Here is a 57671-nt window from a genome sequence, read left to right on the forward strand (position 1 = left end):
ATCCCGTTCGCTATCTATCGCTTTATCGTGGCAGCCGCGGTTTACGCGGTATTTGTCCTGTAACGTGCATTGGGTCAGGCTTGCCTGACCCTTACGTTTGGCAATATTAAGCGGTTTTCCAGTTTTCCAGTGCCGCTATCCGGCGGCGCGTCAGTTCTTCCCGCACCTCCGCGCCTTTGAAACCGGCCGCGACAACGTCTTTTGTCGACACGCTCAACGCGACCTTCCACGCCTCACGCAGATAATCTCCCTGCGGGTACGGATTATTTTCGAATCCGGTGCGCCCACGGGCATCGGCTTCGCTGGTCAGTGCGATTTGCTCCACGCGATGGGGTTTGCGCCAGGCATCCAGTCGGTCAAACAACGCCACCAGCGTGGTTGCTGACTGGTTCTGGACGGTATGCACCAGGTCGTGAAATTCGGTCACCAGCAGTGCCAGATCGCGCAGGGCATTCGGAATACGTAAGCGTTCACACAGGGCCGCGACCAGCGGTACGCCTGCCGGACCATGTCCGTGATGGCTTGGCCACTTTTCTGGCGGCGTCAGGGCTTTGCCCACATCGTGGAATAACGTGGCGAAACGGATATCAACCTCCGGGCTGAGCTGGGCTGCCATCGCCAGCGTCATCAGCGTATGCACGCCGGTGTCGATCTCGGGGTGCCATTTTGCCGGGGCGGGAACGCCGTACAGGTTGTCCAGCTCCGGAAACAGCACCGCCAGTGCCCCGCAGTCACGCAGTACCTGGAAAAAGACCTGCGGGTTGCGTGTTTGTAAGGCCGCTTCAGTCTCTTTCCAGACGCGCTCTGGCGTGAGGTGAGAGAGTTCGCCGCTCTCTGCCATCGATTGCATCAGGGCGAGGGTTTCACTGGCAATGTGGAAGTTAAGATGGGCGTAACGGGCGGCAAAACGCGCTACGCGTAGCACACGCAGTGGATCTTCATTGAAGGCTTCAGAGACGTGGCGAAGCAAACGGTTTTCAAGATCGTCACGCCCGCCGTAGGGATCATAGTAGTGGCCGTCGGCGTCCTGCGCGATGGCATTGATGGTCAGATCGCGCCGTGCCAGATCCTGCTCAAGTGTGACATCCGGCGCGGAATAGCAGACAAACCCGGTATAACCGCTGCCGGATTTACGTTCGGTGCGGGCCAGCGCATACTCTTCATGGCTTGAAGGGTGCAAAAACACCGGGAAGTCGCGGCCTACCTGCTCAAAGCCCAGCTCCAGCATCTGCTGAGGAGAGGCACCTACCACCACCCAGTCTTTGTCTTTCACCGGCAAATTCAACAGTCCATCGCGCACGGCGCCGCCGACAAGGTATGTTTTCACTGCGGGTCTCCACAAGGCTGATAATCAGAATTTACTGAGTATTAATCGTCAGACTATAACATCCATGTTGCGTAAATGATAAATCGCAGACATGGCAAAAAGGGCATCCGCAGATACCCTTAACGCAAACAAGTGCAGGATTAGTTCATCCAGCGATCGCTTTTTTTCCGGCGTGGGATCATATGAGGAAGTAGCAGGCCCAGCACCAGGCCAACGCCCGCGACACCGCCACCATACATAAACCACTGCATAATGATGGTGCGCTGCTTGTCATCCAGTTGCACATTGGCCGCATCGACTTTTTTCTTCGCGACCACCAACTGGTTTTTTAACTGCTGATTCTCTTCTTTCAGGCTGTTGATCGCGTCATCGCTGCCAGCGACCTTTTTTTGCATATCGGCGGTGCGGTTATTCCAGCTACTGTCGATGTTCGCCAGTTTAGCGGTGAGCATTTTCACCTGTTCTTCCAACTGCGGGACGCGGGTACGCAGGCTGGGCTGTTGGCTAAGCTGGGCCAGCGGGATCCAGGTGGTACGGCCCTGGCTGTCACGGATTTGGCCATAGTTGCTGCTATCATTCGACTGCAGCAGGGCAACTTCTTCGCCTGCGTTTAACGTGCCGATCAGACGGTAATCATTGCCGGGGCCACTGCGAACCCAGGTGGACAGCTCGTCGGAGATGTAGCGTTTTTCTTCGGCATGAACGGTTGCCGCAGCACTCAACGTGAGCAATGTCAGGCCGATGAGGTGAGTTATTTTCATTCGAACTCTTTCTAAATAAGGGCTGTAAAAAGGTAATCGCACAGTCTGGAGCGGCCTCACAGAAAGCTGAATGAGAACTATCCTGGTCTCAAACAGCCTGAGAGGTTGTGCGCGAAAACGTAATAAACCAGAGACAGTGCTGTCTCTTGTGCATTACTCTTCATAGGCAAAAGGAACGATCGCCCGCCTGGCAATGCGAGCATAATCAGACACCTTAACCGTTTACTCTGCCGTTAACGACGTAAATAAGACATTATGACCATCGAAATCGAATTAAAGTTCATTGCCGCACCAGAAGCGGCTGCAAAAATCGCCAGCAAACTCACCGCCTGGCCTCATCAGTACACTGCCGGTCAGACGTTGACGAATATCTACTTCGAAACCCCTGACAACCAGCTGCGCCGTTGGGATATGGGGCTGCGTATTCGCGGCTTCGGTGACCGCTATGAAATGACGCTGAAAACCGCCGGTCAGACGATTGGTGGGCTGCACCAGCGCCCGGAATATAATGTGGCACTGGCTAAGCCCGAGCTGGATATTCAGCAGCTGCCTGCCGATGTCTGGCCTGCAGGAACCGATATCACAGCCTTACAACCGCAGCTCAAGGCGCTGTTTAGCACGCATTTTGTGCGTGAAAAGTGGGTGGTTACTTACCTACAAAGCGAGATAGAGGTGGCCTATGACTGCGGTGAGATCACGGCAGATGACCGCTGTGAACCCTTGATGGAAGTCGAGCTGGAGCTGAAAAGCGGTCAGCGCGATGACCTGCTGGCCTTTGCCGCTGAACTGGCAACGATTGACGGTCTGCGTCTGGGGAGCCTGAGTAAAGCGGCGCGTGGTTATGCGCTGGCTCAGGGCGACCTGCCGCGTGCGCTGCGTCCGGTTCCCCTGCTAAAAGTGAAGCCAAAAGCGACCGTGGAAGAGGGAATGCGTGCATCATTTCTGTTGGCATTAAGCCAGTGGCAATATCACGAGGAGCTGTGGCTGCGCGGCAGTTCGGGTGCGTTGCATGAAGTGAAAGATGCGCTTGAAGTGCTGCGTCAGACGTTTTCTCTGTACGGTGCGCTGGTGCCACGCAAAGCCAGCAGCGAACTGCGTCAGAAGCTGACGTTGCTGGAAGAGGCGTTGCAGGATGATCAGCCTGACGCGCAAAAATGTTGCTTCAGTCCCCTCTGGCTGGAAACTCAGTTAGCGCTTACTCACTGGATTGCCACTGAGCGCTGGCGCCAGTTCGTCGATCAAAAGTCGGATGCCAAACTACAAGGTTCGTTCAAACGCTTCAGCGACATCATGCTGGGCCGCATTGCAGCCGATCTGAAAGAGACATTCGACCACCTGAATCATTCGGGTGAATATCAGGACAAACTGACGCGTTTGCATCGCCAGATTCTGGCGGTTCATCTGCTGGCGGGCGCCTATGATGCCACCATCGTCAATGCCTGGTTACAAAGCTGGAAGCAGCTGCGTGAAGCGATTGTGGGGCAGCAGGATGTCTGGCTGGATGCCCATCGTCAGCAGGCGCTGAAACAGTCGGCGTTCTGGAAAAACGGCAGTCTGTAACCCGTTTCGGGGTCTTTCAATGCAATCCCCCTCATAATGCGAGCTGCAGCTCGAAGTATGAGGGGGATATAGGGAGTGTTTATTGTATGGTGCCATCACCAGGTCAACCTCTGCCGCTGCTCATGCAGCAACAGTGTGCATGGCTAAGCCCGCTGTTTAGCGAGGCTTCTGCGCAGCAGCAGGCAGTATTGGTATTTAGCGATTTTATCAGCGATAACCTGGCAAAATACCCTGAAGGGTGGCAGCAGCTTCAGCACTCCCCGCCGCACCCGGATGAATGGCATCATTATGCTGACTGGCTGCAAGCAAAGCTGGAGACGGTGCATGATGAGAATGCGCTGATGCGCGAACTCCGCCTGTTCCGTCGTCATATGCTGACGCGCATTGCCTGGATGCAGACGCTGGCCACCAGTGATACACAACAATCTTTACGTCAACTGAGCGAACTGGCGGAAGCCCTGATTGTGGCTGCCCGCGACTGGTTATGGCACGCCTGCTGCCGTGATTTTGGCACCCCAATGAACGCTGCCGGAGAACCCCAGCCGCTGTTGATCCTCGGCATGGGGAAACTGGGCGGCGGTGAACTGAATTTCTCCTCTGATATCGATCTGATTTTCACCTGGCCGGAAAACGGCACCACGCAGGGGGGCCGCCGTGAACTGGACAATGCTCAGTTCTTTACCCGGCTGGGTCAGCGGCTGATCAAGGTGCTGGATCAGCCCACGGCCGATGGTTTTGTTTATCGCGTTGATATGCGTCTGCGCCCGTTTGGCGACAGCGGGCCATTAGTGCTGAGTTTTGCGGCGCTGGAAGATTATTACCAGGAGCAGGGACGCGACTGGGAACGCTATGCAATGGTTAAAGCGCGCCTGATGGGCGGTGGGAATGACCGCTGGAGTGAGGAACTGCGCCAGATGCTGCGGCCGTTTGTGTTTCGCCGCTACATCGACTTCAGTGTGATCCAGTCACTGCGTAATATGAAAAGCATGATCGCCCGCGAAGTCCGGCGACGCGGGCTGACGGATAACATTAAGCTCGGTGCGGGCGGTATTCGCGAAACGGAATTTATCGTACAGGTGTTCCAGCTGATCCGTGGCGGGCGTGAGCGTTCACTTCAGCTACGTTCCCTGTTGCCAACGCTGGACGCGATTGGTCAGTTGAATCTGTTACCGGCAGAGCAGGTGGAGCAGTTACAGGAGGCCTATCTGTTCCTGCGGCGGCTGGAAAACCTGCTGCAAAGTATCAACGATGAACAGACACAGACGCTACCGGGCAGCGAGCTGGATCGCGCGCGTCTCGCCTGGGCGATGGGGTTTGCCGACTGGGCTGCATTACACCTTGAGCTGGATCGCCATATGCTGGCGGTACGGACCATTTTTAACGATCTGATTGGTGACGATGCGCCTGAAAACGGTGAGAACCGTGAAGCGGGTGAATATGGCGTATTGTGGCAGGACCAGCTGGAAGAGGCGGAGCTGGAACCGCTGGTCCCCCATCTCGACAGCGATGCACGCCAGCAATTGCTACGCACGATTACCGATTTCCGCCAGGACGTCGATAAACGGACGATTGGTCCGCGTGGCCGTCAGGCGCTGGATCAGCTGATGCCGCGACTGTTGAGTGAGGTTGTGCCACGTGATGATGCCCCGGTCACGCTGAGCCGCCTTACGCCATTGCTGCTGGGCGTGGTGACGCGTAGCACCTATCTGGAGCTGCTCACTGAATTCCATGGTGCGCTGAAGCACTTAATTCGCTTGTGTGCTGCTTCCCCGATGGTTGCCAGCCAGCTGGCCCGGCATCCGCTATTGCTGGATGAACTGCTCGACCCTGCCACGTTGTATCAGCCCACGGCAACAGATGCCTATCGTGATGAACTGCGACAATATCTGCTGCGTATCCCGGAAGAAGATGAAGAGCAGCAGCTGGAAGCGCTGCGTCAGTTTAAACAAGCACAGCATCTGCGTATTGCTGCCGCGGATATTGCCAAAACCTTGCCGGTGATGAAAGTGAGCGATCATCTGACCTGGCTGGCGGAAGCGATGATTGAGACCGTGGTTCAGCAGGCGTGGAACATGATGGTACAGCGTTACGGCCGGCCTTCCCATCTGACCACCGACAGCGAGCGCGGCTTTGCGGTTGTGGGCTACGGCAAACTGGGGGGCTGGGAGTTGGGTTACAGTTCTGACCTCGATCTGGTGTTCCTGCATGACTGTCCGTCAGAAGCGGTGACACTGGGTGAGCGTAGTATTGACGGAAGGCAGTTTTATCTGCGCCTGGCACAACGTGTGATGCATCTGTTTAGCACCCGTACTTCCTCCGGTATTCTCTACGAAGTGGATGCCCGCCTGCGCCCGTCAGGGGCGGCGGGGATGCTGGTCAGCACCTTCGATGCCTTTGATGACTATCAGCGCAATGAAGCCTGGACCTGGGAGCATCAGGCGTTGGTGCGCGCGCGCATCGTGTTTGGTGACGCCGCCCTGAGCCAGCGTTTCGACCAGATCCGCCGTGGCATTCTCTCGATACCCCGAGAGGCCGACGCGCTGAAAACAGAAGTGCGCGAAATGCGTGAGAAAATGCGCGCCCATCTGGGTCACAAGCACAAAGGGCGTTGGGATATCAAAGCCGATGAAGGCGGGATTACCGATATTGAATTTATTACGCAATACCTGGTGCTGCGTTATGCCGCCCAGGAGCCCATGCTGACCCGCTGGTCCGATAACGTGCGCATTCTGGCGTTGCTGGCGAACAGCGGCAAAATGGAGCAGGAAGAGGCGGAAGCACTGACGCATGCTTATGTCACGCTGCGCGATGCCTTGCACCATCTGGCGTTGCAGGAGCTGCCTGGCCTGGTAGAGGATACGGCCTGGTCAGGTGAAAGATCGGTGGTCAATGCCAGTTGGCAGGCATGGTTGGGCGCCTGATTTCACGTGCAGATGCGATGATTTGCCATTAAGACAATTGTGATATCATCGCGCGCACTCATTTTTACTGCAGTCTGGAGTCTCAGGAATGAAAATTACACTACCCGATTTTACGCGTGCGGGTGTGCTGGTGGTTGGCGATGTGATGCTGGATCGCTACTGGCACGGCCCAACCAGCCGCATTTCACCTGAGGCTCCGGTGCCAGTGGTGAAAGTGGATCATGTGGAGGAGCGCCCTGGTGGTGCGGCCAACGTAGCGATGAATATTGCCGCGCTGGGTGCTGCTTCACGACTGGTTGGGTTGACCGGTGTTGATGATGCCGCGCGTGCACTCAGCGCGTCCCTGGCTGGCGTGAATGTCCAGTGTGATTTTGTCTCTGTGCCTACTCATCCGACTATTACTAAACTGCGCGTGTTGTCTCGCAATCAGCAGCTCATCCGTCTGGATTTCGAAGAGGGATTTGAAGGCATTGATCCTGAGCCGATGCATCAGCGTATTGAGCAGGCGCTGCCAACAATTGGCGCGTTAGTGCTGTCTGATTATGCGAAAGGCGCACTGGCCACCGTGGAAACGATGATTGCCCTGGCGCGTAAAGCGGGGGTTCCGGTATTGGTGGATCCGAAAGGTACCGATTTCGGCCGCTACCACGGTGCAACGCTGCTGACGCCAAACCTCTCCGAATTTGAAGCGGTGGTGGGCAAGTGTAAATCAGAAGAAGAAATTGTGGAACGCGGTACTGCTCTGATGCAGCAGCACGCGCTGTCTGCGTTGCTGGTGACCCGTTCAGAGCACGGTATGACCCTGCTTCAGCCGGGTAAAGCGCCATTCCATATGCCGACCCTGGCGCAGGAAGTGTTCGATGTCACCGGTGCGGGTGATACGGTGATTGGCGTGCTGGCGGCGGCGCTGGCGGCGGGTAACTCGTTGGAAGAGAGCTGCTTCCTGGCCAATGCGGCCGCGGGCGTGGTGGTGGGTAAACTCGGTACCTCAACGGTTTCTCCGGTAGAGCTGGAAAATGCGATTCGCGCGCGCCCGGAATCGGGTTTTGGTGTGATGGATGAAGCTCAGTTGATTGCCGAAGTGACGAAAGCCCGTCAGCGCGGTGAAAAAGTGGTGATGACCAACGGCGTATTCGACATTCTGCACGCCGGGCATGTTTCCTACCTGGCCAATGCCCGTAAGCTGGGTGACCGCCTGATTGTGGCGGTAAACAGCGATGCCTCGACCCGACGTCTGAAAGGGGAAACCCGCCCGGTGAACCCGCTGATTAACCGTATGATCGTGCTGGGTGCGCTGGAAGCCGTGGATTGGGTGATTGGATTTGAAGAAGATACGCCGCAGCGTGTGATCGCTGAGATCCTTCCCGATCTGTTGGTGAAAGGCGGCGACTATAAGCCAGAAGACATTGCTGGCAGTAAAGAGGTATGGGCCAACGGCGGTGACGTGCGAGTGCTCAACTTCGAAGACGGTATTTCCACCAGTAATATCATTAAAACGATTATTTCTGGTACCGGAAGAAGCTAGCCTTCAACGGCTGCCCGGGGAGGGCAGCCGTATCACTAAAGCGTGGCCTATTCTGCCGCTTTTGGCTCGCTAACGACCGGTACGGGGGCAGGGGAAACGCGGCTTTCCAGCTCTGTCAGGCGCTGTTCCAGCGCAGCCAGCTTCTCGCGGGTACGCAGCAGTACCTGAGTCTGTACATCAAACTCTTCGCGGTTAACCACATCCAGACGGGTCAGCTGTGCCTGTAATGTCTGACGGATTTTCTTCTCCACATCATCACCAAACTCACGGATGCCTTTCGGCATAGACTCATGGACCTGACGGGCCAGTTGTTCAATTTTTTTTGGGTCAAGCATAGCGATTTCCTGATAACAGCGAATTTTATCCTAGTGTAATCCCAGATGCGTTCGGTATAAACCTTAAAACACCATAGCGAAAAAATGGATATCAATTTGCCCATTTTGTTCGTTGATCTGTCACTTTTTCAGCGCTATGATGATTTTGCTTATTCTCAGGGCGGGGCGAAATTCCCCACCGGCGGTAAATCAGCTTTTGCTGAAAGCCCGCGAGCGCTTCAGGGTCATTCCTGAAGGACAGCAGATCCGGTGTAATTCCGGGGCCGACGGTTAGAGTCCGGATGGGAGAGAGTAACGATTCTTGACGGGCTTTTGCTCGCCTCGCGTTATTTTTTTGTCACCGCATGACACTCCTAAGCACGCCCTGGTTCTGGTAACCCATACATTTATTTAAGGTTTATTTACCATGAATCAGTCGCTACTTTCTGAATTTGGCACGCCTGAACAGCGTGTAACCCGTGCCATCGAAGCACTGCGCGAAGGCCGCGGTGTGATGGTTTTAGACGATGAAGATCGTGAAAATGAAGGTGATATGATCTTCGCCGCTGAAACCATGACCGTTGAGCAGATGGCACTGACCATTCGCCACGGCAGCGGCATTGTCTGCCTTTGTCTGACGGAAGAACGTCTGGAACAGCTGGACCTGCCAATGATGGTGCAGAACAACACCAGCTCTTACGGCACCGGTTTTACGGTGACGATTGAAGCGGCACAGGGTGTGACCACCGGTGTTTCCGCCTCTGACCGCCTGACCACCATCCGCACCGCCATTGCTGACAATGCAAAGCCAGAAGACCTTAATCGTCCTGGCCACGTGTTCCCGCTGCGTGGACGTTCAGGTGGTGTTCTGACCCGCGGTGGCCATACTGAAGCCACTATCGACCTGGTCACGCTGGCAGGTTTCAAGCCAGCCGGTGTTCTGTGTGAACTGACCAACGATGATGGCTCTATGGCGCACGCGCCGGAAGCGGTGGTGTTTGCTAAACAACACAACATGCCAGTTGTGACGATCGAAGATCTGGTGGCATATCGTCGTAGTCACGAGACGCGTCAGGCCAGCTAAATTCCCCGTCATACTTCAAGCGATGGGTGCGTTGGCTCTCCTCGCGCGCCCCGGTCACATACTCATGTATGCTCCCGGGGACTTGCTGCGTTGCCGCCTGCCCATAGCTTGAATTATTTAGGAGAGTTCCCCGTCATACTTCAAGCGATGGGTGCGTTGGCTCTCCTCGCGCGCCCCGGTCACATACTCATGTATGCTCCCGGGGACTTGCTGCCTTGCCGCCTGCCCATAGCTTGAATTATTTAGGGGAATCCCTCGTCATACTTCAAGTGGTGGGCGCATTGGTTCTCCTGTAGCTTGAATTATGCAAAGGAATTCCCCCCGCCATACTTCCTTCAATCTGCATTCTTTCCTTCCGCTATTTCCCCTTCAAATTTTCTGAATATCTTCGTCAGGGTTATCCAGGTTCATCCGTGGAAAAAAGGGCGTAATGTGACTTCCATTGAATACCACTTTCTGGGAATCACACCATGAGCCACACACGTATGCCTGCACTTTTCCTCGGTCACGGCAGTCCGATGAACGTACTGGAAGAAAATATCTGGACCGAGACCTGGCGTGAGCTGGGGAAAAACCTGCCACGTCCAAAAGCGATCATTGCCGTTTCTGCCCACTGGTACACGCGCGGCACGGCGGTGACGGCGATGGAAAAACCACGCACAATTCATGATTTTGGCGGCTTCCCGCAGGCGTTGTTTGATACACGGTATCCGGCTCCGGGATCGCCGGCACTCGCCCGCCAGATAGCGGAAACACTGGCCCCGGTGGCAGTCGATCTGGATCAGGAGTGGGGATTCGATCACGGTTCCTGGGGCGTATTAATCAAAATGTACCCGGATGCGGACATTCCCGTGGTGCAACTCAGCGTGGATGGGACGAAACCTGCCGCATACCATTTTGAATTAGGCCGTAAACTGGCAGCGCTGCGCGATCAGGGCATCATGATTGTTGCCAGTGGAAACGTGGTACACAACCTGCGTATGGTGCGCTGGCAGGGCGAAGCAGAAGCCTATCCGTGGGCAGAATCTTTTAACCAGTACGTGCGCGATAATCTGAGCTGGGAAGGCGAAGATGAGCAGCATCCACTGGTGAACTTTATGCAGCACGAGGGGGCGGCGCTGTCGAACCCGACACCAGAACATTACCTGCCGTTGTTGTATGTGCTCGGCGCACGTGCTGAGGGCGAAGCGATATCTGTCCCGGTGGATGGGATTGTGATGGGGTCATTAAGCATGCTGTCGGTGCAGGTGGGGTAGCAGAGGCCGGGCATGCCCGGCCACTACGTGACCATTTTGCACAAGCATATGTAGGGGCGAGGCATACCAGACCACGGCGTGCAATTTTGCACAAGCATATGTAGGGGCGGGGCATACCAGACCACGACGTGCAATTTTGCACAATCATGGGTAGGGGCGAGGCATGCCTCGCCCGACGATCACACATTATTCGATAAACGCGTGTGGATAGAAGCGCGAGAGATCCTGAGTGATCAGATCGCGGTCTTCACGCAAACCAATACCCGCTGGCTGATCGTTGATCAGCCAGGATCCGATCAGCGTATAGCTGTCGCCGAACTTTGGCAGCGGATGGAACTGCTGCACGATCATACCTTCCTCACCGTACGGCCCATCAACACGTGCAATCTCTTTACCGTTTTCTACGATGCGGATATTGGCACCCTCGCGGGAAAACAACGGTTTAACCACATATTTATCCATATGCGGTACGTTATCTTCAGCAAAGTAAGCGGGCAGCAAGTTCGGATGGTTCGGGAACATCTTCCACAGCAGCGGCAGCAGCGCTTTATTGGAAATAATGCTTTTCCAACCAGGCTCCAGCCAGCGCACACCGGCGTCAGCCAGTTTGGTGGAGAACATCTCACGCAGCATAAATTCCCATGGATAGAGCTTAAACAGATTGCCGATCACCTGATCGTGAACATCGGTAAACTGCCCTTTCTCACCCAGGCCGATTTCATCCATATACAGGAATTCACTCGGTAGCCCGGCTTCCGTGGCGCAATCCTGCAGATACTGAACGGTGCCACGGTCTTCATCGGTATCACGGCAGCAGGCAAAGTGTAGCCAGCTAAAACCGTGCTGCTGATGCAGTTCGCCAAAGCGCTCGATCAGTTTTTCCTGCAGGCTGTTGAACTGATCGCTACCCGCAGGGAGCACGCCAGCATTCAGCTGGTCTTCCAGCCACAGCCACTGGAAGAAAGCCGCTTCATACAGCGAAGTCGGGGTATCGGCGTTATTTTCCAGCAGCTTGGCCGGCGTTACACCGTCCCAGGCGAGATCCATTCTTGAATAGAGTGACGGCTGGCCGCTTTTCCAGGATTCACGCACAAAATCCCAGGTGTGCTTCGGAATACGGAACTTGGTCAGCAGTTCTTCACTGTTGACCACCAGTTCCACCGCCTGCAAACACATCTGATGAAGTTCGCTGGTCACATCTTCCAGTGACTCAATCTGCTGCAACGTGAACTGGTAATAGGCATCTTCACACCAGTACGGTTCCCCGTGCATGGTGTGAAAACGAAAACCATATTCCGTCGCTTTTTCCCGCCAGTCAGGGCGTTCAGCAATGGCAATACGTTTCATTGGCGATTAGCCCCCCATGCTGCGGTTGGTGCTGGTAGCACTGCTGCGCTGCATGGTGGCTTGCTTGGCAACGGACTCACCGAAGCCACCGCGGGTGACGGTGCTGGTGGTGGCCGGTTTTGGCGCCAGCGCTGTTTTAGGCACTGTCATGGTACGGCCCGAGGTTGCTGCGCCGAAGCTCTTGCCGCTGGCATCAACGAACTTGCCGTTGGCCGGGCTGGCTGGGTTCTTCGAGGAGAACAGCGGCTGCTGCTGCCCCATACCGCCACCCATCATACGGCCCATCATGTAACCGGCCATCAGTGGCATCCAGAAGCTTCCGCTGGACTGAGATTCCGCATTGGTAGTACCTACGCCCGCCTGAGCAGGAGCCTGCTGGCACTGACCTTCACCAAACTCTGCCACGCAGTCTTCACGGGTCGCATATTTCGGTGCGGTTTTGACCGCTTCTTCTTTGGCGCTATTAAACGCCGTAGTGCACTGTGCGCTCTTGCCTGGGTTAGCGGCCGAGCAGTCATCAGCGTTCTGATACATCGATACAGTTTCGTCGGCCTGTTCACATGCGGCCAGCATAAATACTGCACTCACCGCCAGTGCGACCGGCGTTAAATGGCGTGCACTCCAGCTTTTGCGAAAGGAGGCATGATTAATCTGTTTAGTCCGTTTCATCACTTTTCGTCCTGTGCCCAAAGGTAGTGCATAGGATAGGGGAACAGCGGTGAAAAATGAAGCGATCAAGCCTGACCTGGAGGGGATCTTTACGTAGCTATACGTTTGATTGTGAAGGGGCAGCGTTTGCTGCCCCTTGGGGAATTACTGACTGAATGGATTACTGTTGCCACGGGTGGCCGATTTGTTGCTAACTGGCGTCGCTTTGCTGGCTGAACGGGGTTCAGCACTGTCCGCGTTGGCAGCTTGCTGTGCATTTTCCGGGGCGACGATTTCTGGCGAGGTGCCGACATCTTTGCCCAGATGATTGTTCAGCGTTTGCAGATCCTGCTCGTTCAGCGTACCCAGCGCAGATTTAATATTGAGCTGGTTAATCATGTAGCTGTAACGGGCATTCGCCAGCTGCTGCTTAGCGTTATACAGCGTGGTGGTGGCATCCAGCACGTCAACGATAGTACGGGTACCCACGGAGTAACCGGCTTCCATCGCATCCAGCGAGCTCTGTGCAGAGACAACCGCCTGCTTGTAAGCGTTAATGCTGCTGATCGAGGCGTTCACGTTGTTAAACGAGGAACGCACGGTCTGGATGGCGGAACGGTGTGCGCTTTCCAACTGCTCACTGGCGGCAACAAACGCATATTGCGCCTGTTTCACCTGGGAACTAACGGCACCGCCGCTGTACAGTGGCAGGTTGAAGCTCAGACCTACCTGGTTACTGCCTGTGATGTTGTCAGTGTTATTGGGACTGGAACGGTCGCCGCCATAACGGTTGTTGGATAAACCGGTTGAGGCCGTCAGATCCAACGTAGGCATATGGCCGGTTTCTGATGAACGAATCTGCTCACGCGCCAGGTCCTGAGACAGGCGTGCAGAAAGCAGCGACAGGTTGCGGCTTTCCGCTTCCTTCAGCAGGGCATTCACTGGCTGAGGTTTTTCCGTTTTAAACGCATCGACGTTCAGCGATGCCAGGCTTGGATAGTAATTGCCGGTCACCTGACGCAGTGTTTCTACCGCGTTATCGAGGTCGTTACGCGCGGAAACTTCGCTGGCCAGTACGCTGTCGTACTGGGAGCGTGCGTTCTGCACATCAGTGATGGCGACCAGACCCACGTTAAAACGCTGAGTGGTCTGATCCAGTTCACGGTAAATAGATTGCTTCTGGGCTTCGGTATACGACAATGTGTCGATCGCGTTCAGCACATTGAAATAGGCGGTTGCGGTGTTCAGAATCAGGGTCTGTTGTGCCGTCTGATAAGTGACATCCTGGATGCCTGCCGTTTTTTCCTGCAGCGTCAGTGCACGCCATTTTGACATGTCAAAAATGGTCTGAGTCAGCTGTAACGACGCGCTTTTGGTGGTGCTATTGGTATCTCTGGCATCACGGTAGCCGCTGTTATAGGTATAGTCAGCGCCCAGGCCTAACTGTGGTAGCAGTGGGCTGCGGGATTCGTTAATTTTCTCAAAGGCAGCATCACGATCGGCGGCAGAGCTACGAAGGTCAGGATTTGATAAACGTGCCTGCTGATATACCTGCAGCAGGTTTTCAGCCTGGCTGGCAACACTGAAGCCGCCCAGGCTCAGACCGATGAGTAAAGGGAGCAGTTTGTTCATTTGCATTCCTTGTAGTGCAGCAAAATTGCTATGGTAGCGCTGACGTAGGCCAAAAATTATCGCCGATAATAGCAGAGAGTTCCGATAAGGTAAGTTGGCTGAAAGTGCCATCCTGCCTTAATTTACTCAAATAAGTCGTTAAGAACCAGACAACTGTCGGAATACTATTGCACTTTACGTTTTTGCCATCACTTAGCAGGAGACAGAGTTATGGATACTGGTCGTAAATACCCAGTGACTTTCACAAAAAACGATGTAGAAATTATTGCACGAGAGACGCTTTATCGCGGTTTTTTTTCGCTCGAACGCTATCGCTTTCGTCATCGCTTGTTTAATGGCGGTATGAGTGGTGAAGTGACGCGGGAAATTTTTGAGCGCGGTCACGCTGCCGTGCTGCTACCCTATGACCCGAAACGCGATGAAGTGGTGCTGATTGAGCAGATCCGTATTGCCGCTTACGATACCAGCGCGACGCCCTGGGTGCTTGAACTGGTGGCCGGGATGATCGAACCGGGAGAAACCCCGGAGGGTGTGGCGCGCAGAGAAGCTCTGGAAGAAGCCGGGCTAACGCCGGGTCGTATCAAGCCGATTAGCAATTACCTCTCTAGTGCGGGAGGCACCTCCGAGCGTCTGGCGGTGTTTGTCGGTGAAGTGGATGCCAGCGTGGCGCAGGGAAACCACGGCCTGGAGGAAGAGAATGAGGATATTCTTGTGCATGTGGTCAGCCGGAGTCAGGCTTATCAATGGGTGGAACAGGGGAAAATCGATAACGCTGCTGCTGTCATTGCTTTGCAATGGCTGGAGTTGCACCATAAACAGCTACGCCAAGAGTGGAATCCTGAATAATGAAACGTTATGTCCCCGACTTTCCTGAAATGATGCGTGTCTGCGAAACGAACTTTGCGCAGCTGCGGCGTTTATTGCCAAAGGAGGATCGGGTGGGTGAATCGATGGCGTATCAGGTGAACGGTGCCAGCTATCTCATCACCATTCAGGAGTCGACCCGTTACACCACGCTGGTGGAAATCAGGCAAACGGCCCCTGCGGTCAGTTACTGGAGCCTGCCTTCGATGTCCGTGCGGTTGTATCATGACGCGATGGTGGCGGAAGTGTGTTCCACTCAGCAGATCTATCGCTTTAAAGCACGCTATGATTATCCTAATAAAAAGCTGCATCAGCGTGATGAAAAGCACCAAATTAACCAATTTTTAGCGGACTGGTTGCGCTACTGTTTGTCCCACGGTGCGATAGCCGTTCCGGTATGTTGAAAACGCTGCAACAATTTTCAGATGTGTACCCAAATGAATGTATAAAGCAGGAAGCCGATGCGCCTGCGGCCTGAAACAGATGGGTATTACCTTAAGGACTTTGATTGGATAGCCTGTTAAAACTTCCTGTGGCGAGTGGGTCCAAAGTCAGGATTTTACAGATAACGGACACTCACCTTTTTGCAGGTAAACATGAAACGCTGCTAGGGGTAAATACCTGGGCCAGTTTTGATGCCGTGCTGGATGTTATCGCAGCGGATAAGCGTCACTACGATTTGATTGTCGCCACTGGCGATCTGGCACAGGACCACTCCGCTCTTGCCTATCAGCATTTCGCTGAGGGCATTGCTCGCCTGCCTGCCCCCTGCGTCTGGTTGCCTGGCAACCATGACTTCCAGCCAACCATGTTTACCACGCTGGCGGCCTCGACGATTGCCGACCAAAAACAGGTGCTGGTCGGGGATCACTGGCAAATTGTGTTGCTGGACAGTCAGGTCTTCGGTGTCCCGCACGGTGAACTGAGCGAGTACCAGTTGGAATGGCTTGAAAGTGTACTGGCAGCAGAGCCGCAGCGGCACACGTTGGTATTATTGCATCACCATCCGGTACCGTCTGGCTGTTCGTGGCTTGACCAACACAGTCTACGTAATCCGCATATGCTGGATACGGTCCTGCGACGCTATCCGCAGGCGAGAAATTTGTTATGCGGGCATATCCATCAAGAACTCGACCTTGAATGGCAGGGGCGGCGTGTGCTGGCTTCACCTTCCACCTGCGTCCAGTTCAAACCACACTGTACCAACTTCACGATTGACGCTGAGTCTCCAGGCTGGCGCTGGCTGGACCTGTATGACGATGGTCGGCTCGACACTCAGGTGCAACGTCTGACCACGCGCATATTTAACCCGGATCTCGACTCAGAAGGATACTGACCGATGGCCACGCTGCTTTATCTGCATGGTTTTAACAGTTCGCCGCAGTCTGCCAAGGCAACGCAGTTTAAACAGTGGCTGGCAGAGCAACGTCCTGACATCACTCTGCATGTGCCCCAGCTTCCGGCATTCCCCTCCGAAGCTGCCGCGCTGCTGGAGACGTTTGTTATGCAGTCAGCGGGCGAGCCGCTGGGCATTATAGGCTCGTCGTTGGGCGGTTATTATGCCACCTGGCTGTCCCAATGTTTCACGCTGCCCGCCGTGGTGGTCAACCCAGCGGTACGCCCGTTTGAGCTGCTGGCTGATTACCTCGGCCACAACGAGAACCCATACACCGGTCAGCAATATGTGTTAGAGTCTCGCCATATTTACGATCTAAAAGTGATGCAAATTGACCCGTTAGAGTCACCAGACTTGCTCTGGTTACTGCAACAAACGGGTGATGAAGTGCTCGACTACCGCCAGGCCCTGGACTACTACAGCGCCTGCCGCCAAACGGTAGAAGAGGGCGGAAATCATGCTTTTATCGGATTCGAACGCCATTTCTCCGCGATGCTCGACTTCCTGGGTTTCCAGGAATGAGATAGCCGGAGTCTGGTCACTCATTTTTAGCCACCACCAATCAGATTGTTACGATGACTCAATCCAGCTACAACGCTGACTCCATTGAGGTTCTCAGCGGCCTTGAACCCGTGCGTCGCCGCCCGGGCATGTACACCGATACCGTGCGTCCTAACCACTTAGGCCAGGAAGTGATCGATAACAGCGTGGATGAAGCGCTGGCCGGTCACGCTAAACGCGTGGAAGTGATTCTGCACGCTGACCAGTCGTTGGAAGTGATCGACGACGGGCGCGGCATGCCGGTGGATATTCACCCCGAAGAGGGCGTGCCGGCCGTTGAGCTGATTTTCTGCCGCCTGCATGCCGGGGGCAAATTCTCCAATAAAAACTATCAGTTCTCAGGTGGCCTGCATGGCGTCGGGATCTCGGTGGTCAACGCCCTGTCAACACGTGTGGAAGTTACCGTTCGTCGTAACGGTGAAGTGTACGAGATGGCGTTTGAAAACGGCGATAAAGTGCAGGACCTGACGGTCACTGGCACCGTCGGCAAACGTAACACCGGCACCCGCGTACAGTTCTGGCCGGATGTCTCTTTCTTCGACAGTCCGCGTTTCTCGGTCTCACGTTTGAGCCATCTGCTGAAAGCGAAAGCGGTGCTGTGCCCGGGTGTTGAGATTGTCTTTAAAGACAAAGTGAACAACACCGAGCAGACCTGGTGCTACGCCGATGGTCTGACGGACTATTTGATGGAAGCGGTTAACGGCCTGCCAACCCTGCCAGAAAAAGCCTTTGTGGGGGCCTTCTCCGGTGATGTGGAAGCGGTGGACTGGGCGCTGCTGTGGTTGCCAGAAGGCGGCGAGCTGTTGACGGAAAGTTACGTTAACCTGATCCCGACCATGCAGGGCGGTACGCATGTTAACGGCCTGCGTCAGGGTCTGCTCGACGCGATGCGCGAGTTCTGCGAATACCGCAATATTCTGCCGCGCGGCGTGAAGCTGTCGGCGGAAGACATCTGGGATCGCTGCGCCTACGTGCTGTCGGTCAAAATGCAGGACCCGCAGTTTGCCGGGCAGACTAAAGAGCGTTTGTCATCCCGTCAGTGCGCGGCCTTCGTTTCAGGCGTGGTTAAAGATGCCTTCAGCCTGTGGCTGAACCAGAATATCCAGACAGCAGAAATGCTGGCAGAAATGGCGATTTCCAGCGCGCAGCGTCGCCTGCGTGCGGCGAAAAAAGTGGTGCGTAAAAAGCTGACCAGCGGACCGGCGCTGCCGGGTAAACTGGCGGACTGTTCTGCTCAGGATCTTAACCGTACCGAGCTGTTCCTGGTGGAAGGGGATTCGGCGGGCGGTTCTGCCAAGCAGGCTCGCGACCGTGAATATCAGGCGATCATGCCGCTGAAAGGTAAGATCCTCAATACGTGGGAAGTCTCCTCTGATGAGGTTCTGGCATCACAGGAAGTGCATGATATTTCAGTGGCGATCGGTATCGATCCTGACAGTGACGATCTGAGCCAGCTTCGCTACGGCAAGATCTGCATCCTTGCGGATGCGGACTCCGATGGTCTGCACATTGCCACGCTGTTGTGCGCGCTGTTTGTGCGCCACTTCAGCACGCTGGTGAAAAACGGTCACGTCTACGTTGCGATGCCGCCGCTGTACCGTATCGATCTCGGTAAAGAGGTCTATTACGCGCTGGATGAAGACGAGAAGGCCGGTATTCTTGAGCAGTTGAAGCGCAAGAAAGGCAAACCGAATGTGCAGCGATTCAAAGGTCTGGGTGAGATGAACCCGTTACAGCTGCGCGAAACCACGCTGGATCCCAACACGCGTCGTCTGGTGCAGCTCACCATCAGCGATGAGGATATTCAGCACACCATGGCTATCATGGACATGCTGTTGGCGAAGAAACGCTCCGAAGACCGCCGTAACTGGTTGCAGGAAAAAGGCGATATGGCTGAAATCGAAGTCTGATGTCAGTTGACCCTGGAGTTGAAGTTAAGCTGTTGAAAAAGAGAATTAATTTCCCAGTTTATTGAAAGGTGATCGCCGGGGGGCAGTTTTTTTAAACTGCCTTTTAAGCAAGGATGCTTTTGCCTCACGCTGAATGATCTGTCCCCAGGATGAAAGACAATCTGAAGATGTTTACTATTATTTGTAGACGACTGGTCTAATTGCTGTTAGCTTAACGACATGACTTGAGCAGATGAAGCCTTGTTACAACTACCATCTAGACGACTGGTCTAATTCAAGCATTTCAAACTGACAGGCAGGAGATTAAGATGAAGATTCTTATGGTGTTAACCTCACACGACCAGCTGGGCAATACCGGACGTAAAACTGGTTTCTGGCTTGAAGAGCTGGCAGCTCCCTACTACGCATTTAAAGATGCGGGCGCAGAAATTACGCTGGCCTCGCCAAAGGGCGGCAACCCGCCGTTAGATGCAAAAAGTAATGAGCCGGATTTTCAGACTGAACAGACCCACCGCTTTGAGGCCGATGCAGAAGCAACTGCCCAGCTTGCCGCCACGGTGCGTCTGGACAGCATTTCGCAAGACGGGTACGACGCGGTCTTTTATCCGGGCGGCCATGGCCCGCTGTGGGATCTGGCCGAAGATAAAAACTCTATCGCGCTGATTGAAGCCTTCCTCGCGGCAAACAAGCCTGTGGCACTGGTCTGCCATGCACCGGGCGTCCTTCGCCACGTTAAAACACCCGAAGGGCAACCGCTGGTGGCAGGCCGCAAAGTCACCGGCTTTACCAATAGTGAAGAGGACGCAGTGGGCCTGACTGACGTGGTGCCTTTCCTGGTGGAAGATGAATTGATTGCCAAAGGTGGAATTTATTCCAAAGGGGCGGACTGGAGTTCGTATGTCGTCAGCGATGGTCTGCTGATCACCGGACAAAATCCAACTTCATCAGCGGCAACGGCGGAACAACTGATCCGACAGCTGACCGAATAAACGGTGCTTACCTGGGGCAGCGATATTTAGCTGCCCCATATAGACGACTGGTCTAGTTTTTTGGTAACGTTAACCTATGACGACTTCAACTCAACATCATAGCAACGACATCCGCGACCATATCCTCGCCACAGGCCAACGTATCATGGCAGGCAAGGGTTTTTCGGCTGTCGGATTAAACGAAATACTCACTGATGCCGGTGTGCCCAAAGGTTCGTTTTATCACTATTTCAGCTCGAAAGAAGCATTTGGGGTAGCGATGCTGGCCCGTTATTTTGATGATTATCTGGCAGAAATTGATAGCACCCTGAGCCAGCCTGGTCTCAATATGGCGCAGCGGCTGATGAACTACTGGCGGCAATGGCGTGAATCACAATCGTTTTCGCATTGTCAGGGTAAGTGCCTTGCCGTGAAACTCGGGGCTGAAGTGGCCGATCTTTCTGACACTATGCGCGTGACACTTGACTCAGGAACTTCAGGAATCATATCGCGCCTGGCGGAAGCGTTAGAGGCCGGTGTTGCCGAGGGTTCTCTGACTATCGATGATCATCCCACCAACGTGGCGGAAAACCTTTATCAGCTTTGGTTGGGTGCCAGCGTGATGGTCAAAATTGTGCGCAATACAGGCCCGTTTGATTCAGCCATGCGCCTGACGCAGAAAATTATTCGCATCGCTCCTTAACGAGGATTAACGGATGCGGCCTTGTGACAGAGGGTTATGTTGAGCATTCACAGCCTGTTGGCGCACCATTTTGATAGCTAAAACTGCTTTTAAGAAAGAAAGAGTAAGGGGAATGTTGATTGAGGGTGTACTATACGCGTCCAAACAACACAGGAAATATTTATGGCTTATAATCAAAAACAACCTAAATCCAACGGCTTCCTCATCTCCATCGCATGTCCTAAATGCAGTAAAAATTCCGACCACAGTGCTCCAAGAGTTCATAAGAACAAAAATCTTCTTTGCCCATTCTGCAGTGTTCTTTTTACCCCTTCTGAAAGTAAAATCTAATCATCTGCTTTGCTGACGCTTGATCGGATTGTTTCCGTATTCACGCCCGGTAATGCCGTAAACGCATAAAAATGTCAACCTGCGCCAGGACTCGTGATGATTCTGTTAGTATTGTGAGTGTCATCTTTCCAGCAGGTTGAACTATTGAAAATCACCCTTGAAGAGCTTCGTGCGTGGGTTGTTGTGGTCGATACCGGTTCGATCACTGCCGCCGCAGAACAGCTTAACCAGACCACGTCCGGTATCAGCCGCGCCCTCAGTCGGCTGGAAAGCAAGCTGCAAACCACGTTGCTGCACCGCACCACTCGCCGTATCGCACTGACTGAAGAAGGGCAAATCTTTCTTGAGCACGCGCGGCAGATCATTCGTTCAGTCGAAACTGCCGAAGAGCAGATCGCTCAGCGGCGTGAGATCCCGTCTGGCCGGCTGCGCGTCAATGCTGCCACGCCGTTTATGCTGCATGTGATTGTGCCGCTGATGCCGGAGTTTTCACGCCGTTATCCGCTGATCCAGCTGGAGCTGAATACTGATGAAGTGGTGATCGATCTGCTGGAACAGCAGACGGATATCGCGATCCGTATTGGCGAGCTGCGCGATTCCACGATGCATGCTCGCGCGCTGGGGTGCAGCAGGCTGCGGCTGATGGCCAGCCCGGGCTATCTGGAGGAGCATGGTGTACCGCAAAGCGTGGCCGATATGGTCGAGAACCATCGGTTACTGGGCTTCTGCAATCTTGACCAGCACAATATCTGGCCGGTATGGCGGGTGGAGGGGGAGCTTTTACAGATTAAACCAACGGTGATGGCATCAAGTGGGGAAACGCTGCGCCAGCTGGCGGTGAACGGCATGGGTATTACCCGCGTGTCGGATTTTCTCAGCCGTGAGGATCTGGCTTCCGGTCGGCTGGTGCCGGTTCTGGAGGCTGAAACGCGTGAGATGCACCACCCGATTCATGCTGTGTACTACCGTAACAGCACGCTGTCGGCGCGGATCAGCTGTTTCCTGGATTTTCTCAGTGAGCAGTTTGCCAGCAAGACGTTGTTATAAGGCAAAAAGCAGGGGCTGACCTTCTGTTCCGATCAGCCCGCGTGTCTTTACAGTGCCGGTTCCAGCACAAAGATCTTCACATCCACCACATCGTTTTTAATCGCGGTACGGTGTGCTTCCATATGGGCAGCCTGCTGATGCTGCTCAAGATGGCGCAGTGAGTCCCAGTGCTCCACCATAAAGATCGAGTCCGGTGAGTACTGCTTCCACGGTACCTGGGCTTTATGGTCAATCAGCGCCTGATAACTGCCGCAGCCTTCCTCATCCAGAACGACAGGCGTCAGCGTTTCTATCGCTTGTAAAACGGCAGTACGTCGGCCTGGCTTGATACAAATTTCAGCGATCACGGTCAGCATACTGTTTCCTTTTACTCGAGGTGTGTACCTTTAGTTAAGCAAAGATCGCGTTCAGATGAGTCCGATAGCGTGCAATATCGCCGTCAATATCCGGCTGTTTGATCACATCGTTGCAGATAAAGGTCGGTAAACCGTCCATACCCAGGAACTGGTTTGCTTTGTGGAAGTGCAGATACACGCCATCAACGCCCACGCCTTCAAAGAACTGTTCCGGATCGGTGAACGCCTGTAACGGGGCGTTCCAGGTCAGCGACAGCATATAGGTTTTACCCTGTAACAGGCCGCCAGAGCCATATTTTTTGGCTGCATCAGAGCGGGTACGGCCATCGCTGGCGTACAGTTTGCCGTGGCCTTCGGTAAATACTTCATCGATGTATTTTTTTAGCGTCCACGGCTCGCCCATCCACCAGCCTGGCATCTGGTAAATAATGGTATCGGCAGCGAGGTATTTTTCGATTTCTTCAGCGACTACGTAACCGTCGTCGAGTACGGTAACATCGACCTGATGACCCGCGTCACGCAGGAAGCTGGCGGCCACGTTAGTCAGCGTGTGGTTCAGTTCGCCTTTTGAATGAGCGAAGGCTTTCCCGGCATCAATAATCAGAATCTGGCTCATAAATTTTTCTCAGCTGTGTGCAATTTCGGAGAGTGTATCTGACGACAGGGGTGAGAAAAATGGGGTATGGATCACAATACTATTGCGTTTTAAGCAACAATACGCGGCACTGATAATAACAATGAGAGAACTATGATGATGAAAATCGGGGCTGTGGCCCTTCTGTTGGTAGCGGGAAGCGCCAGCGCGCAATCGCATCTTGACCGTGCCATGCAGAGTAAAACGCTGGTGGTGTGTACCACGGGAGACTACAAGCCTTATACCTATCTGCGTGCGGATGGCGGCTATGAAGGCATTGATATTTCGCTGGTGCAGTCGTTGGCAAAAAGCCTGGGCGCCGAGGTGAAGTGGGTCCCCACCACCTGGAAAACCCTGACACCTGACTTTATCGGCAAGCAATGTGACATCGCTCTGGGCGGTGTTTCAGTGACACTGAAGCGTCAGCAGACGGCGTGGTTTGCGGAACCGCTGGATACCGACGGGAAAATCCCGCTGGTGCGCTGCGCGGATAAGAAGAAATACCTCACCGTTGAACAGATGAATAAACCGTCGGTGCGTCTGATTGAACCGGCGGGCGGCACCAATGAAGCCTTTGTGCATGCTTATCTGCCCGAGGCCAACCTGACGTTGTTTCACGATAACGTGACGATTTTCCAGCAGCTGGTGGATAAGAAAGCGGACGTGATGATCACCGATGCGTCGGAAGCCCAGTATCAGCAGAAACGCTATCCGTCGCTGTGTGCGATTAACCCGGACAAGCCGTTACAGTACGGTGAGAAGGCGTGGATGCTGCCACGTGATGATATCAGCTGGAAGATGTACGTTGACCAGTGGCTGCACTTGAGTAAAGCCACTGGGGAATACCAGCAGGTTGTGAAGCAGTGGTTGGCGGGGAAATAACGCATCAGGGGGCGGGCATGCCCGACCCCTACACCGTCCGTAGGGGCCAGGCATGCCTGGCCCTTAAAACAGCGGCCCAGACCAAAGACCCACCCTAACGATATAAATCCGCTTTGCCCGTCGAACCAAACAGCGACATCTTATAAGCAATCACCTCTTTTGCCGCCTTGATCGGCTCAGGGTAAATCACATTCGGATCCCACCAGGTTTCGCGGCTCAGAATCTCACGGGCTTTGGCAAAGTAGGCATACTTCATATCACTGGAGATATTGATCTTACCGACACCCAGTGTCACCGACTCCGCGATCTCCGCATCCGGGTTGGCCGATCCGCCGTGCAGCACCAGTGGAATCGACACGCGCTGTGAGATCTCGCGCAGGATATGCATTTGCAGCTCCGGCTTCATATCTTTTGGATAAATACCGTGCGCGGTGCCGATGGCGACCGCCAGCGTATCCACGCCGGTGCGGGCAACAAAGTCCTCTGCCTGATCAGGATCGGTATAAATCACCTTACTGACCCCGCCCTCCACTGACGTGCCGGTATCCCCAATGGTGCCCAGCTCACCTTCCACAGAGATCCCCACCGCATGGGCCAGCTTCACCACTTCCTGCGTCAGCGCCACGTTCTCTTCATACGGCAGCAGCGATCCATCAATCATCACTGAGGTAAACCCGCACTGAATGGCGCGCTGGACGTGCTCAACCGATGCGCCGTGATCAAGGTGGATAACAAAAGGAATGCGGCTGCGCAGGGTGCGTTCACGCACATAGCCGAAGAACTCATCGGTCACGAACTCCAGTTCGCTGGGGTGGATGGAGATAATCGCCGGGCTGTTGCTGGCCTCTGCCTGCTCGACGACGGCGCGGATAAAGCAGCTGTCGGCAACGTTAAAGGCACCAATGGCGAAGCGATTTTCACGGGTTGGTTTTAACAGTTCGTGCATTGACATCAACATGGTTGTACTCCCTCAGAGTCAGATTTTAGGCAAAACTTTCCTGCATCAGTGACGGGTCACTGACGGAACGCAGGGTGAACGGAATCGGATCGGGCGTTACGCTTTACCCACGGCGCCAGACCAGTTGAGATACTCAGTAACGACTTCGCGACAGGCGGATTCCATCACCGCCATCAGATCGGGCAGCTCCGCCTTAGGGTGCTGTTTTAAGGCTTGTTGCAGTGCGCTTTTTCCGGCTTCAAACACCGCCGCACCAACGTTAATCTTTGCCACACCATGCTGGCTGACGCGGCGAATATCTTCCGCTTTGGTGCCGCTGCCGCCATGCAGGGCCAGCGGTAACGGTGAAGCGCGATGCAGCTCCTCCAGCCGGGTGAAATCAATCGCGGGCGTCACGCCTGGCGGATAGATGCCGTGTGCCGTACCGACGGATACCGCCAGCAGGTCAATATCGGTCTGTGCGATAAACGGCATCACATCGGCCACCTGGGTCATCTTCACGCTGGCATCCTGCAGGTCATAGACCGGCGCATCAGCAATATGGCCCAGCTCGCCCTCCACGCAAACCCCTGCAGTGTGGGCCATCTGTACCACCTGCTGAGTCTGGCGGATGTTCTCCTCCAGCGGAAAAGCGGAGGCGTCAATCATCAGCCCGGTAAACCCGGCGCGGAAGCACTGACCAATCAGCGTAAAGTCACGGCCGTGGTCAAGACTGAGGGCCACCGGCACGCTGGCCTGCTCTGCCAGCGCCCTGACCAGCGGCAGCGCGACTGCTGGTGGGAAGTGTTCGCAGTGCCCCTGATAGATATTCAGGATAATCGGGGCGCGCTGTGCGCTGGCGGCGCTGATGGCCGCACGGGCGCTCTCCAGATTGAAGCAGTTAATGGCTAAGACCGCGTACTGTCGCTGAAAGGCATCGGCAATCACGGCTTTCATTGAGGCGTACATAACAACTCCTTATTCCAGGGTGAATTTAATGTCTTCGTCGCGCATGCTGCCATCGTCGACATCGTTAAACTCTTCATCCGCTTCGGTCACGCGTTTCTTAATGACTGACAGCATCACGCCGCAGATCACCGTGCCGATCCCCAGGGCCAGGCAGAACATCACGGGTTTGGTAAACAGCGGCACCACAAACATCCCGCCGTGCGGCACAGGCGCCTCTACGCCCCAGACCATAATCAGCCCGCCTGCGATGGCGGAGGCCACCACACAGCTGCCAACCACACGGAACAGGTCACGGGCGGCAATGGGGATCACCCCTTCGGTGATCATGCAGATGCCCATCGGGAAGGCGGCTTTCAGGGCCTCTTTTTCTGCGCGGGTGTATTTATTGCGCGTCAGCAGGAAGGAGAGGGTGATACCAAACGGCGGGATCATTGAGCCGACAAACTTCACCGCTTCCGGGCCATAGATGCCATCAACCAGCATGCCGTCAGCAAACAGGGACATGGTTTTATTCACCGGCCCGCCGAAGTCAAAGGTGGCCATGGCACCGAGGATCGCTCCCATCAGGAACTTCGATCCGCCCTGCATCGACTCCAGCAGATGGATCAGCGCTTTCTGCAACCAGATGATCGGCTGGCCGATGAACGTCATCATCAGCAACCCGGCGATCACGGTACTGAGCACCGGCAGGATCATCACCGGCATCAGCCCCTGCATAGACGTGGGCAGCCTGATGCTGCGTTTCAGCAGCAGCACGGTGTAGCCCACCAGGAAGCCGCCGAGAATGCCGCCGATAAACCCGGTGCCGATCTGGCCGCAGATAAAACCCACGATCAGACCGGGTGCAAAGCCGGGGCGATCGGCAATTGACCAGGCGATCGCCGCAGAAATCAGCGGCACGATCAGCCCCATTCCCCAGCCGCCGATCTGATTCAGCATCCAGGCCACGCTGCCGGTCTGTTTACCGACGTCCGGGCCGCCGATCACCTGACCTAGCGCAATGCAGATCCCGGCGGCGACGATCAACGGGATCATCCATGAGATACCGGTCAGCAGATGCCCCTTAATCTCTTGCCCCAGTTTGTTTGATTGAGTGTTCATCGTGATTTCCCCGTGAGAGTGCTCAGGCACGTGCTAACGAATCGGCCACTTTTTCCAGGAACTTCACCGGGGATTTGATCACGACATCGGTTTTCACCCGCACCACCGGTTTACCTTTAAAACGCTCCTCGCCGTTGATTTTGATATCGACGGCCAGGATCACTACGTCAGCCGCGGCAATGTCTGCCGCATTCAGGGCATTCTCGGTGCCGATGGTGCCCTGGGTTTCCACCAGGATGTCGAAGTTGAGCGCTTTCGCGCCCTTAATCAGTTTTTCGCGCGCGATGTAGGTATGCGCGATGCCTGCCGTGCAGGCGGCCACACAAACAATTTTCATGGTAAGCCTCGTCTTCAGTGTTAACAGAGGTCTGTTTCCGCGTACTGGCTGAACAGTTGGATAATGCTGTCTGCATCCTGCTCTTGTAACAGTTGGGCAATCACATCATCATCCGCCAGGGCACAGGCCACCTGAGACAACAGACGAATATGTGTGGTGTTTTGATCTTCCATACGGACCGCAAATAAAATAATGCAGCGCACTTCACTGCCATCGAGCGTTTCCCACGGAATATCGGCGCGGGTCCGGCCAATCGCCAGCGTGGTCTGTTTTACTGCCAGCGACTTGCCGTGTGGAATAGCAATATGATTCTCGAATCCGGTCGAGCCTTCGGCTTCACGTAACCAGACGTCGTGAATAAAGTCCTCTTTCGAGGTCAGGGCACCGTCCTCATACAGCAAATCGGTCAGTTCGCGTATCGCTTCATCTTTCGTGCTGGCGTTCATGTTTAATTTGACGCGCCGGGCGCTGAGAATTTTATTGATATCCATTTGCAGACCTCTTAAGAGCAAGTTGAAAAGGCGTGTTCGGGTGCCTTGATACGATCGGATGCCTGCATCAATTTGCTGGCGATGACCTTCTCGGTGACGCGTTTAATATCGTCGTCGTTAAAAAAGGCCGACACGTAGACCACCGGAAGCGGCTGGTCGGCCAGATGAATCGTGGAGATCACCAGTTCAATATCCTGCTGCTGGCAGCACTGGTTCATGGTGCTGGCCGAGACGACGCCAGCGATGACCCAGTCAGGGAAGGCGCGCAGAATGCGGCTCTTCAGCAGGTGCGACGTGCCCACACCGCTTGAACAGACAATCAGGATGCGTTTGTGAGCAATCTGGCGCTCCAGTGCCGCCTGAAAATGCACGGTCAGATAACCCACTTCATCATCGGCAATCTCCGGTAATTTAAAGCGCTGGCACAGTTGCGACACTGCATGTCCGGTCAACTGATAAATATCGGCCAGCTCTTTTTTTATATCTTCCAGTAACGGATTGCGGATGCGTATTTGATATTTAAGTCGGTTAAGTAACGGCTTAATATGCACCAGCAACCCTTCATGCAGCAGACGGTCGCTGCTCAGGTCAATGTTAATCACGGCAGAAAAGGTGGCGATTAAATCCAGCGTTAAATGGCGCGACTCACTATTGGATAACTGACAATACAACGGAGGGTTATCCTCATTTTCCTCGACCACAATGCCAGAGGAAATGATATATTGATAAACAAACCAAACTTCATCACAAGGTAGTTGATTATTAATTCTTATTTCAACCTGATTAATCATTTCCTGTGCGATAGCGAAAATAATTTCGTCCGGTTTTTGGCTGATGTTTTCTTCGCTCAGAATAAGCGGGTTACCCAGCGCCATGCGGTGCATCATAATTAAAATATGGGTGAAAAGATTAATATAATAAGGTTCACCCAGGGGATAGGTTAACTGGCGTTCCATCTGCTCCAGGATTTGCTGAACAAACAGCACATCCTCTTCACCAAAATAGTGCGTCAGGGCTTTATAACTGCCGGGGTCCAGACGTGAATGATTGACGGTCCCCGGGTCCTGGAAATTCATCACATCATTAATCAGTGAGGCCATCGCCTGGCGAATATGATTTTCGCTGCCTTCAATATGCGTACCGCTCTGACTGCGGACCAGTGCCAGGCCGAGTGGGGCAATCCAGCTTTCAATGATCTTCAGGTCATTGACGATAGAGGCGCTACTGATGAAGTAGCGTTCAGACAGCTTGCTGATGGAGGTTTCCCGCGGGGTATCGCTCAGAAGTTGAGACGCAATTTTTACCCGGCGTGAATTATTGGCCAGCGCCTCAGCGCCGCCTTCTTCTGGTGTTATCAGTTGCTCCAGCAGCATTAAACGCTGGCTGTCATCGGCAATCAGCATAATACCAATGCCAACCTTTTTATCTGTAGTGATATTCCACTCGGTTAACAGTGTTTCGATAAACTGGATATCGCGATGTACCGTTTTTTCTGACACGGCCAGCAGGCTGGCCATATTTTTAACCGGAACATACTCCTGATGTTGCAGAAGATACTTCAGCAATTTGTGTTGTCTAGAGGTTAGTAGTTGCATCAGATCACCCTTGAATACCCTTGATATTTGACATGCCAGCGGTGTTTGCTGTCGTGCTGTTACGTCAATGACTTTGGGTATTATGTTTTAATTATTCACCCTTTCGGGTCGGATTTATCTTGTGCTGACTGAGTGAGATTAAATCTAGTTGCTGTCGGGGATGTGGGCAATACTAAAGCGTGTCCCTGTGCGGGACAAAATTAAAACAGCAGAATGCGGGATTATTATTTGGGAGAGGGATCACATTAATGAATGGGTGAATAATTGTGATCTTGTTCTCATATTATTAGTTTTATTCCTCCGGGCTGGGGAATATTCATTTCTCCCTTAGTGCAGGACAATTTGTTGCTGTCACTCGTGCTGAACCATTGATCCCTGTGACAGACCCTTATCAGATAAGGTACTATCCTCGCCAAACTTACCGCTGTGTGGTGCGGAGTTGGCAGGCCCTTAACGCGCCGCGATGTGAGGAAAAGAGAATAATGACTGATCTGACGCAGGATGGTGCAGAGCGCCTTGCCCTGCATACCTTTACTGAGAATGCGTACCTTAACTACTCCATGTACGTCATCATGGATCGTGCGCTTCCTTATATTGGCGATGGCCTCAAGCCCGTTCAGCGCCGCATTGTGTATGCGATGTCAGAACTGGGATTGAGCAACAACGCTAAGTTCAAAAAATCTGCTCGTACCGTCGGTGATGTGCTTGGTAAATACCATCCGCACGGTGACAGCGCCTGCTATGAAGCGATGGTGTTGATGGCGCAGCCGTTCTCCTACCGTTACCCGCTGGTTGATGGTCAGGGGAATTGGGGGGCACCGGACGATCCCAAATCTTTCGCCGCGATGCGTTACACCGAGTCACGTTTGTCAAAGTATGCCGAAGTGCTGCTGGGCGAGCTCGGGCAGGGCACCGTTGACTACGTACCCAACTTTGACGGCACCATGCAGGAACCGTCGATGCTGCCGGCGCGCCTGCCGAACATTTTGCTCAATGGCACCACCGGGATTGCCGTGGGCATGGCAACCGACATTCCACCGCATAACCTGCGTGAAGTCGCCAAAGCTGCCATTACACTGATCGACAGCCCGAAAACCACGCTGGATGACCTGCTCGATATCGTTCAGGGGCCGGATTATCCGACGGAAGCGGAGATCATTACCCCGCGCAACGAAATACGTAAAATCTACCAGAGCGGTCGTGGCTCGGTGCGTATGCGTGCGGTATGGAAGAAAGAAGACGGTGACGTGGTGATTACGGCGCTGCCGCATCAGGTATCCGGCGCGCGCGTACTGGAGCAGATTGCTGCGCAGATGCGTAACAAAAAGCTGCCGATGGTCGAAGATCTGCGCGATGAATCGAACCACGAAAACCCGACGCGTCTGGTGATTGTGCCGCGTTCCAACCGTGTGGATATGGAACAGGTGATGAACCACCTGTTTGCGACCACCGATCTTGAACGCAGCTACCGCATTAACCTGAACATGATCGGCCTGGATAACCGTCCGGCGGTGAAAAACCTGCTGGAAATTCTCAATGAATGGCTGATGTTCCGTCGTGATACGGTGCGCCGCCGTCTGAACTTCCGTCTGGAAAAAGTGCAGAAACGTCTGCATATCCTTGCTGGTTTGCTGGTGGCGTTCCTCAATATCGACGACGTCATCCATATCATTCGTACGGAAGATGAACCGAAGCCGGTATTAATGTCGCGTTTCGACATCACTGAAATCCAGGCTGAATCCATCCTCGAGCTGAAACTCCGCCATCTCGCCAAACTGGAAGAGATGAAAATTCGCGGGGAGCAGGATGAGCTGGAAAAAGAGCAGGCCTATCTGCAAGGGCTTCTGGCCTCTGAACGCAAAATGAATACCCTGCTGAAGAAAGAGTTGCAGGCAGACAGCGATGCGTATGGCGATGATCGTCGTTCACCGCTGCGTGAGCGCGAAGAAGCAAAAGCCATCAGCGAAAGTGAGCTGGTGCCGTCCGAACCCGTGACGATCGTCCTGTCACAAAGCGGCTGGGTGCGCAGCGCCAAAGGCCATGATATTGACCCAACGGGCCTCAGCTACAAAGCGGGTGACAGCTTCCGTGCTGCCGCTCGTGGCAAGAGTAACCAGCCGGTGGCCTTTATCGACTCCACCGGGCGCAGCTATGCGCTCGATCCGATCACACTGCCATCGGCGCGTGGTCAGGGTGAGCCGCTGACGGGTAAACTGACACCGCCACCGGGCGCCGTTATTGAACAGGTGCTGATGGAGGAGGACGATCAGAAACTGCTGATGGCGTCCGATGCGGGCTATGGTTTCGTCTGTACCTTTAGCGACCTGGTGTCACGTAACCGTGCCGGTAAAGCGCTGCTGACCCTGCCGTCAAATGCCAAAGTGATGACGCCAATGGCGATCCACAGCAATGACGATCTGCTGCTGGCCATTACTGCTGCCGGACGTATGTTGATGTTCCCGGTGGGTGACCTGCCGCAGCTGTCGAAAGGGAAGGGGAATAAAATTGTCTCCATCCCGTCGGCTCAGGCAGCCTCCGGTGAGGATAAACTGGCCTGGTTGCTGTTGCTGACACCACAAAGTGATATTACGCTGCATGTGGGTAAACGTAAGCTGACGCTGAAAGCGGCCGATCTGCAAAAGTTCCGTGCCGAGCGTGGCCGTCGTGGCACGCTGTTGCCGCGTGGCTTGCAGCGCATTGATCGGGTCGACGTTGACGGCCCGGTGCGTGCAGCCCCAACGGATGACAGCGAGGAGTAATTCGCTCGTCTGGCCCGATCGTCATTGACGGGCCAGCTCGGCGATTATTTCCCAAAAAATATAATAAGCATGAGTGCGCATGGACCTGTCCGGTGTGTGACCTGTAAGTAAAAACGAGGTAGTGATGCTTTCTCTTCTACGTATCATCATCGTGGTGATGTATTCGATCCTGTTGTGTGTGTTTGGCTGTATCTACTGTTGTCTGTTCAGGCCGCGCGATCCGCGCCATGTTGCTACCTTTGGTCATCTGTTTGGTCGTCTGGCACCGATATTCGGTCTGAAGGTGGAGCTGCGCAAGCCAGAGGGCGCTGAAAACTACCCGAACGCGATTTATATCTGTAACCATCAGAACAATTACGACATGATCACGGCGGCCAGCATGGTGCAGCCAACAACGGTCACTGTCGGTAAGCGCAGCCTGCTGTGGGTGCCTTTCTTTGGTCTGCTCTACTGGCTGACAGGTAACCTGCTGATTGACCGTGATAACCGCGCCAAAGCACACGGTACTATTGGTGAACTGGTGGATCAGTTTAAACGTAAAAGGATCTCCTTCCTGATGTTCCCGGAAGGGACACGCAGCCGCGGTCGTGGCCTGCTGCCATTCAAGACGGGTGCCTTCCATGCGGCGGTTGCGGCTGGTGTGCCCATTATTCCGATCGTGGTGTCGAATATTCACGGCAAAATCGAACTGAACCGGTTGAAGAACGGGCTGGCGATTGTTGAAATGCTGCCGCCGGTTGATACCCAGGCCTTTGCCGAGCAGTCCGTGCGCAAGCTGGCGACACACTGTCGTGAACTGATGTCGGCGAAGCTGGATGAGTTAAATGCCGAAGTCGCTGCACGCGAAGCGTCAGGTAAGCTATAAATTAACGGAGTGGCCGGTGATCCGGCCACGCTGTCCTCTCTTTACGACAGCACATCACGCGGAAACACAGCCCGCGCATAATGATAAAAAATGGAATAGCGTCGCTGCGGCGGCCGTTTTGACTTACGGAGTGGGTATGTCCTTCAGTCGTCGTCAGTTTATTCAAGCCTCAGGCATTGCCCTCTGTGCTTCTACTCTTCCCTTACGTGCCCGTGCTGCGGGTGCCGGGCAGGGCAATCCGTTACCGGTCCCGCCACTGATCGAGTCACGTCGTGGGCAGCCGCTGTTCCTGACGTTGCAACGCAGCCATTGGGCCTTTAACGGCAGCAATAAAGTGCCGGTATGGGGAATGAATGGTCTCTATCTTGGCCCAACGGTACGCGTCTGGAACGGGGATGACGTCAAGCTGATCTACAGCAACCGTCTGAATGAACCGGTGTCGATGACGGTGAGCGGCCTGCAGGTGCCGGGTGTGCTGATGGGCGGCGCGGCGCGTATGATGTCGCCGGGTGTTGACTGGGCGCCGGTGGTGCCGATCCGCCAGGCGGCCTCCACCTGCTGGTATCATGCCAACACGCCTAATCGCATGGCTCCGCACGTCTACAACGGCCTGGCCGGGATGTGGCTGGTCGAGGATGAAGTGAGTAAGTCCTTACCTATCCCCAATCACTACGGCGTGGACGATTTTCCACTGATTATTCAGGACAAGCGGCTGGATAATTTTGGTGCACCGGAGTATGACCCACCGGGTAATGGCGGGTTTATTGGCGATACGCTGTTGGTGAATGGCGTACAGAATCCGTTTCTCGAAGTCTCCCGAGGCTGGGTGCGTTTGCGTCTGCTGAATGCTTCTAACGCTCGCCGCTATCAGCTGCGCATGAGTGACAGCCGCCCGTTTAATGTGATTGCCAGCGATCAGGGCTTCCTGCCCGCACCCGTAGCGGTTGAACAGCTGTCGCTGGCGCCTGGCGAACGACGTGAAATCCTTGTTGATATGTCCCAGGGCGATGAAGTCTCGATTACCGCCGGGGAAGCCGCCGGGATTGTCGACCGTCTGCGCGGTTTCTTTGAACCCTCTTCGATTCTGACCTCAACGCTGATCCTGACCCTGCGCCCGACCGGGCTGCTGCCGTTAGTGACGGATAACTTACCGATGCGTCTGCTGGCCGATCAGATGATCGAGGGTGCTGTCAGCCGCACGCGCGAGTTCCGTTTGGGGGATTCAATGCCCGGCATTAACGGCGCGCTGTGGGATATGACGCGCATTGACGTGCAGGCACAGCAGGGCAGTTTTGAGCGCTGGGTTATTCATGCTGATATGCCGCAGTCGTTCCATATTCAGGGCGTGATGTTCCTGATCAAGAGCGTGAATGGCGCACAGCCGATGGCAGAAGATCGCGGCTGGAAAGATACACTGTGGGTGGATGGCGACGTCGAGCTGTTTGTCTCCTTTACTCAGGCATCATCAGAGCATTTCCCGTTTACCTATTACAGCCAGACGCTGGAGATGGCGGATCGTGGCACGGCGGGGCAGCTGGCGGTGAATTCCGCCGTTCAGGTCGGGCAAGGTAGTTTTTAACGTTTCGCGCTTTTGTAGGGGCGAGGCATGCCTCGCCCGTGACAGATAATACGAAATGACGGAATACTAATTCAATTCATCCGGGTCCGGCCCCAGTCGATTACCCTGATCCAGCGCGGCAATCTCACTGATCTCCGTTTTTTGCAGGCGGAAATCGAACACCTTGAAATTCTCCTCAATACGCGACGGCGTGACCGATTTCGGGATCACCACCAGCCCACTGTCCAGATGCCAGCGGATGACAATCTGCGCCGGGGTTTTGTCGTACTTTTTCGCCAGCTGTTTAATCACATCCTGATCGAATACGCCTTTACCGCCCTGTGCCAGCGGGCTCCAGGATTCGGTCTGAATCTGATGCAGCGCATTCCACGCATGCAGGGTGCGCTGTTGCAGCATCGGGTGCAGTTCAACCTGGTTAATCACCGGGCTGACCCCTGTCTCATCCAGCAGGCGCTTCAGGTGTGGCTCGTTGAAATTACACACGCCAATACTTTTGGTCAGCCCCTGCTTTTGCAGCTCAATCATCGCCTGCCAGGCCGCAACAAAGTTGTTCTTCCCCGGGCAAGGCCAGTGCATCAGATAGAGATCGACGCTCTCCAGCTGCAATTTTTTCAGGCTGGTTTCCAGCGCCTGTGGGGTGTTGAGCTGATCGTCATTCCACAGTTTGGTGGTCACGAAGATATCATCGCGGGCGACATCGGTTTCCTGCAATGCCTGGCCAATGCCTTCCTCATTTTTATAAATTGCAGCGGTATCAATGGAACGATAACCCACGGATAACGCCTTAACGGCGGCGGCCCGAGCCTCATCAATGCTGGCCTGCCAGACACCCAGTCCGAGCTGCGGCATCATATTGCCATCGTGCAGTTTAATGATTGGTTGATCTGCCATGTTATCTCCTTATCAGCGAGTGAACCGGTGCGCGGGCACCGGTTGATGGCTCTAAGTCTAGTTGATACACAGACAACGGGAGGGGATTAACGGGCATCCAGATAAATCTGACGGCTGACGTCCAGCGTGATGTCCTGGTGTTCACCCAGCGCGGTCAGGCCTTTTTCTTCCAGTTTCTTGAGCAGTTGCGGAATGGAAGAACCGTCGAGCTGGTAGTCGCTAAAGCGCGTCGGTACACCCATCTGCTCGAAGAAGCTGCGGGTGGCGGCAATCGCGCCATCGATACGTTGATCATCACTGCCATCGTGCAGGCCCCAGATGCGGGCGGCGAACTGCAACAGTTTCTCACGCTTGGTATCACGCTTAATGTTCATCAACGAAGGCAGCACAATTGCCAGTGTCTGTGCATGATCCAGTCCGTGCAGCGCGGTCAGTTCGTGGCCGAGCATATGGGTCGCCCAGTCCTGCGGCACCCCGGCACCAATCAGGCCATTCAGGGCCATGGTGGCGCTCCACATCACATTGGCGCGCACCGCGTAATTTTCCGGCTCGGCCAGGGCTTTCGGGCCTTCTTCCACCAGCGTCAGCAGCAGGCCTTCGGCAAAACGATCCTGCACCCGGGCATCGACCGGATAAGTCAGGTACTGCTCGATGGTATGCACAAAGGCATCGACCACGCCGTTGGCAATCTGGCGCGGTGGCAGGCTGTAGGTATACACCGGGTCGAGTACGGCGAAGCGCGGGAACACATGATTATTGCGAAATGCCTGTTTGTCGTGGGTGGAACGGCGGGTGATCACTGCGCTGCGGTTCGATTCCGATCCGGTTGCAGGCAGTGTGAGCACCGAACCAATCGGCAGCGCTTTATGGATCTCCGCGCCGCCGGTTTGCAGGATGTGCCACGGATCTTGCGGGTAGAAAGCAGCAGCGGCGATAAATTTAGTGCCGTCCAGCACCGAACCGCCGCCCACCGCCAGCAGGAAGGTGATGTTTTCACGTTTAACCACGTCAACGGCCTGCATCAGTGTTTCGAAGCTGGGGTTAGGTTCAATACCGCCAAATTCCCGTACGTCAAAGCCTTCAAGCGCACTGTACACCTGATCCATCACGCCATTTTTCTTCACGCTGCCGCCGCCGAAGGTGATCAGCACTTTGCTGTCAGCAGGAATTTCAGCGGCTAAATGGGCGATCTGCCCCTGACCAAACAGAATACGGGTGGGAGTATGCAGTAAAAAATTATTCATCGGTGACAGTCCTGGTGAGTGGGGCATTGTCTGAAGAGTCGCTTCAATTGTCACCACAAGGTGCTGTTGGCTCAATGCACATTCCTGCCTGTTTCTTGCCTGATTCTCCAAAAGGCTGGAGAAATGGCAATGTGCGGGCGATGATAGCGCCGGGTTTCTTTCGGTAAATGGGGAGCAATAATGGATCGACAGGCAATCTGCGCCCGACTGGCGCAACAGGTCATCGGCCTGGTGACGGGCGATAAAGAACGACTGGCTGCGGTGCCGGGCATCACGTTAATCTACGCCGATCGCTACTGGGCACGTCAGCCGGTGATGTACCAGCCCGCCATTGTGATCCTGTTCCAGGGGCAGAAAACGGGCTACCTCGGTAACAGCGAGTTCCAGTATGACGCTACCAAGTATCTGATGCTGACCGTCCCGCTGCCGTTTGAATGCGAAACCTTTGCCACACCGGAACTGCCGCTGGCGGGGTTGTCGCTGCGCGTGGATGCGCTGAAGCTACAGGATCTGCTGATTGATATCGGTGAAGACGATGGCTTCCATCCCGAACCGCAAACGCGCGGCATCCACTCCGCGCTGCTGACGGAAGAGATGCTGTGTGCCACGGAGCGCCTGCTGGATGTGATGAGCCACCCGCGCGATGCACGCGTGCTGGGGCCACAGATTGTGCGTGAAATTCTCTATCACGTCCTGCAAGGGCCGTGCGGCGGCGCGCTGCTGGCGCTGGTCAGTCGGCAGACGCAGTTCAGCCAGATTGCCCGTGCCTTACGGCGTATTGAGCACCATTTTACCGACAGCCTGAGCGTGGACCTGCTGGCCGCCGAAGCCAATATGAGTGTGTCTGCGTTTCATCATAACTTCAAAGCGGTCACCAGCACCTCGCCGTTGCAGTATCTGAAAAGCTATCGCCTGCACCAGGCGCGCATGATGATGTTGCAGGAAGGCATGAAGGCCAGCGTGGCCGCCATTAAGGTGGGGTATGAGAGTCCGTCGCAGTTTTCACGCGAATTTAAGCGCTATTTTGGCGTCACGCCAGGGGAAGAGATGATGCGGATGCGCCAGGCGGGATAGCCGTCAGATCCGGCAGGGGGCATTATATCAAAGGTTTACGGGCCAAAAAACAACAACATATTGATAAATAGTAAGAAAATCTAAATAAAATAAATTATTGAGAAGATGGTTAAAAAGCCATATATTGGCCGCGTTTTATGCAGGGTACCCATTTACTTTAATTCAATTAATTCAACTGCGGTGTAACTGACACCCCGGTTGTAGGAGAGATATGATGACGGATAAAGTCCGTATTGATGCTTTAGATGCCAAATCTTTTGATGGAAACAATGAGACCTATTTGGCCAGACAGGCCGAGTTTGAATCTAATGTAAGGAGCTATCCGCGCAAATTGCCGTTTGCAATTGCGAAAGCTCAGGGTATTTGGATTACAGATGTTGAGAATAATCAATATCTTGACTGCCTTGCCGGCGCGGGAACGCTGGCCCTTGGACACAACCATCCGGACGTTTTACAGAGCATCCAGAATGTCATTACCAGCGGCTTGCCGTTACATACTCTAGACCTGACCACGCCGTTGAAAGATCAGTTCTCAGAATACCTGCTGTCATTACTGCCAGACCAGGGTAAAGAGTACTGCCTGCAGTTCACCGGTCCTTCCGGTGCAGATGCGGTAGAAGCTGCGCTGAAGCTGGCGAAAAAAGTCACCGGTCGTGCCGGGGTGATCAGCTTCTCCGGTGGCTATCACGGTATGACCCACGGCGCACTGTCTGTGACGGGTAACCTGTCACCGAAAGAAGCCGTAGATGGCATGATGCCAGAAGTGCAGTTTATGCCTTACCCACATCTGTACCGCTGCCCGCTGGGCATTGGCGGTGATGCTGGCGTAAAAGCATTAACTTATTACTTCGAAAACCTGATCAACGATGTTGAGAGCGGCGTGCGTAAACCTGCTGCCGTGATCCTGGAAGCGGTGCAGGGCGAAGGCGGGGTGAACCCGGCGCCGGTTGAGTGGCTGCAACGCATCCGTAAAGTGACCGAAGAGCACGGCATTCTGCTGATCATCGATGAAGTTCAGGCGGGCTTTGCCCGTACCGGTAAATTCTTCGCCTTCGAGCACGCGGGCATTCAGCCGGACATCATCGTGATGTCTAAAGCGGTGGGTGGCGGTTTGCCACTGGCAGTGTTGGGCATTAAGAAGAAATTCGATGCCTGGTCTCCTGGCCACCACACCGGCACCTTCCGTGGCAACCAGCTGGCGATGGCAACCGGCCTGACCACGCTGAAGATCCTGAAGAACAACAACGTTGCCGATAAAGTGGCAGAGCAGGGCGAGTGGCTGAAAGGCAAACTGGCCGAGCTGCAAACGCGCTATCCGGCCATCGGCCATATTCGTGGCCTGGGCCTGATGATCGGTATCGAATTCGTGAAGCCGCAGGAAGCGCCAGATCATATGGGTTGCTACCCGGCTGATGGCGATCTGTCTGCGCTGATCCAGAAAAAATGCTTCGAAAACGGTCTGATCCTGGAGCGTGGTGGGCGTAACGGTTGTGTGCTGCGTCTGTTGCCATCTCTGTTGATCACCCAGGAAGAACTGGGTATTTTCCTGGATAAATTTGAACACGCCCTGCTGTCTGCTGGCGTTAAACAGTCTTAACTGGAGTAAGTTGATGTCCCGGTTAAACCCGATTCTGGCCGCCTCGGTGCAAAGCACCGATGCGTACCAGCAAGCGATCAAACAGACCAGTGAAGCCGTCGTGCAGTGGCTGCAACAGCCTGAGATGTATCAGGGCAAAAGTGTTGCTGAACTGCGTGAACGTATCCAGCTGGACTTTACTTCTCAGGGCCTGGGCAACCAGGCCGCCATTGAGCGTGCGGTTGAGTTCTTCTTAAAAGACAGCCTGTCGGTGCATCACCCACAGTGCGTCGCTCACCTTCATTGCCCAAGCCTGGTGGTGAGCCAGGCGGCTGAAGTCCTGATCAACGCCACCAACCAGAGCATGGACTCCTGGGATCAAAGCCCGTCAGCCACCATCATTGAGATGAAGCTGATTGAATGGCTGCGTACTCAGGTAGGCTATCAGGCGGGTGATGCGGGCGTCTTCACCAGTGGCGGCACCCAGAGCAATCTGATGGGCCTGATGCTGGCACGTGATGCTTTCTTTGCCGCCAGGGGCCACTCTGTTCAGCAGGATGGCCTGCCAGGCGACCTGAGCAAGATCAAAGTGCTGTGTTCTGAGAACGCCCACTTCTCCGTGCAGAAAAATATGGCGCTGATGGGGCTGGGTTACCGCTCCGTGACGCTGGTGAAAACCGACCGCTTTGCGCGGATGGACATCAACGACTTAGCTGAGAAAGTCGCGCAGGCGCAGGCTAATGGCGAACAGATTCTGGCGATTGTGGCGACAGCAGGCACCACCGATGCGGGCGCTATCGACCCGCTGCGGGCGATTGCTGAACTGGCGGCACAGCATAAAATCTGGGTGCACGTGGATGCGGCATGGGGCGGCGCGCTGTTGCTGTCTGAGAAATACCGCGACTACCTGGACGGCATTGAGCTGGTGGACTCCATTACCCTGGACTTCCACAAGCAGTTCTTCCAGACCATCAGCTGCGGGGCGTTCCTGTTAAAAGAAGCCCGTCACTATGAGCTGATGCGCTATCAGGCGGCTTACCTGAACTCTGAGTTCGACGAAGCGCAGGGCGTGCCGAATCTGGTGTCCAAATCCTTGCAGACCACGCGTCGTTTTGATGCGTTAAAACTGTGGATGGGGCTGGAAGCATTAGGTCAGCAGCAGTACGCTGAAATCATCGATCACGGTGTGACGCTGGCACAAGACGTGGCGCAGTATGTCACTGAGCAGCCATCACTGGAGCTGGTGATGCAGCCACAGCTGGCGAGCGTATTGTTCCGCTATCGTCCGGCGTCGCTGGCGACTGCCGATGACGCGGCGATTGCACTGATCAACCAGAAAATTGGTGATGCCTTGCTGGATTCGGGCCGTGCCAACGTGGGTGTGACGGAATCGGACGGGGTAACCTGCCTGAAGATGACGTTACTGAACCCAACGGTCACCTTGCAGGATATTAAAACCCTGCTGGCGCTGGTTGAAAAGACGGCAGAACAGCTTTAAAACGCACTATGACGGGGAAGAGCAACCGCTGTTGCCCCGTGGATCAAAAAGCCCGGTCTTACCGGGCTTTTTTGCCTTTCACGACCAGCGCAATACTGCCGACTAAACCAATCGAGAGCATCACCAGCGGCAGAACCATCAGGCAGGCCATCACCTGATCTTCATGGCGTTTAATAAACGGCACCTGACTGATACTGTAGCCAAAGCCCACCAAAATCGTGACCCATAGCAGGCCACTCAGCCAGTTGAATAGCTGAAAACGGCCGTTTTTCAGGCCCGAAATCCCCGCCAGCGTTGGCAGAATTGTGCGCACGAAGGCCAGAAAACGCCCTACCAGTAACGCCATCAGACCGTGACGATTAAACAGATGCCATGCGCGTTGATGATACTGTGCGGGCAGATGCAGTAACCAGCCTTTGACCAGCCGGGTATTCCCCAGCCAGCGTCCCTGAATATAGCCCAGCCAGCAGCCCAGACTGGCGGCCGTGGTCAGAATCAGCAGCGTCGGAATAAATGTCATCACGCCTTTGGCGATCATGGCACCTGCCAGCAGCAGCAGGCTGTCACCCGGCAAAAATGCGGCGGGCAACAGGCCATTTTCTAAGAACAACGTCAGGAACATAATCCCATAAACGATCCAAATTACATCCGGATTGGCCAGCGCGGCAAAATCCTGATGCCAGAGCGCCTGAACAATCTCGTGTAGTACACTCATTCTTTATCCCGTGACCGCTTCGCCTTCATACCTGGCGCCTTGCTGTAGCGCCAGCTCGTTGGCTATAGAAAACACCCATTATTCTGGCTATCGAAACTTCGTTGCTTAGTGTAACTGTAAATGAGTGCCAACACCTTGATCAAAGGCGCGAACCCGAGACGCCATTGATCAATTGTTGAGGTTTCGGGGATTCAGCGGCTCAGGCGGGCAAAACCGGCGGCCAGGTCATCAATCAAATCGTCCACGTTTTCCAGTCCTATATGCAGGCGTACCAGCGTACCGGTGAAATCCACACCGCCCGCCGGACGGATCGCCGCGAGTTCTTCCGGCTGGTTAGCCAGAATCAATGATTCATAGCCGCCCCAGGAGTACGCCATACTGAAGTGAGTGAAGTGGTCGAGGTAATGTGCCAGCTGCGTATGACTCAGTTTTTCCTTCAGCACAAAGGAGAACAGGCCGCTGCTGCCAGTGAAATCTCGCTTCCAGAATGCATGGCCTTTGCACTGCGGCAGTGCCGGATGGTTGACCACCGCCACTTCAGGACGCTCTGCCAGCCAGTGCGCCACGCGCAGGCTGCTCTCTTCATGCTGGCGCAGGCGCACCGCCAGAGTACGCAGGCCACGGCTGGCCATATAAGCCGTATCGGCATCCACCATTTGTCCCATCAGGTAGGAGTTTTCCCGCAGCTGTTCCCAGCAGCGTGCATTCGCGACGGCGGTGCCAATCATCGCATCGGAATGACCAATCAGATATTTGGTGCCCGCCTGAATGGAGATATCCACGCCAAAATCCAGTGCGCGGAACAAAATGCCTGCGCCCCAGGTATTGTCGATCATAATGATTGCGTCGGGGGCTTTGCTGCGGATTGCCGCAACGATCGCCGGAACATCCTGTACTTCCATGGTGATCGACGCCGGAGACTCCAGAAACACCACGCGCGTATTGGGCTGCACCTTTTCGGCGATCTCGCTGCCGATGGTGTGATCAAACCAGGTGGTGCTCACATTCATTTTACTGAGAATTTTAGTGCAGAAATCCTGCGTTGGCTCATAGACGCTGCCGCTCATAAGCACATTATCCCCGGCGGAAACAAAGGCGAGAATGGCATTGGCTACCGCTGCTGCGCCGCAAGGGTAGAGTGCACAACCGGCACCGCCTTCCAGTTCGGTCATCGCTTCCTGCAATGAAAAGTGGGTCAGGGTGCCACGGCGCCCGTAAAAAAGCTCGCCGTCTGCCCGCCCGGCAGTGGCCCGTTTTTTGTCGGCGACCGTATCGAATACCAGCGAAGAAGCCCGCTGAATCACCGTGTTGACGGATCCCTGGGTATAACGTTTGCTACGTCCTGCACGAATCAGTGCCGTTTCAATTTTGTCGCTGCTCATAAAAACCCTGTGTCATTTTTACCCTTTTTTTAACGTTAACACGGTAGCCGTTCAGGGGGTATTCGACAGGCGCATAAGTGATGAAAATTCACTATCAGTGCGAAAGCGGATTCCGGTAATCAACAAAATGAGCATAAAACGTCCAGAAAGTTGTAAATAGTAATGAGAACTACTATCAATTCACTCCTGTTTTGGTATGATCCGCGATAGAATTTTTCGCTATCAGCAATTGACGTTGGAGACACAGCGTGACAAATGATTTGATGCAGATGGACCTGTCCGTCTGGGGCATGTATCAGCATGCAGACATCGTGGTTAAAGCGGTGATGATTGGCCTTCTGTTGGCGTCCGTTGTCACCTGGGCTATTTTCTTCAGCAAAAGCATTGAGCTGAGCGCTGCGCGTAAGCGTCTGAAACGTGAGCAGCAGTTGCTGGCTAGCGTACGTTCGCTGGAAGAAGCCTCTCAGGTGTGTGAGAGCTTTAAAGGCCACAGTCTCAGCACGCTGTTGGTGAAAGAAGCGGAAAACGAGCTGGAACTGTCAGCCGGTTCTGACGACAACACCGGCATCAAAGAGCGTACCGGTTTCCGCCTTGAGCGTCGCGTTGCGGCTTTCAGCCGTCATGCCGGTCGTGGTAACGGCTTCCTCGCAACCATTGGTGCGATTGCACCGTTTGTCGGTCTGTTCGGTACGGTCTGGGGCATTATGAACAGCTTCATCGGCATTGCAAAAACGCAGACCACTAACCTGGCCGTTGTTGCTCCCGGTATTGCTGAAGCACTGCTGGCAACCGCTATCGGTCTGGTTGCGGCGATCCCTGCGGTAGTGATCTATAACGTCTTTGCCCGTACGATCGGCAGCTACAAAGCCTCACTTGGCGATGTGGCGGCACAGGTTCTGCTGTTACAGAGCCGCGACCTTGACCTCGCTGCCAGCGAAGGTGCCCATCGCGTTCAGTCTGCGCAGAAACTGCGGGTAGGTTAAGCATTATGGCAATGCGATTAAACGAAGATCTCGATAGCAACGGTGAAATGCACGAAATTAACGTGACGCCGTTTATCGACGTCATGCTGGTGCTGCTGATTATCTTTATGGTCGCCGCGCCACTGGCTACCGTTGACGTGCGCGTCAATCTGCCTGCGTCCACCAGTTCGCCGCAGCCGCGCCCTGAAAAACCGGTGTATCTGTCGATCAAAGCCGACCGTCAGCTGTTTATCGGTAACGATGCCGTGACGCAGGAAACGCTGGTCGATACGCTGATTAAGCAGACTGAAGGCAAGAAAGACACGACCATTTTCTTCCAGGCGGATAAGTCGGTCGATTATGAAACCCTGATGGGCGTGATGGATAAACTGCGCCAGGCCGGGTATCTGAAGATTGGCCTGATGGGCATGGAAACCGTCAGTAAATAATCTCGCAGGGGCGACCAGAAATGGTCGCCCCTTTCGTTTATACCTGAATCGCCGGCTCTTTCAGACGCCGTACCTGATACTGCTTCACCAACCGCTTAATCATCAACGAGCCTGCCAGCCCGCATAGCGCGGCAATCGTCAGCCATACGCCCGGCATCGCTTTATCTCCGGTAACATGAATCAGATAGCTGCATATCGCGGGTGTAAAACCGCCAAACAGCGCAGTCGCCAGGCTATACGCCAGGGAGAACCCCGTCGCCCGCACTTCAGCCGGCATCACCTCCGTCAGATACACCACCATGGCCCCGTTATAGCTGCCATACAGGAAGGAGAGCCACAGTTCCGCTTCCAGCAGATGGGTTAGGCTGGGCGAGCCGACCAGCCAGTGCAGCACCGGCCAGGCAGTAAGAATCATCAGCACGGTAAACAGCAGTAACAGCGGGCGGCGACCGTAGCGGTCAGAGAGAGAACCCATTAGCGGCAGCCAGATCAGATTGGAGACCCCAACGCACAGCGTGACAAAGAAGCTCTCTCTGTCGCTCATCATCAGCACTGTTTTGCCGAACGTAGGGGTAAACGCGGTGATCATATAGAACATCACCGTGGTGGTGACCACCATCAGCATGCCGGCGAGGATCAGCGCCCAGTTACTGCCAACCGAGTGCATGATCTGACGCATCGTCGGGTGATGTTTACGCTGGCTAAAGGCTTCTGTCTCCTCCAGCATCCGGCGGATCCAGAACAGGAACGGCACAATCATACAGCCGATGACGAAGGGAATGCGCCAGCCCCATTCGGTCACCTGGCCTTTATCCAGCAGATGGTTAAGCAGCAGGCCCAGTAGTGCCGCGAAGATCACCGCAATCTGCTGACTGCCAGATTGCCAGCTGACGTAGAAGCCTTTTTTGCCCTTTGGCGCGATCTCTGACAGATACACCGACACACCGCCCAGTTCGACCCCGGCTGAGAATCCCTGGAGCAAACGCCCCAGCAGGATCAGGATCGGGGCGGCCATGCCAAGGGTGCTGTAGCCCGGTACAACCGCAATGGTCAGTGTACCGATCGCCATTAGCCCGAGTGTGAGCAGTAACCCCTTACGGCGTCCGTGCTGATCAATATACGCGCCGAGGATAATTGCCCCCAGCGGACGCATCAGAAAACCTGCGCCAAAGGTCATCAGCGTCAGCATTAGCGAGGCGAAGGGGTCATCCCCGGGGAAGAAGGTTTTGGCAATGGCGGTGGCGTAGTAGCCAAACACCATGAAATCGTACATTTCGAGGAAGTTACCGCTGGTAACGTTGAAGATTGTTTTCGCACCGCCTTGCCGCGATGTATTGAGCTGGGGGATTATCGCCATGACCGCATCCTTTTTGTGTTTCTCTCGTTTTTATCCTGCCAGGGCAGTCATGTATGTGATGGCGATCACTCTGTTAATTTACAATTTATTTACATTGGTAATCAAAAATTAACAGGAGATGTGGAGTTTAAAATCTGTACACCTTTCTGCACCGTCTTCGGGCAATCTTCAATGAGAGTTCACATTTGGTTATATTTGATCGCATTTTTCATTCCTTTTTTTCGTACCGTATATCAACAGGATGACTGGTTTTTACTGTTTCCGGCCTCGACATGCACTGAGCGATGACTAGCCTTATTGATGAATAAAACTGTTATCAACAGCCGGAGGAACCATGGCAGACCAATATGAAATGCAGAATCCTCTCACCCAGTATCCCGCCACTGAGTATCCGAAACAGCGTCAACCTGCACCGGGCGTGCAGGCCGATATGCGCCCACGGCCAGACTGCGGTGAAAACAGCTATCGTGGCAGTGAACGTCTGAAAGGGCGCAAGGCGCTGGTGACCGGTGCCGACTCCGGTATTGGCCGTGCGGCCGCCATTGCCTATGCCCGTGAAGGCGCTGACGTGGCGCTCTCTTATTTGCCGGATGAACAGCGCGATGCCGAAGAAGTCGCCAGGCTGGTTGAGCAGGCCGGACGTAAAGCCGTGCTGCTGCCGGGGGACATCAGTAATGAAGCCTTCAGTAAAAAGCTGGTTGAAGACGCCCGGGAGCTGCTGGGGGGCCTGGACATCCTGGCGCTGGTCGCCGGTAAACAGGTGGCGGTAGAGCACATTGCCGACCTCACCACCGAGCAGTTCCGTAAGACGTATGAGACCAACGTATTCGCGCTTTACTGGATCACCCAGGCGGCCATCCCCTATATGCCGGCGGGCGGCAGCATCATTACTACGTCATCCATTCAGGCCTATCAACCGAGTGCGCATCTGCTGGATTATGCGTCCACCAAGGCGGCGATCCTCGCCTATACCCGGGCGCTGGCGAAGCAGATTATCGATAAAGGCATCCGGGTGAACTGTGTGGCACCGGGCCCCATCTGGACGGCGTTGCAGATAGCGGGCGGGCAGACGCAGGATAAGATCCCGGAATTTGGTCAGCAGACGCCGATGAAGCGGGCAGGGCAGCCTGCGGAGCTGGCACCGATTTATGTTTATCTGGCTTCGCAGGAATCAAGTTATGTCACGGCAGAGGTGCATGGTGTGACGGGTGGGAATCACTTAGGTTAGTGTGACTCACCGGTTTAAGGGCCTTGACCTTAAAACGATAAATCCACCGTCACCGTATCATTATACGTCCCAGCGACAGGCGTCGCCTGACTGGACAGCACCTGCGCATTGTAGCTAAACGTACGGGTGAGACCATCCGTACTGGCGATGCCAGCAGTGCTCGGCACCCGGTCAGCGGCAACGATACTCCCCCAGCGGGTAGTACCGGAGCCCTTATAAATCTCATACGCCAGCTGACCGCCCGCGGCGCTGGTCATATAGCGCTGCGTACCAACGGCATGCAGGCCATTGCTCATACCAACGCTGTAGGTGCTACCTTTGGTGCAGATCACGTTGAGAGTCTGACTGATGGGGTTGAACTGGCTGACCAGAGGGGCGCTGCTAAAGTGGACGTTGGGCGCGGTGATCGTCGTGCAGTCTTTGGAAATCGCAATATTCACGACAATAGACTGCGTGCTGCTGCCGGTTTGCTGTGAACCCAGCAAGCAAAGACCCAGCGCACCAATGCCCGTACAGACGTCGTAATTGACCGTGACCGCCAGCGTGACGGTGTAGTTACCCTCCGCGACCACCGCGCCGGGAACGGTACGCAGGTAAAGGGGGATGTTAAAAATCACCTGACCGGTGCCGCCAATATTCAGGCCAAGCAACTGAGAGCGCGACATAGTGTAGGTTGCACCATTGATCGTCAGTTCGCTGGTGGTGCAGGCGGCGTCGTAACAGAGCTGTATCGGGATCAGGTCCGAGCCCTGTTTCATTGCGCCACGATTACCAATGATTGAGCCAGTAGTAGCACCGGTCAACTGGAGCTTAACGGTGTCGCTGCTCAACAGCGCCAGCACCCCGGCACCGCAGTTAAGGGTAATATTTTGTGTGACGGTGCTAATGCCCGAATTAACGGTAAACGAGCTGACGGGGCCAAAGCTGGCCGTCACCGTCGGCGTGGTACAGGCTGCCAGCGCAGGCAATGTGCTCACTATCAGCAGGATAGCGCTGCACAGCAATAACAGTTTTCTCATGGTGTATTTCCTGAAGGTAACGGCGGCAGCGCACAAACCAGCGGGCCGTAGGTGGTCAGTGATTTAGGCCGTCCACCGGAGACGGTCAGTTCCGTGTCACAGGTGCGTCCATCCGGGGTTCGTACATGGATGGCGTTGCGTACTGCCAGGTTTTCCATCCAGACAATACCGTCCCAGCCAACATACTCCGTCTGCTGACCCTGACGAGTGATCTCGCTGGAGAGCGGCAACGCCTCACCGTTCTGGTCATGCAGGATCACGCTGGCAGCACGCAACGGCTCAATGGGGAAATGCAGCAGATAGCCGCTCTGGCGCTTCACTACGAGCCGCTGCTCGACGCTGCTGCTGGTCATATCTGCCGGAAGATCGAGGGTGTCGATATCGTATTTTGCCGGATAATAGGAGCTGACTCTGGGCACCAGCAGGTAGCCTTTTTTGTCAGTCTTGCCCATCAGCTGGTTTTCAAAACGCACATTGATATCCGGGTAATCCGTTTTCACCAGCACAAAGGCATCCGTCACCTGGTTAGCGGCAAACACGCCGCCGTCCATCAGCACCAGGGAACCGGATAAATCACCATATTGAGTGCTGTAATTGTCATCGCCGTAGAAGCCTGCTGAGGTTTCCATTTTCTGGTTACGCCAGCGCAGGGTGCCCTGACGGTAGTTGCCCCCATCGCTCTGATTGGCGACCGAGGCATCCCACGCAAAACCGCCATCGGTCGGCATGGAGTGTGACAGGCTGAGACGCTCTGAAGCGCCGCCCTGCTGATTACGCTCTACGCTGATGCTGGCGCTGGTCATATCGCTGAAGGGGATCATCAGGCCAATCGCACCGGACCAGTCGCCTTGCTGCTGGTCGCGACTGGCGGAGACATACAGGCTGGAGTTTCCCCACAGAGTCCGGCTCCACGACAGATTCAGCAATCGGGTTCGTTCGCCGCTGCCGCTGGTGATATCAATCAGTGCTGCACCCAGGCTACCGAACTGATCCAGCGACACGCTGGCATTGTACTGTGCGCTACGGCGGCTGAGCGTGTTGTATTCGATGTTGTCGCTGTAGTTCTCACGGTCGGCATACAGGGCGAGGTTACCAAAACCGGTGGTGCGTTTGGTCTGTTGCATACCCACGCTAAAACGATTGGTGCTGTACTGATAGCCCCAGCTGTACTGCCTGCCGCTCTCTCCCTGCATCTGGCTCTGGCTGACCGCCCCGTTAACCACGCCGTATGCCCCCAGTTTGAGTTGTACACCCGCGCCGCCCAGTGCCAGTGACGGCGCAGCTTCGGCATGGCTTTCCAACGTCAGCCAGTCGATCAGCCCGTAGCGATAAGAACCGCTGGTCGCCGCTGAACCGTAATCAAAATTTTTCACCCCGTAGTTCTGGCGCAGGGCCCCGGCGGAGAAAGAGTAATCAGACAGCCCACTTTTCAACAGGTTACTGGCGACATAAAACGGTAGCGTGGTACTGACCCGCCGCCCCTGAGCATCGGTCGTGACCACCACTGCATTCCCTGCGCCGTTAACAAACGGCATATTCGTCAATGAGTAAGGGCCGGGCTGCACGTCATTACTGCTGGTTTTATAGCCATTGACGAAGAGATCAACAGTAGAGGGGACGGCGGCCTGGTCGGAAAATGAGGGCAGAGGATACGTGACCAAATCCGGACGCAATGAGAAATCGCGCGACAGCTGAATACCGCCGAGGCGGACGCTGCTACTCCACGCCAGCGAGTCGCTGATCAGATCACCGACCTGCCAGTCCAGGGCATTTTCTTCATTTTGATTCGACCAGTGGGTGTCATAACGGATATAGCCATTTTCCAGATAGCTGGTCTGGCCGGAGAGCTGCTGCTGGTAAACGCCATTGCTGACAAACTGGCCGTAACCGCCAAACAGGCGCAGCTCATTTGTCGCTGACAGACGTGAACCCCCGCCAGTCGACTGACTGACATACAGGTCATAATTTAACAGCGCACCGCTGCTGCTACGTCCTTCATAACGGGGGCTGTTATGCGTGGTGCCCGTAAAGGTCTGCTCGGGAAGCCATTCGGGCGGTACATTGATCAGGATACGCTGGCGCTGGCGGTCATACTCCGCTTTGACCCGATCCATAGCGGAGACATCCATAATTGATGAGTTGATTTGCGCGCTCGGGATGCCAGCCTGCTGAAGATCGGCGGCACGCAAAAGATAATGCCCATCACGAAACTGCACTGGCACCACCATGCCGCGATCCTCATCATTGACCACCAACCCCAGCATATAGCTCTGTGGCTGATCTGCCTGGCCTCCGGCGCTGGCAGCGGGCGGGGGTGGCAGTGAGGTATAGGTTTCAGCACTGCATGTCACAGAAGACAGGCAGGTCAGCAGGCCGGTCACGATCAGAGTGCGGTGCCGTCCCGGCACCAGGCAGCGTCTGGTCATCGCCTGGCGGCTGAACTGGTGCTACGCCAGGTCTGATTTTGCTCCAGTTGTGCACTGATTTCGGCACGTTCTGAGGCGGGGCTGCTCAGCGGGAAAGTGTTACTGGCATTGGCCAGTACATAGCCCAGCAGGCTTCCGGCGAGTTTTTTCCCCCCTAGTTCGACATTACTTAAGCGCGCATGAGCGTTACCACGATTAGTGATTTCAAGCGCCTGTTTTCCTTCGCGATTGACCAGCCGCCAACTGAGGTCAGGGCGGGCGGTCGATGGATCAAGGCCGCTGCCGTAGACAAATAATGGTACGGAATAGCGCATCTGGAGCGTCACTCCGGTCTGGTCTTCACCCGGTGCTTTTGGCGTAGGGATTTCATCCAGAATGACCCGATAAGCGGCTTCCTGACCGGCGGCGGGCGGGGTCTGCTTAATCAGACGCACCAGCTGGCGTTTACCTGGTTCAATGCGCACCATCGGCGGGCTGGCAGCCACCTGTTGCTGGGTCTGATATTGCTCCTGACCATTAACCTGCTGCCAGCCAAATACGCGCACCTGCATTAGCGTGGTGCTGGCACCGCGGTTTTCCAGCCACAGTTCGGTGGCTTTATCGTTCTGACTGATTTTGGGGTCGATCGGCCAGATGAGCACTGAGTTCCCTGCATGGGAATTGAATGCCAGAACGCTCAACAGCAGAGTGAATAGCACGCCTGTGAGATGATGTTTTTTCATTATTGCTCCTTCAATTCCCCGAAATTACCAGCTCAAAGTCACCGTCAAAGTATCGCTGTAGGTCCCGGCACGGTTAACACCGTTCAGTTGTAACTGGCCGTAGATCGGCAGCGTGATATTGTTGGCATTGCTTAGCGTCAGTAACACATTCTGATTCACCGGAATGGCGGTGGTGTGAGCGGCACTGGTGTACAGGCTATACGCCACCAGGTTGGTGTTGCCGGCCACTCTCAAGTTGCGCGTGGTGGTGTAGTTACTCCCGCCGTTGATACTCATATTCAGTGTTGTGCCCGGCGTGCAGGCCAGCGTAATACTGGAATTCTGCACATAGGCGGCATTGGCGGTGACGCTGCCTACCCCGGGTTGAGTGCCAAAGTCGAGCGTACCGAAAACCGTGGGAGCCGTGCTGGTGATCACACAGCCATTGACGATAGAAGCACTGACCCCAAAATCGGCGGTAGGCAATGCGTTACTGCTGCTGCTGTAGGCCAGCAGCAGTAACGTGAACGGACGAATAACGCCCGCATGTCGCCTGAGCAGCTCCCGCACGATGGACTCCCCTGTCGCGGCAATCAGTAATTCACTGCAACGTTAATCGTATCCGTGTAGGTGGCGGCAGGAATGGCGGAGGTATTCCCCCCACCAGCAATACGACCATAAATCGGATAGTTATCTCCGTAAGTCGCATCGGGGGTGCCGACCGGGGCGATATTGGTGTTATTGGCAATTGGCGTGGTGTAGTCAGTATTGGGGTACAGGGAGTAGGCGATACCCACGGTGGCCGTGGTGCCGCTGATCAGATAGCGTGGCTGCGTCGTTTCTGTGCCATACACGGTGGTTGGCTTAGCACTGCTGCTGGTGATTTGCACAGAGTAGGTCGATCCCGTGGAGCAGCGAACAAAAATACCATTACCCACCGTACCGACAACGGCGGCGGTTTTGATATCAAAGGTCGCGGCACCACCAGGGAATTCCAACGTACCCAGGTTACCAATGGCACCCGGAGTGGCGACTTGCCCATTGACCAGGCAGCCCGCTGTCAGTACCAGTCTGGCGGTGATGGTTCCGGTGGTGGTGGCGGCAAAGCCTGAACTGGCTACGCCAAGGCTCAGGCCGCAGCCCAGCAGAAAAAGCTTAGTTTTCATAACTATTCCTTACTAATTAAAGTGATGAACTTGCTTTTCCGCCTGATGAAATATTGTCGTCAGTGTGACTGAACAAACATAAAAAATAATAAAAACCCTTTAGCGGGTAAAATATAACGTAAGGAATAATCTGTTATTTGAATTAACGCGTTAACATTGATTGACTTAACTATAGTTCAGCCTGGCCAGGCTGATAACAGAATCGTAAAAATATTATTTATGTGTTACGCCTGTCATAGATAAGCAGGCTTTACCACCGCGTGGCGACAGGGATTGGAAAATTTTCAAGAATATTCCTATCCTGATCTAGGCGAAGTATCGGGCCAATGCTATGTTCACTGCCGAAGAAGAGGAATATTAATACACTATATAAATTATAGGGATATATCTTATGCCTGTAAAAATCCTCTTCAGGTTCCTTCACTTTCCCCTGTGGCTGCTAAAGCTGGCTGATTTTTCGCCGATAAATAAGCACAAGCCTGGGGTGATTAATAATGACACCGGGTCACTACACACTAAGCCGAAATGGCTACTGCATTCGAGATTGTCATATGCTCATGAGTTCGTACGATCAACTTCTGGTTATCGTCTCTTTTATCGTCGCGTTTCTGGCCTCCTATACTGCGCTGGACATGGCGGGACGAGTTGCCACCTCCAGTGGCAACGTTGCCCGCGTCTGGCTATTCGGTGGCGGTTTTGCCATGGGCGTTGGGATCTGGTCTATGCACTTTATCGGCATGCTGGCGATGAGTCTGCCGATGGTCATGAGCTACGACGCCAGCCTGACGGTGGTCTCCATGGTGATCGCTGTGGCGGCATCCGTCTTTGCGCTGTGGATCGTGTGTTACGGTGAACTGCCGTGGTATCGGCTTTGCGGCGGGGCGGTGATCATGGGCAGCGGAGTCGTGGCGATGCACTACACCGGCATGGCTGCTCTGGCGGTCAATCCCGGTATTATCTGGGACTGGCGCTGGATCTGGGTATCCGTGTTGATTGCACTGGTTGCCTCCGGTGCTGCGCTATGGCTGGCTTTCCGTCTGCGTCAGGGCACCGGCCGCCTGGCACTGATGCGCAGCGGCGCTGCACTGATCATGGGTGTCGCTATTGCCGGGATGCACTATACCGGCATGGCGGCAGCCAGTTTCCCGATGGACAGTCACGCCACGCATCTTGGGGTTAACAGCAACTGGCTGGCGATTCTGGTTGTCGTCGTGACGCTGGCCATCCTCGGTATTACGCTGCTGGTTTCAATGCTGGATGCTCGCCTTCAGGCACGGACGTCGGTGCTGGCATCCTCTCTGGCAGAGGCAAACCGCGAGCTGGCACAGCTGGCGCTGCATGACAACCTGACCCGCCTGCCAAACCGCATCCTGTTAGAAGATCGTCTCGACCAGGCCATCAATAAAGCCTCGCGCGAGGACTCAAAATTTGCCCTGTTGTTTATGGATCTTGATGGTTTCAAAGCCGTCAACGACGCCTTCGGCCACCACATTGGCGACAGCCTGCTGATCGCGGTGACCGAACGCATGAAAGAGAAAGTGCAGGGGCATCACACGCTGGCCCGCCTCGGCGGTGATGAGTTTGTACTGCTGATTGAGATTGACGATCCTAACGATGCTGCCGCCGTGGCGGATGCGCTGGTGAAGGCCGTCGAGCGGCCATTTGATATCTCCCGCTACGAGCTGGTGGTGTCGCTGAGTATTGGTATTGCTGTCTTCCCGGGCGATGGACTCGATGAACGTGAACTGATGTTTAACGCCGATGCCGCCATGTACCACACTAAAAATAACGGTCGTAACGGTTACAGCTTCTTCCAGCCGTCGATGAACACCATCGCACAGAACCAGTTACAGCTGATTAATGACCTGTGGCTGGCGCAGGAAAATAAAGAACTGCGGCTGTTTTATCAGCCTAAATTCTGTGCGCCACGTGGGCCGATTATCGGTTTTGAAGCACTGCTGCGCTGGCAGCATCCGCAACGTGGTCTGCTGACGCCGGATGTCTTCCTGCCGCTGGCAGAAAAAACCGGGCTGATCGTCAGCATCGGTAACTGGGTGATCGGGGAAGCCTGCCGCCAGTTGCGCTGCTGGCATTTGCAGGGCAACAGCCAGTGGTCGGTCGCCGTCAACCTGTCTGCATTGCAGTTTGAGCAGGCCGGGCTGGTGGAAACCGTAGTGAAGGCGCTGGAAACGCACCACATCCCGCCGGAACTGCTGACGCTGGAAGTGACGGAAACCACTGCGATGCGCGACCCGGATGAAAGCATTCGCATTCTGACCGAACTAACGGAACTGGGGGTGAAAGCCTCTATCGATGATTTTGGCACCGGATATTCCAGCCTGCTGTATCTGAAGCGTCTGCCGGCCAGCGAGTTGAAAATCGACCGTGCATTTGTGAATGAGCTTCAGGCACAAACGGAAGATGCCACCATCGTCACCGCGATTGTGGCGCTGGCGCAAACGCTCAATCTGAAAGTGGTCGCGGAAGGGGTGGAAACGGCCGAACAACAGGCATTTCTGACAGGGCTGGGCTGCAATACCTTACAGGGTTATCTGCTGGGTCGTCCTGTGCCACCGGAGAACGTCCCGGGCCTGAAGCAGTATGTTGACGGCGATGATGGCGTTGAGACGCGCGAGGAAGATGTCCCAAAGTTGGCGGCGGTCATACCGCTCTCTGACGTGGTATAATAGTTTTCTCTTTTGTTAAAATGGCCTGTAACAGTCGTGGCAAAATATGAACAGCTGGTGGCACAAATCCAGCAGCAGATCGAGACGGAGATATGGCTGCCGGGGGAAAAACTTCCCTCGTTGCGTCAACAGGTTGAGCTGAGCGGCATGAGCCTGATGACCGTAATGCACGCTTATCAGGTGCTGGAAAGCCAGGGCTGGATCCAGTCGCGGCCGCAGTCAGGTTATTATGTTGCGCCGCGCGCCGAATTTCTCAGTCAGCCTCTTAGCCATCAGAAAGTGCAGCTGGCTGAATCTGTCGATATCAATGCCTTTATTTTCGATGTATTACAGGCCTGCCGTGACCCGCAGATGGTTCCATTTGGTTCCGCGTTTCCTGACCCGGAACTCTTCCCTCAGCGTCAGCTGATGCGTGCGTTGACCACCGTTTCTCACAGTATGAAAGCCATCGATGCCCTGCATAATCTGCCACCGGGTAATGAAGCGCTGCGCAAAACACTGGCGCAGCGTTACGCCTTACAGGGCATTCAGGTCTCCCCGGATGAGATTGTGATCACCAATGGCGCAATGGAGGCCCTTAACCTCAGTTTGCAGGTGCTGACAGAACCGGGTGACTGGGTGGCGATAGAAAACCCCTCGTTTTACGGTGCGTTGCAGGCGATTGAACGTCTGAAGCTGAAAAGCGTGGCCATCGCCAGCGATCCACAAACCGGTATCGATCTCGATGAGCTGAGCCGTTCGCTGGCCCGCTGGCCGATTAAAGCGCTGTGGATGATGACTAACCAGCAGAACCCGGTCGGCTGCACGCTCAGCAAAGAGAAAAAGCAGCAACTGGTCGCGTTACTGGCCCGGCACGGCGTGGCGCTGATTGAGGATGATGTTTACAGCGAACTCTATTTCGGCCACGAAAAACCCCTGCCGGCCAAAGCATTCGACCGCGAGCATAACGTGCTGCACTGCTCCTCATTTTCTAAAAATCTGGTAGCAGGATTTCGAGTCGGCTGGGTGGCTGCGGGAAAACATGCGCAGCGCATTCAGCGTTTGCAGTTGATGAGTACCTTGTCGACCAGCGCACCGATGCAGCAGGCACTGGCCACTTATCTCGGCACGCGCAGCTATGATCGCCATCTGCGGCGTTTACGGCAGACACTCGAACAGCGTAAAAATCTGGCGCGTCAGGCTCTCAAACGTTCTCTGCCTGCCGGGGCGCAAATCAATGATTCACGCGGTGGCTACTTCCTGTGGGTGGAACTGCCCAAACAGGTCAATACGACTGAGCTTTATTACCGTGCACTGCACAACAATATCAGCATTGCCCCCGGAAAAATGTTCTCCTCCAGCGAGCAGTACGCCAACTATTTTCGTTTTAACACCGCGTGGTGGGATGAGTCGCAGGAAGTGGCGGTCGCCACATTAGGACGATTAATCGCAGAATTACTGCCGTAAGGGTCAGGCATGCCTGACCCGCATCGGGTTATTTTATACCGCTGAAGCGCTTTTCTGTCCCCAGGTCAGGTGGAAGACATCATAAAAATCGACTTCACCTTTTAACGACAGCAGCTTAGTAATGCCCTGCTTAACCTTGTCCGGCACATTGTCACTACTGAGGATGTCGCTAATCGCCCGTTCAGACAGGGTGCGCACATAATACCATTCGCCGTTGTAGCAAACGCGCAGATCAAGGGTATCGATATCCTCAAAGCGGTATTTCGGGTTCACGTCCATGAGCATCAGGCCGCTCATCAGCATGATAAAAATAGTCGCCCCCCAGAACGCGGGCCAGCCCAGAAAGTCCGTGGTAAAGATTAGGGCAACCGTCAGAATGTAGCACCCGTACATGGATGCCCAAAGCCCCGGATGGGTCTTCAAAAACTGAAAACTGAAGCGCGGTTTATTATCGCGTTGCTCTTCGCGATTCAATGTATCGATCTCGCGCAGCAATATTTTTTTAACTTCTTCCATTAGTGACCTCTGCAAAACAGTTCGGGCAGAGTGAAAGTAAACCATGTTTGCACCTATAATAGCAGACACAGTTTATCGCTATTCAACTATAACAGTTGCTCACAGGGATGGGCCAGCTGTCACCTGCCGTGGCAATGTATAAAGTTCAGGCCATTCCCGATGGCCTGCTGATAAGGGAATAAAAAACAGATGGATTTAATCAAAGCCCCTGCTGTCATTGGCTTTACTCTCCTGCTCCTTACCTCCACGGCGAAGGCCATCGACTGTGGGCGCGCCTCCAGCGTGGTAGAAAATACCGTCTGTGATAAGCCGGAATTGATGTGGCTGGATAGGGTGTTTGTTAATGCATTCAGTGAACTGCAAATGCGCGAGCCACAGCATGTGAATCAGATAGCGAAGGAGATGGCCCGGGAGCGTAATACCTGCGTTAGCGACAGCTGCCTGCGCAGTGCCTATCTCGGTGGCCTGAGCCAGCTGTATGATGCGGATCGCCAGGTGGACTGGCAGGGCGTCTGGTGGAATGTCAGTGCACCTCACGGCAATGGTGGAAAAATTCGTATCAGCCAGCTGGCAGGCGATGAGTTCAATATGGATGCATCAGTCTGGGGAGGGGTGTACCGGTCGAGTTTCAGCGGTAAAGTGACGCTGTCCGACGGGGTAGGGTTTACCGATAAA

53 protein-coding genes and 1 riboswitch (2 of these 54 only partly in view) are annotated in these 57671 nt (G+C 54.7%); of the genes, 28 read left to right on the forward strand and 25 right to left on the reverse strand.

Annotated elements, in window-relative coordinates; translation table 11 throughout:
* A protein-coding gene (gene bacA / locus LJN55_RS03150) for an undecaprenyl-diphosphate phosphatase (protein WP_133843872.1) crosses the window boundary here: on the forward strand, positions 1–63 show its 3' portion. 759 nt of this gene lie to the left of the window's left edge; the window shows 63 of its 822 coding nt (coding positions 760–822); its start codon lies beyond the left edge, outside the window; its stop codon occupies positions 61–63.
* Between the two features lie 43 nt (positions 64–106).
* Here bacA and LJN55_RS03155 read toward each other — a convergent pair whose 3' ends face one another.
* Both LJN55_RS03155 and LJN55_RS03160 read right to left on the reverse strand, forming a co-directional pair.
* Positions 107–1327 carry a multifunctional CCA addition/repair protein gene (locus LJN55_RS03155; protein ID WP_159337351.1) on the reverse strand — a complete coding sequence of 407 codons (1221 nt, stop codon included), beginning with the start codon at positions 1325–1327 and terminating at the stop codon, positions 107–109.
* 140 nt (positions 1328–1467) lie between these two features.
* Positions 1468–2088 carry a TIGR04211 family SH3 domain-containing protein gene (locus tag LJN55_RS03160; RefSeq protein WP_133843867.1) on the reverse strand — a complete coding sequence of 207 codons (621 nt, stop codon included), beginning with the start codon at positions 2086–2088 and terminating at the stop codon, positions 1468–1470.
* Between the two features lie 255 nt (positions 2089–2343).
* On the opposite strand from LJN55_RS03160, the gene LJN55_RS03165 reads away from it, so the two are divergent.
* From LJN55_RS03165 to hldE, 3 genes are all read left to right on the forward strand, one after another.
* Entirely contained in the window at positions 2344–3648 is a 1305-nt protein-coding gene (locus tag LJN55_RS03165; RefSeq protein ID WP_171148881.1) for a CYTH domain-containing protein, read from the forward strand.
* A gap of 86 nt (positions 3649–3734) precedes the next feature.
* Positions 3735–6569, forward strand: a complete 2835-nt coding sequence (glnE, locus tag LJN55_RS03170) for a bifunctional [glutamate--ammonia ligase]-adenylyl-L-tyrosine phosphorylase/[glutamate--ammonia-ligase] adenylyltransferase (RefSeq protein ID WP_227535655.1) — start codon at positions 3735–3737, stop codon at positions 6567–6569.
* A gap of 88 nt (positions 6570–6657) precedes the next feature.
* Positions 6658–8094 carry a bifunctional D-glycero-beta-D-manno-heptose-7-phosphate kinase/D-glycero-beta-D-manno-heptose 1-phosphate adenylyltransferase HldE gene (gene hldE / locus LJN55_RS03175; RefSeq protein ID WP_159337352.1) on the forward strand — a complete coding sequence of 479 codons (1437 nt, stop codon included), beginning with the start codon at positions 6658–6660 and terminating at the stop codon, positions 8092–8094.
* Between the two features lie 47 nt (positions 8095–8141).
* Here the strand turns inward: hldE and ubiK are convergent, their stop codons facing one another.
* A complete protein-coding gene (gene ubiK, locus LJN55_RS03180; RefSeq protein WP_133843859.1) occupies positions 8142–8429 on the reverse strand; it encodes a ubiquinone biosynthesis accessory factor UbiK in 288 nt (95 codons plus the stop codon).
* 147 nt (positions 8430–8576) lie between these two features.
* A riboswitch (FMN riboswitch) is annotated at positions 8577–8726 on the forward strand.
* Between the two features lie 109 nt (positions 8727–8835).
* Between ubiK and ribB the strand changes: the two genes are divergently transcribed.
* Both ribB and ygiD read left to right on the forward strand, forming a co-directional pair.
* Positions 8836–9492 carry a 3,4-dihydroxy-2-butanone-4-phosphate synthase gene (gene ribB, locus LJN55_RS03185; RefSeq protein WP_133843857.1) on the forward strand — a complete coding sequence of 219 codons (657 nt, stop codon included), beginning with the start codon at positions 8836–8838 and terminating at the stop codon, positions 9490–9492.
* Positions 9493–9962: 470 nt separating this feature from the next.
* Complete coding sequence (gene ygiD, locus LJN55_RS03190; RefSeq protein ID WP_133843855.1) at positions 9963–10748, forward strand: 4,5-DOPA-extradiol-dioxygenase; 786 nt, start codon at positions 9963–9965, stop codon at positions 10746–10748.
* A gap of 186 nt (positions 10749–10934) precedes the next feature.
* Here ygiD and LJN55_RS03195 read toward each other — a convergent pair whose 3' ends face one another.
* From LJN55_RS03195 to tolC, 3 genes are all read right to left on the reverse strand, one after another.
* Positions 10935–12095 (reverse strand): glutathionylspermidine synthase family protein, encoded by a 1161-nt coding sequence (locus tag LJN55_RS03195; protein WP_133843854.1) that lies wholly within the window; start codon positions 12093–12095, stop codon positions 10935–10937.
* Positions 12096–12101: 6 nt separating this feature from the next.
* Positions 12102–12764 (reverse strand): DUF1190 family protein, encoded by a 663-nt coding sequence (locus tag LJN55_RS03200; protein ID WP_133843852.1) that lies wholly within the window; start codon positions 12762–12764, stop codon positions 12102–12104.
* Between the two features lie 144 nt (positions 12765–12908).
* The gene (gene tolC / locus LJN55_RS03205) at positions 12909–14375 is read right to left on the reverse strand and encodes an outer membrane channel protein TolC (RefSeq protein ID WP_133843850.1); all 1467 of its coding nucleotides are present in this window, start codon (positions 14373–14375) and stop codon (positions 12909–12911) included.
* A 210-nt stretch (positions 14376–14585) separates the two neighbouring features.
* Here tolC and nudF point away from each other — a divergent pair, with 210 nt between their 5' ends.
* From nudF to LJN55_RS03250, 9 genes are all read left to right on the forward strand, one after another.
* Positions 14586–15221: an ADP-ribose diphosphatase gene (gene nudF, locus LJN55_RS03210; RefSeq protein ID WP_133843848.1), complete on the forward strand. Its 636-nt coding sequence runs from the start codon at positions 14586–14588 to the stop codon at positions 15219–15221.
* Complete coding sequence (locus LJN55_RS03215) at positions 15218–15643, forward strand: DUF1249 family protein (protein WP_133843846.1); 426 nt, start codon at positions 15218–15220, stop codon at positions 15641–15643. Before nudF ends, LJN55_RS03215 begins: the two co-directional genes overlap by 4 nt.
* Before the next feature lie 104 nt (positions 15644–15747).
* A complete protein-coding gene (gene cpdA / locus LJN55_RS03220; protein ID WP_133843844.1) occupies positions 15748–16575 on the forward strand; it encodes a 3',5'-cyclic-AMP phosphodiesterase in 828 nt (275 codons plus the stop codon).
* A 3-nt stretch (positions 16576–16578) separates the two neighbouring features.
* On the forward strand, positions 16579–17157 hold the full coding sequence (yqiA, locus tag LJN55_RS03225) for an esterase YqiA (protein WP_133843842.1): 579 nt from the start codon (positions 16579–16581) through the stop codon (positions 17155–17157).
* Between the two features lie 53 nt (positions 17158–17210).
* Entirely contained in the window at positions 17211–19106 is a 1896-nt protein-coding gene (gene parE / locus LJN55_RS03230; protein ID WP_133843840.1) for a DNA topoisomerase IV subunit B, read from the forward strand.
* Between the two features lie 308 nt (positions 19107–19414).
* On the forward strand, positions 19415–20095 hold the full coding sequence (locus tag LJN55_RS03235; RefSeq protein WP_133843838.1) for a type 1 glutamine amidotransferase domain-containing protein: 681 nt from the start codon (positions 19415–19417) through the stop codon (positions 20093–20095).
* A 76-nt stretch (positions 20096–20171) separates the two neighbouring features.
* Entirely contained in the window at positions 20172–20777 is a 606-nt protein-coding gene (locus LJN55_RS03240) for a TetR/AcrR family transcriptional regulator (RefSeq protein ID WP_227535657.1), read from the forward strand.
* A gap of 162 nt (positions 20778–20939) precedes the next feature.
* On the forward strand, positions 20940–21107 hold the full coding sequence (locus LJN55_RS24020) for a YnfU family zinc-binding protein (protein ID WP_213202222.1): 168 nt from the start codon (positions 20940–20942) through the stop codon (positions 21105–21107).
* 144 nt (positions 21108–21251) lie between these two features.
* Entirely contained in the window at positions 21252–22154 is a 903-nt protein-coding gene (locus LJN55_RS03250; RefSeq protein WP_133843834.1) for a LysR substrate-binding domain-containing protein, read from the forward strand.
* 47 nt (positions 22155–22201) lie between these two features.
* Here LJN55_RS03250 and LJN55_RS03255 read toward each other — a convergent pair whose 3' ends face one another.
* Positions 22202–22510, reverse strand: coding sequence for a putative quinol monooxygenase (locus tag LJN55_RS03255; protein WP_133843832.1), 309 nt, complete (start codon positions 22508–22510; stop codon positions 22202–22204).
* 34 nt (positions 22511–22544) lie between these two features.
* Entirely contained in the window at positions 22545–23126 is a 582-nt protein-coding gene (locus LJN55_RS03260; RefSeq protein WP_133843830.1) for an NAD(P)H-dependent oxidoreductase, read from the reverse strand.
* A 132-nt stretch (positions 23127–23258) separates the two neighbouring features.
* On the opposite strand from LJN55_RS03260, the gene LJN55_RS03265 reads away from it, so the two are divergent.
* Positions 23259–24026 carry a transporter substrate-binding domain-containing protein gene (locus LJN55_RS03265; RefSeq protein ID WP_407647776.1) on the forward strand — a complete coding sequence of 256 codons (768 nt, stop codon included), beginning with the start codon at positions 23259–23261 and terminating at the stop codon, positions 24024–24026.
* A 94-nt stretch (positions 24027–24120) separates the two neighbouring features.
* Here the strand turns inward: LJN55_RS03265 and LJN55_RS03270 are convergent, their stop codons facing one another.
* From LJN55_RS03270 to LJN55_RS03295, 6 genes are all read right to left on the reverse strand, one after another.
* Complete coding sequence (locus LJN55_RS03270) at positions 24121–24984, reverse strand: ketose-bisphosphate aldolase (RefSeq protein ID WP_133843828.1); 864 nt, start codon at positions 24982–24984, stop codon at positions 24121–24123.
* 96 nt (positions 24985–25080) lie between these two features.
* Positions 25081–25932: a class II fructose-bisphosphate aldolase gene (locus tag LJN55_RS03275; protein WP_171148878.1), complete on the reverse strand. Its 852-nt coding sequence runs from the start codon at positions 25930–25932 to the stop codon at positions 25081–25083.
* 9 nt (positions 25933–25941) lie between these two features.
* Positions 25942–27033: a PTS fructose transporter subunit IIC gene (locus LJN55_RS03280; protein WP_133843823.1), complete on the reverse strand. Its 1092-nt coding sequence runs from the start codon at positions 27031–27033 to the stop codon at positions 25942–25944.
* 22 nt (positions 27034–27055) lie between these two features.
* Entirely contained in the window at positions 27056–27370 is a 315-nt protein-coding gene (locus LJN55_RS03285; protein WP_133843821.1) for a PTS fructose transporter subunit IIB, read from the reverse strand.
* A gap of 20 nt (positions 27371–27390) precedes the next feature.
* A complete protein-coding gene (locus LJN55_RS03290; protein WP_133843819.1) occupies positions 27391–27861 on the reverse strand; it encodes a PTS sugar transporter subunit IIA in 471 nt (156 codons plus the stop codon).
* Positions 27862–27872: 11 nt separating this feature from the next.
* Positions 27873–29456 (reverse strand): BglG family transcription antiterminator, encoded by a 1584-nt coding sequence (locus tag LJN55_RS03295; protein WP_133843817.1) that lies wholly within the window; start codon positions 29454–29456, stop codon positions 27873–27875.
* Between the two features lie 482 nt (positions 29457–29938).
* Here LJN55_RS03295 and parC point away from each other — a divergent pair, with 482 nt between their 5' ends.
* The 3 genes from parC to ftsP all read left to right on the forward strand — a co-directional run bounded on the left by parC (position 29939) and on the right by ftsP (position 34659).
* A complete protein-coding gene (gene parC / locus LJN55_RS03300) occupies positions 29939–32215 on the forward strand; it encodes a DNA topoisomerase IV subunit A (RefSeq protein ID WP_227535658.1) in 2277 nt (758 codons plus the stop codon).
* Between the two features lie 124 nt (positions 32216–32339).
* Complete coding sequence (locus LJN55_RS03305; protein ID WP_133843813.1) at positions 32340–33080, forward strand: 1-acylglycerol-3-phosphate O-acyltransferase; 741 nt, start codon at positions 32340–32342, stop codon at positions 33078–33080.
* Positions 33081–33216: 136 nt separating this feature from the next.
* Positions 33217–34659: a cell division protein FtsP gene (gene ftsP / locus LJN55_RS03310; protein ID WP_227535659.1), complete on the forward strand. Its 1443-nt coding sequence runs from the start codon at positions 33217–33219 to the stop codon at positions 34657–34659.
* Positions 34660–34725: 66 nt separating this feature from the next.
* On the opposite strand, the gene dkgA is transcribed toward ftsP, so the two are convergent.
* Positions 34726–35550, reverse strand: a complete 825-nt coding sequence (dkgA, locus tag LJN55_RS03315; RefSeq protein WP_227535660.1) for a 2,5-didehydrogluconate reductase DkgA — start codon at positions 35548–35550, stop codon at positions 34726–34728.
* Positions 35551–35636: 86 nt separating this feature from the next.
* Positions 35637–36794, reverse strand: coding sequence for an alcohol dehydrogenase (gene yqhD / locus LJN55_RS03320; protein WP_133843807.1), 1158 nt, complete (start codon positions 36792–36794; stop codon positions 35637–35639).
* Positions 36795–36974: 180 nt separating this feature from the next.
* Between yqhD and LJN55_RS03325 the strand changes: the two genes are divergently transcribed.
* From LJN55_RS03325 to LJN55_RS03335, 3 genes are all read left to right on the forward strand, one after another.
* The gene (locus LJN55_RS03325; protein ID WP_227535661.1) at positions 36975–37868 is read left to right on the forward strand and encodes an AraC family transcriptional regulator; all 894 of its coding nucleotides are present in this window, start codon (positions 36975–36977) and stop codon (positions 37866–37868) included.
* Between the two features lie 214 nt (positions 37869–38082).
* Entirely contained in the window at positions 38083–39465 is a 1383-nt protein-coding gene (locus LJN55_RS03330; protein WP_200642834.1) for a diaminobutyrate--2-oxoglutarate transaminase, read from the forward strand.
* Positions 39466–39478: 13 nt separating this feature from the next.
* On the forward strand, positions 39479–40942 hold the full coding sequence (locus tag LJN55_RS03335) for a pyridoxal phosphate-dependent decarboxylase family protein (protein ID WP_212813692.1): 1464 nt from the start codon (positions 39479–39481) through the stop codon (positions 40940–40942).
* Between the two features lie 58 nt (positions 40943–41000).
* Here LJN55_RS03335 and LJN55_RS03340 read toward each other — a convergent pair whose 3' ends face one another.
* Positions 41001–41657: a DedA family protein gene (locus LJN55_RS03340; protein WP_133843801.1), complete on the reverse strand. Its 657-nt coding sequence runs from the start codon at positions 41655–41657 to the stop codon at positions 41001–41003.
* Between the two features lie 191 nt (positions 41658–41848).
* The gene (gene metC, locus LJN55_RS03345) at positions 41849–43039 is read right to left on the reverse strand and encodes a cystathionine beta-lyase (protein ID WP_227535662.1); all 1191 of its coding nucleotides are present in this window, start codon (positions 43037–43039) and stop codon (positions 41849–41851) included.
* Positions 43040–43287: 248 nt separating this feature from the next.
* Here metC and exbB point away from each other — a divergent pair, with 248 nt between their 5' ends.
* Positions 43288–44022: a tol-pal system-associated acyl-CoA thioesterase gene (gene exbB, locus LJN55_RS03350; protein WP_171148875.1), complete on the forward strand. Its 735-nt coding sequence runs from the start codon at positions 43288–43290 to the stop codon at positions 44020–44022.
* A gap of 5 nt (positions 44023–44027) precedes the next feature.
* The gene (exbD, locus tag LJN55_RS03355) at positions 44028–44450 is read left to right on the forward strand and encodes a TonB system transport protein ExbD (protein WP_133843795.1); all 423 of its coding nucleotides are present in this window, start codon (positions 44028–44030) and stop codon (positions 44448–44450) included.
* A gap of 37 nt (positions 44451–44487) precedes the next feature.
* Here the strand turns inward: exbD and tcuC are convergent, their stop codons facing one another.
* Positions 44488–45807: an MFS transporter gene (gene tcuC, locus LJN55_RS03360; protein WP_227535663.1), complete on the reverse strand. Its 1320-nt coding sequence runs from the start codon at positions 45805–45807 to the stop codon at positions 44488–44490.
* Positions 45808–46141: 334 nt separating this feature from the next.
* Between tcuC and LJN55_RS03365 the strand changes: the two genes are divergently transcribed.
* Positions 46142–47035, forward strand: coding sequence for an SDR family oxidoreductase (locus LJN55_RS03365; protein WP_227535665.1), 894 nt, complete (start codon positions 46142–46144; stop codon positions 47033–47035).
* A 29-nt stretch (positions 47036–47064) separates the two neighbouring features.
* On the opposite strand, the gene LJN55_RS03370 is transcribed toward LJN55_RS03365, so the two are convergent.
* From LJN55_RS03370 to LJN55_RS03390, 5 genes are read right to left on the reverse strand one after another with little or no spacing between them, the layout of a single operon-like run.
* Positions 47065–48054: a Csu type fimbrial protein gene (locus LJN55_RS03370; RefSeq protein WP_227535666.1), complete on the reverse strand. Its 990-nt coding sequence runs from the start codon at positions 48052–48054 to the stop codon at positions 47065–47067.
* Positions 48051–50480, reverse strand: a complete 2430-nt coding sequence (locus tag LJN55_RS03375) for a fimbria/pilus outer membrane usher protein (RefSeq protein ID WP_227535668.1) — start codon at positions 50478–50480, stop codon at positions 48051–48053. Before LJN55_RS03375 ends, LJN55_RS03370 begins: the two co-directional genes overlap by 4 nt.
* Positions 50477–51202, reverse strand: coding sequence for a fimbrial biogenesis chaperone (locus LJN55_RS03380; RefSeq protein WP_133843785.1), 726 nt, complete (start codon positions 51200–51202; stop codon positions 50477–50479). Before LJN55_RS03380 ends, LJN55_RS03375 begins: the two co-directional genes overlap by 4 nt.
* Positions 51203–51226: 24 nt before the next feature.
* Positions 51227–51718 carry a Csu type fimbrial protein gene (locus LJN55_RS03385; protein WP_192933190.1) on the reverse strand — a complete coding sequence of 164 codons (492 nt, stop codon included), beginning with the start codon at positions 51716–51718 and terminating at the stop codon, positions 51227–51229.
* Between the two features lie 56 nt (positions 51719–51774).
* Positions 51775–52347, reverse strand: a complete 573-nt coding sequence (locus tag LJN55_RS03390) for a spore coat protein U domain-containing protein (protein ID WP_133843783.1) — start codon at positions 52345–52347, stop codon at positions 51775–51777.
* Between the two features lie 551 nt (positions 52348–52898).
* Here LJN55_RS03390 and LJN55_RS03395 point away from each other — a divergent pair.
* Complete coding sequence (locus LJN55_RS03395; RefSeq protein ID WP_227535671.1) at positions 52899–55034, forward strand: putative bifunctional diguanylate cyclase/phosphodiesterase; 2136 nt, start codon at positions 52899–52901, stop codon at positions 55032–55034.
* A 36-nt stretch (positions 55035–55070) separates the two neighbouring features.
* Positions 55071–56480 carry an aminotransferase-like domain-containing protein gene (locus LJN55_RS03400; protein ID WP_133843779.1) on the forward strand — a complete coding sequence of 470 codons (1410 nt, stop codon included), beginning with the start codon at positions 55071–55073 and terminating at the stop codon, positions 56478–56480.
* Between the two features lie 33 nt (positions 56481–56513).
* On the opposite strand, the gene LJN55_RS03405 is transcribed toward LJN55_RS03400, so the two are convergent.
* The gene (locus LJN55_RS03405; RefSeq protein WP_133843777.1) at positions 56514–56996 is read right to left on the reverse strand and encodes a YlaC family protein; all 483 of its coding nucleotides are present in this window, start codon (positions 56994–56996) and stop codon (positions 56514–56516) included.
* A gap of 189 nt (positions 56997–57185) precedes the next feature.
* Here LJN55_RS03405 and LJN55_RS03410 point away from each other — a divergent pair, with 189 nt between their 5' ends.
* Positions 57186–57671, forward strand: partial view of a lysozyme inhibitor LprI family protein gene (locus tag LJN55_RS03410; protein ID WP_133843775.1) — the start only. Its footprint extends 504 nt past the window's final position; only the first 486 of its 990 coding nucleotides appear in the window; the start codon lies at positions 57186–57188; the stop codon falls past the right edge of the window.

The organism is Erwinia rhapontici, from assembly GCF_020683125.1.
Lineage (GTDB): Bacteria > Pseudomonadota > Gammaproteobacteria > Enterobacterales > Enterobacteriaceae > Erwinia > Erwinia rhapontici.

Excerpts from the sequence above, each read along its gene's own strand:
- LJN55_RS03275 (WP_171148878.1), bottom strand. The coding sequence starts at position 25,932 with ATGTACGCCTCAATGAAAGCCGTGATTGCCGATGCCTTTCAGCGACAG.
- LJN55_RS03395 (WP_227535671.1), top strand. The coding sequence starts at position 52,899 with ATGCTCATGAGTTCGTACGATCAACTTCTGGTTATCGTCTCTTTTATC.
- LJN55_RS03200 (WP_133843852.1), bottom strand. The coding sequence starts at position 12,764 with ATGAAACGGACTAAACAGATTAATCATGCCTCCTTTCGCAAAAGCTGG.
- LJN55_RS03255 (WP_133843832.1), bottom strand. The coding sequence starts at position 22,510 with ATGCTGACCGTGATCGCTGAAATTTGTATCAAGCCAGGCCGACGTACT.
- yqhD (WP_133843807.1), bottom strand. The coding sequence starts at position 36,794 with ATGAATAATTTTTTACTGCATACTCCCACCCGTATTCTGTTTGGTCAG.
- LJN55_RS03365 (WP_227535665.1), top strand. The coding sequence starts at position 46,142 with ATGGCAGACCAATATGAAATGCAGAATCCTCTCACCCAGTATCCCGCC.
- LJN55_RS03375 (WP_227535668.1), bottom strand. The coding sequence starts at position 50,480 with ATGACCAGACGCTGCCTGGTGCCGGGACGGCACCGCACTCTGATCGTG.
- hldE (WP_159337352.1), top strand. The coding sequence starts at position 6,658 with ATGAAAATTACACTACCCGATTTTACGCGTGCGGGTGTGCTGGTGGTT.
- ubiK (WP_133843859.1), bottom strand. The coding sequence starts at position 8,429 with ATGCTTGACCCAAAAAAAATTGAACAACTGGCCCGTCAGGTCCATGAG.
- LJN55_RS03235 (WP_133843838.1), top strand. The coding sequence starts at position 19,415 with ATGAAGATTCTTATGGTGTTAACCTCACACGACCAGCTGGGCAATACC.
- nudF (WP_133843848.1), top strand. The coding sequence starts at position 14,586 with ATGGATACTGGTCGTAAATACCCAGTGACTTTCACAAAAAACGATGTA.
- metC (WP_227535662.1), bottom strand. The coding sequence starts at position 43,039 with ATGAGCAGCGACAAAATTGAAACGGCACTGATTCGTGCAGGACGTAGC.
- tcuC (WP_227535663.1), bottom strand. The coding sequence starts at position 45,807 with ATGGCGATAATCCCCCAGCTCAATACATCGCGGCAAGGCGGTGCGAAA.
- LJN55_RS03195 (WP_133843854.1), bottom strand. The coding sequence starts at position 12,095 with ATGAAACGTATTGCCATTGCTGAACGCCCTGACTGGCGGGAAAAAGCG.
- LJN55_RS24020 (WP_213202222.1), top strand. The coding sequence starts at position 20,940 with ATGGCTTATAATCAAAAACAACCTAAATCCAACGGCTTCCTCATCTCC.
- yqiA (WP_133843842.1), top strand. The coding sequence starts at position 16,579 with ATGGCCACGCTGCTTTATCTGCATGGTTTTAACAGTTCGCCGCAGTCT.
- parC (WP_227535658.1), top strand. The coding sequence starts at position 29,939 with ATGACTGATCTGACGCAGGATGGTGCAGAGCGCCTTGCCCTGCATACC.
- ftsP (WP_227535659.1), top strand. The coding sequence starts at position 33,217 with ATGTCCTTCAGTCGTCGTCAGTTTATTCAAGCCTCAGGCATTGCCCTC.
- LJN55_RS03380 (WP_133843785.1), bottom strand. The coding sequence starts at position 51,202 with ATGAAAAAACATCATCTCACAGGCGTGCTATTCACTCTGCTGTTGAGC.
- LJN55_RS03305 (WP_133843813.1), top strand. The coding sequence starts at position 32,340 with ATGCTTTCTCTTCTACGTATCATCATCGTGGTGATGTATTCGATCCTG.
- LJN55_RS03295 (WP_133843817.1), bottom strand. The coding sequence starts at position 29,456 with ATGCAACTACTAACCTCTAGACAACACAAATTGCTGAAGTATCTTCTG.
- dkgA (WP_227535660.1), bottom strand. The coding sequence starts at position 35,550 with ATGGCAGATCAACCAATCATTAAACTGCACGATGGCAATATGATGCCG.
- LJN55_RS03260 (WP_133843830.1), bottom strand. The coding sequence starts at position 23,126 with ATGAGCCAGATTCTGATTATTGATGCCGGGAAAGCCTTCGCTCATTCA.
- ygiD (WP_133843855.1), top strand. The coding sequence starts at position 9,963 with ATGAGCCACACACGTATGCCTGCACTTTTCCTCGGTCACGGCAGTCCG.
- LJN55_RS03285 (WP_133843821.1), bottom strand. The coding sequence starts at position 27,370 with ATGAAAATTGTTTGTGTGGCCGCCTGCACGGCAGGCATCGCGCATACC.
- LJN55_RS03325 (WP_227535661.1), top strand. The coding sequence starts at position 36,975 with ATGGATCGACAGGCAATCTGCGCCCGACTGGCGCAACAGGTCATCGGC.
- LJN55_RS03160 (WP_133843867.1), bottom strand. The coding sequence starts at position 2,088 with ATGAAAATAACTCACCTCATCGGCCTGACATTGCTCACGTTGAGTGCT.
- parE (WP_133843840.1), top strand. The coding sequence starts at position 17,211 with ATGACTCAATCCAGCTACAACGCTGACTCCATTGAGGTTCTCAGCGGC.
- LJN55_RS03165 (WP_171148881.1), top strand. The coding sequence starts at position 2,344 with ATGACCATCGAAATCGAATTAAAGTTCATTGCCGCACCAGAAGCGGCT.
- LJN55_RS03330 (WP_200642834.1), top strand. The coding sequence starts at position 38,083 with ATGACGGATAAAGTCCGTATTGATGCTTTAGATGCCAAATCTTTTGAT.
- ribB (WP_133843857.1), top strand. The coding sequence starts at position 8,836 with ATGAATCAGTCGCTACTTTCTGAATTTGGCACGCCTGAACAGCGTGTA.
- exbD (WP_133843795.1), top strand. The coding sequence starts at position 44,028 with ATGGCAATGCGATTAAACGAAGATCTCGATAGCAACGGTGAAATGCAC.
- LJN55_RS03405 (WP_133843777.1), bottom strand. The coding sequence starts at position 56,996 with ATGGAAGAAGTTAAAAAAATATTGCTGCGCGAGATCGATACATTGAAT.
- LJN55_RS03240 (WP_227535657.1), top strand. The coding sequence starts at position 20,172 with ATGACGACTTCAACTCAACATCATAGCAACGACATCCGCGACCATATC.
- LJN55_RS03335 (WP_212813692.1), top strand. The coding sequence starts at position 39,479 with ATGTCCCGGTTAAACCCGATTCTGGCCGCCTCGGTGCAAAGCACCGAT.
- LJN55_RS03265 (WP_407647776.1), top strand. The coding sequence starts at position 23,259 with ATGATGATGAAAATCGGGGCTGTGGCCCTTCTGTTGGTAGCGGGAAGC.
- glnE (WP_227535655.1), top strand. The coding sequence starts at position 3,735 with ATGGTGCCATCACCAGGTCAACCTCTGCCGCTGCTCATGCAGCAACAG.
- LJN55_RS03270 (WP_133843828.1), bottom strand. The coding sequence starts at position 24,984 with ATGTTGATGTCAATGCACGAACTGTTAAAACCAACCCGTGAAAATCGC.
- LJN55_RS03290 (WP_133843819.1), bottom strand. The coding sequence starts at position 27,861 with ATGGATATCAATAAAATTCTCAGCGCCCGGCGCGTCAAATTAAACATG.
- LJN55_RS03340 (WP_133843801.1), bottom strand. The coding sequence starts at position 41,657 with ATGAGTGTACTACACGAGATTGTTCAGGCGCTCTGGCATCAGGATTTT.
- tolC (WP_133843850.1), bottom strand. The coding sequence starts at position 14,375 with ATGAACAAACTGCTCCCTTTACTCATCGGTCTGAGCCTGGGCGGCTTC.
- LJN55_RS03370 (WP_227535666.1), bottom strand. The coding sequence starts at position 48,054 with ATGAGAAAACTGTTATTGCTGTGCAGCGCTATCCTGCTGATAGTGAGC.
- LJN55_RS03390 (WP_133843783.1), bottom strand. The coding sequence starts at position 52,347 with ATGAAAACTAAGCTTTTTCTGCTGGGCTGCGGCCTGAGCCTTGGCGTA.
- LJN55_RS03280 (WP_133843823.1), bottom strand. The coding sequence starts at position 27,033 with ATGAACACTCAATCAAACAAACTGGGGCAAGAGATTAAGGGGCATCTG.